Origin of the sequence: Vibrio sp. D404a, from assembly GCF_030248535.1 — a bacterium.
In the GTDB taxonomy this organism is placed as follows: domain Bacteria; phylum Pseudomonadota; class Gammaproteobacteria; order Enterobacterales; family Vibrionaceae; genus Vibrio.
Genome location: NZ_JAHGAJ010000011.1, coordinates 115344 through 160457 on the forward strand (window position 1 = coordinate 115344; position 45114 = coordinate 160457).

Consider the following 45114-nt stretch of genomic DNA (forward strand, 5'->3'; position numbering starts at 1 on the left):
CCAGTTCGGTAAGATGGTAGGTGCTCAGTACATGCTTTACGGCAACCTATCAAGCATCGTTAAGAAAGACGGTAGCGACCAAGACGTATACTACAAAATGACAATGCGTCTAATGGACCTTGAGTCTGGCTTGATCGAATGGGCAGACGAGACTGAAATCCGTAAGCAGAAATCTAAGAGCTTGCTAGGTCTATAATTGGGCCAAGCAGTAGTGCAGATGTTGCGTTACATGGTTACTGAGTAAAATAAAAGACACTGGCGTTTTTACGTTGGTGTCTTTTTTATAGGGAGAACAGGGAGTATGGCGATTTTCTGCTGGGAAGAGGCTAAAAAACTGGATGCGAGCTTAGGCTCACTCGACAGCTATTTTGAACAGCCCCCTATTAAGGCCCAAACCTTGACGGGTGGCCTAACTAACCGCTGCTGGAAACTGATGGACGCAGATGGCCAATCTTATGTTTGGCGACCTAACACTCCTATTACAGAGGCCTTTGGTATCTCTCGCCATGAAGAGTATCAAGTGTTATCGGCTATTGAACGCCTTGAGATCGCGCCTCAGCCTATCACCATCAATAAGCAGGGCTTGCTAGTCGAATGGGTTGAAGGCAATACGATTCATGAAGATCTGTCACTTGAGCAGTTAATGAGAACATTGGTATCGGTGCACCTCGTTAATACTCAGCGCTTACCCCTACATCCTTTCTGCTTTACTGCCCGAGTTGACCACTATTGGCTTCGACTTGATCAACAACACCGTGGAGAGGAGTTCGAACGCATTTATCGGGAGTGGCGTGCTACCCCTGATATACCTCCGATAGAGAATACGCTTTGTCACTTTGATTTGGGTGGCTACAACCTTGTGCGTCAACAGCAAGAGATAAAAATCATTGATTGGGAGTATGCGGCGTTGGCTGACCCTAGATTAGATCTCACCCTAACTCTTTCTGTTGCTAATGCACCTGTTGAAGAGTCGGTGAAACAGTATTGTCAGCTTCGAGGTATCCATGACACGCAGGCTTGGGTTGAGGGTGTCGAGGCTTGGCTACCACGCAGCAGAATGATGGCAATGCTCTGGTATTTGTTGGCTCATCAACTGTGGGGTGGTGATGAATATCTGGACGAAGCGAGAGCACTTAGTTGCACTTTCTGTAGCTAGGATCACGTTTAGGATGGGAAAAATGCAAATTCAGATATCTGTACTTTAAAACCTTATTTTTCATGTTAGATTTATCAAAACGTACCAGCATTTTACCAGGGAGGTACAATGATTATTTACCTACATGGCTTTGACTCGACAAGCCCGGGCAACCACGAAAAAATACTGCAGTTGCAATTCATTGACGATGACGTTCGCTTCATTAACTACAGTACCTTACACCCAAAACACGATATGCAGCACTTGTTGAAAGAGGTGCATAAAGTGATTGAACAGTCTGATGATCCACACCCGATTATTTGTGGGGTAGGTTTAGGCGGCTATTGGTCTGAACGTATTGGTTTTCTTTGCGGCATCAAGCAGGTGATTTTTAACCCTAACCTAACGCCTGAAAAGAACATGATGGGGCGAATTGACCGACCTGAAGAGTATGAAGATATTGCAACAAAGTGTGTCAGCCAATATCGCATGAAGAACAAAGATCGCTGTCTGGTTGTCCTATCTCGTGAAGATGAGATCCACGATAACAGCAAAACAGCTGAAGCACTTGAAGACTATTACCAAATCATTTGGGATGAGAAAGAGTCCCATAAGTTCAAGAAGATTTCCCAGCATTTACAGGCGATGAAAGCGTTTAAGAACGCCTAACGCCCGACTTAATGTTGATCGAGAAAGCAGTACTTTGACGAGTGCTGCTTTTTTTTGCCTGACGAATTGAGCAGCTGAATGAAACTGACGCAAACGTTAACTATTTTTTCTGCGAAACCTCATTGAAGGTAAGGATTTTAGTTGCGGTCACGTTTTTGCTCTATATAATGTTCGGTAATAAAATATTTTGATAAATATCAAAAAAAATTGAGAGCGAGTCATAAACTTGCCCATTTATTTGTGCTCTACCTCTCAGGTAGACCCATTTTCCACGTGAAAACGCTAAAGCAGACGACTTTAGTTTGAGCCCCTCTAAACACTCGGTAACAGGACAACAAATACGTTTACATCATTCCTTTAGCGACAGCGCAGGTTCCCGAGTAAAAAACAGAATTTATCGGTTGGAGTAATCGAGCCGAACACTTTTTATTTATTTTGTAGAGGATTGTCATCGTGACAAAAATTATCGTAGTAGGCGGTGGTGCTGGTGGTTTAGAACTAGCAACCAAGCTAGGGCGCACCCTAGGGCGCAAAAAACGAGCAACGATCACATTGGTTGACCGCAAAGCGAGCCACCTTTGGAAGCCGCTATTGCACGAAGTTGCAACGGGTTCTCTGGATGAAGGTGTTGATGCATTAAGCTACCGTGCTCATGCAAAGAATCACTACTTTGATTTTCAAATGGGTAGCCTGAACGACATCGATCGTGAGCGCAAAGTTATCGCACTGAGCGAACTGCGTGATGACAATGGCGAACTACTGATGCCAAGCCGTGAACTAGAGTATGACATTCTTGTTATGGCGATTGGCTCTACGTCAAACGACTTCAATACTCCAGGGGTACGTGACAACTGTATCTTCCTAGATAGCCCAGAGCAGGCGCACCGTTTCCGTACTGAAATGAACAATGAGTTCTTAAAGCTGCATGCTAAGAACGGTCAAGGTACGGTTGATATCGCTATCGTTGGTGCAGGTGCAACAGGTGTAGAGCTTTCTGCAGAATTGCACAACGCGGTAAAAGAGCTGCGTACCTACGGTTTTGGCGACCTTGACTCAAGCAAGCTAAACGTAAACCTGATCGAAGCGGGTGAGCGTATTCTTCCTGCTCTACCACCTCGTATTTCAAGTGCTGCACACTCAGAGCTGACTAAGCTTGGTGTGAACGTGCGTACGACGACGATGGTGACACAAGCGGATGCTGATGGCCTGACAACCAAAGACGGCGAGAAGATCCCAGCACAAATCATGGTTTGGGCAGCAGGTATCAAAGCACCAGATTTCATTAAAGATATTGGTGGCCTAGAGACTAACCGTATTAACCAATTGGTTGTAAAAGACACACTACAAACAACACGTGATGACGACATCTTCGTTATTGGTGACCTAGCTCAGTGTACTCAAGCGGATGGTTCTTTCGTTCCACCTCGTGCTCAAGCGGCACACCAAATGGCAAGCTGTGCATTCAGCAATATCATCGCTAAGCTGAACGGTCGCGAGCAGAAAGCATACATCTACAAAGACAAAGGCTCTTTGGTATCACTTAGCCGTTTCTCTACCGTTGGTAGCTTGATGGGTAACCTAACCAAAGGCTCTATGATGGTTGAAGGCCGTATTGCTCGTGTGGTTTACATTTCACTGTACCGCATGCACCAAATGGCGTTGCACGGTGTGATTAAGACATCACTGATGATGTTGGTAGGCCGTATTAACCGCGTATTGCGTCCAAACCTTAAGCTTCACTAATAAGCAGATTAAATAAAGACGTACGAAAAAGAGCTCTCAGGAGCTCTTTTTTTATGTCATCGGTTTATGTTCGTTTTTCGTGCCCATAACTTGGTGGAAGCACTGCGTAGACCACGCCATCTTTGGGCTGTCCATTAAAGATGAATCGGTTTCGAGCTATCGCTTCACGAGTGGCTCCACAAGCCTCTATCAGATGTTGGCTTGGCAGGTTGTCGAGATCGCACACTATTTCAAGTCTTGTAAGTTTGAGTTGCGCAAAACAGAACTCAAATAAAGCTAACATGGCTTCTTTTGCTATGCCTTGCCTCTGATATTTGTCTGCGACCCAATAGCCCAAGCTCGCCATATTAAAGGTGTGGTAGAGCTCATTGATCGCTACCATCCCCATAAGAGCGTTACTTTCACGATCAAAAATACCGAAGCCGAAGGCATCCGCTTTGACCCAATTTAGTCGCGTGGCAAGAATGAACTTCTCGGCGTCTTGCTCTGAATAAGCGCTGTGGCACCAATCAATCCAACGAAATAGGCTTGATGACTTTTGAATGCATTGAGCGAACTCTGCTGCATCAGAGGCTTCAATTATCTTAAGGACTAAACGGGGTGTGACAATGTGGAAGTCTGGACTCATCATGCCCTCCTAATAACAAAACGCCCTCACTAGGAGGGCGTATCGATAAGAAACTAAGTATAGTTTATTGACTGATTACTGCGCGACGCGTCGAACCTGAATAATCATGCCCAATAGAGGGTGATCTAGGTAGTGAGTTTCAGTACTGCGCATGCGACGCTTCTGGTCCATACGGTAGCTCTTAAGGAACTCTTCCACTTTCACTGTTGGAGAGATCTCAGTCAAATTGCCGACCTGAATAGTACTGTCACCACCACTGACTGGCGAGTCTAGCTCGATTTGTTGCTCTTGAAGTGTGACTTCACGAACACTTGGTGCTTTCAGATCCAAAGTAGTTTCAGCGTATAGATAGTGTTGAACATAGATCTGCAGCTTGCCGTCTAGTTCGTATAGAGGCTTATCAATGGTCTCTTCAGTAATACCGTTATCATTTGTCGCTACAACAGCACTCTTTTCTGAGCCATCGGCATTAAACGATTTCGAATAGTCTTTACCCGCTTGAATACGAAATACTGGGGCCGCATTTCGACCTTCATCACCTTGGCGCCAAGCCGTGTGCATCAATACTTCAAAACCCGCGTGCTTGCGCAGTTTTTCTTTCTCACCCGTCAGCTCATACGCTGAGAAGGGTAGCATTTGCACACCTTTCTGAGCTCTGAATTGAGAGTTTTGGAAAGAACCAGCGCGCTCAAGCGAGATCTCAGGGAGGCTGTTTGGCCATGATTCGTTGACTTTCTCTGCATCAACAGCACGCTTGAAAATGATCACTTCTATATCAAACTGTCTTTGCGCCAAACTTGGCATCGAGACCAACAATAGTAGTAGTGGGATCAGTCGTTTCATTTTTACTCCGTATCCCAGCCAGAGAGCCGGCTGGATAAATTAAATGCTCAGTGAAATTGAAGAATTAGCTTGCTGGCAGCAAGTTCTGTCTGAATTCGCTCAGTAGATCACCGACAAATTGAATTCGCTTCCGTCTGTCTACCAATGGTACCGTAAACTTGAATTTAGTTGGCCCTTCCATTGAAAACTTTTGCGGTTGAGATTGCAATAGTTTAACAAGGTAGGCTGGGTTTATGTCAGCGTCTGGGTAGAATTCTAAGAAGCCGCCTTTATCGTGTGCTTCAATCTTCTTCGCCTTGATCGCTGCTGCCGCCAGTTTCAATTCAGAAACGGATAGCAGGTTTTTGGTGGCATCGGGCAGTACACCAAAGCGATCAATCAACTCAACCTTAAGCTCAGCCAGTTCGTCGTTATTGGCGACACTCGCAATGCGTTTGTAAGTCGATAAACGTGTATTGATGTCTGGAATGTAGTCATCAGGCAGAAGTGCCGGTAGACGCATCTCAATCTCGGTTTGTTCGCGCAGAAGGTCATCGAGCGATGGCTCTCGGCCCTCTTTAAGTGCTTCAACGGCTTGCTCTAGCATCTCCATATACAGGCTAAAGCCGACGGATTGGATTTGACCACTCTGCTCGTCACCCAACAGTTCACCTGCACCACGAATCTCTAAATCGTGAGTTGCCAAGGTAAAGCCGGCGCCTAGGTCTTCCAATGAAGCAATCGCATCGAGTCGCTTAATTGCATCTTTGGTCATCGCTTTAGGGTGCGGCGTTAATAGGTATGCATACGCTTGGTGGTGAGAACGGCCTACACGACCACGCAGCTGGTGTAATTGTGCTAAACCGAGGTTATCCGCGCGATCCATCAGGATGGTGTTTGCCGTTGGTACATCGATACCCGTCTCAATGATGGTAGTACACACAAGCAGGTTAAAGCGCTGGTGATAGAAATCATTCATGATGCGTTCGAGTTCGCGTTCACGCATCTGGCCGTGGGCGACGGTGACACGTGCCTCTGGAATTAACTTTTGCAGTGATTCAGCGGTTTTCTCGATGGTGTCTACTTGATTGTGCAGGAAGTAAACTTGTCCACCACGCATGATTTCACGCAACACTGCCTCTCTGACAACAGCATCGTCACTCTGTCTGACAAAGGTTTTAATCGCTAATCGCCTTGCTGGCGGTGTGGCAATGATCGAGAGATCGCGCATGCCACTCATCGCCATGTTCAGCGTTCGTGGGATTGGCGTTGCAGTCAGTGTTAGGATATCGACATCCGCACGCATCGCTTTGACTTTCTCTTTCTGGCGAACACCAAAGCGGTGCTCTTCGTCGACAATCAATAGCCCCAGATCGTGGAACTTGATGTCATTGGAGAGCAGTTTGTGTGTGCCGACGACGATATCGACTTTGCCTTCTGCGACATCTGCCAAGATCTGTTTCTGCTCTTTAGCAGATTTAAAGCGTGATAATACCTCGACACGAATCGGCAGATTGGCAAATCGATCTCTGAAGTTTTCGAAGTGCTGCTGCGCAAGTAGGGTGGTTGGCACCAATACGGCGACTTGCTTTTCGTTATCGGTACAGACGAACGCTGCGCGCATCGCCACTTCGGTTTTACCAAAGCCTACGTCACCACACACTAGACGGTCCATGGCCTTTGGTTGGCACATATCCGACATTACAGCGTTGATCGCCATAGATTGGTCGTCAGTCTCTTCAAATGGGAAGCCTGATTTGAAGGTCGCGTATTGGCCGCGGTCTAGGATAAACTTATAGCCCGGTTTGAGCTCACGTTTGGCGTAGACATCAAGCAGTTCAGCGGCCACGTCTCGCACTTTCTCAGCAGCGCGTTTACGGGCTTTCTGCCACGCTTCGCCGCCAAGTTTATGCAGAGGAGCACTCTCTTCAGCGCCACCTGAGTAGCGTCCGATTAGGTTAAGTGAGGCAACTGGTACGTATAACTTGGCGTCATTTTGATATTCAAGCGTCACGTACTCGGTTTTCATGCCGCCCGCTTCAAGGGTTTGCAGACCGATATAACGACCAATACCGTGGTCGATGTGAACCACAGGCTGGCCCGGTTTCAGTTCGGCAAGGTGGCGAATAACAGTATCGCTGTTAACGCTTTTCTTATCTTTTTTGCGGCGTTGAATAACGCGATCACCTAAAAGATCACTTTCACAAATGAAAGCCAAATCGCGTTGGGTGTCGATAAAACCATGCTCAGCAGCACCTAAGACGAGATTGAACTTGTCGCTTTCTGAGAGTGATTGAATCAGTGTCTCGACTTCAACTGGACGAATCTTGATCCCTTGAAGTAGCTCGCTCAGTGCTTCACGTCGACCCTGAGATTCGACTGAAAACACCACCTTACCTGTAAATGACTCGGTAAACTTACGCAGGTTAGCCAGGGGCTCTTTATTCTGATGCTGGACGCTCAGATCTGGTAGTGCCGAAACCGGAAGGTTGGTGCGACCAGCTTTCTCTTCGATGCTATCGACACTCAGAATTACTTGAGCTTTTTGTTTGAAGTGAGTGAAGAGTTCATCTTTCTTCAACCAAAGTTGGTCAGGTGATAGCAGTGGACGTAATGGATCGACACCGCGTTGTTCATAGCGATGCTCGACATCAGATAAGAAGGTGTCTACCGCTTGCTCTATGTCACCCAGTGCCAAGATTTGTGTGTCATCGGCAACATAGTCAAATAGGGTTTCAGTTTGGTCAAAGAACAGAGGTTGCCAATATTCGATACCGGCTGGCCATGTTCCTTTAGACACCTGCATATAGACAGATTCAGGTTCACGGCGAGCCTCAAACTGCTGACGCCAACGAATACGAAAATCTTCAATCGCAGAGTCAGATGTTGGGAACTCATGAGCAGGCAGCAGGCGAATTTCGTCAATGTCGGCGATTGAGCGCTGATTTTCAGGATCGAAGGTTCGAATGGTATCGATCTCATCATCGAAGAAATCAATACGGTATGGGTCTTTGCTGCCCATTGGGAACAAATCTAGGATCGAGCCTCGGCTGGCGTATTCACCCGGGCCAAATACTTGGTCAACATAGCGATAGCCTGACTTTTCAAGCTGTAAGCGCAGCTTCTCTAATGAGTAGAGATCGCCAGTCTTCACCATCAATGTGTGCTGAAGTAAGAACTCTCTTGGTGATTGGCGTTGCAATAGTGTGCTAATCGGGACAATCGTAATCCCGCTCTTGAGTGTCGGCAGCGCGTACAGGTGAGCGATTCGGTCTGAAATGATCTCTTGGTGTGGGGAGAAACTGTCGTACGGCAGTGTTTCCCAATCTGGGAACAAATTGACGGAATGCTGGGTAAACTGTTCGATTTCTGACTGCAATTTCAGTGCGATTTGAGGGTCTGGAACCGCAAGTAAGGTATGACTGCTGTGTTGCTCAGCTAAACCGGCGATAGAAGCTGCCAGAGAAGAGCCTATTAGATTACCTAAATGTTTTTTGTCCCCCGCGCCACTTGGCGTCGGTAAGGTAAAAATCGATGTGTCGGTCATGGGATTTACTTATTATCTCGATCGAGTGAGCGTTGACGAAGTAGCTTCTGTTGCTGGTGCAAGGCCGCTTTAATCAATAGATCTTGGTCTGTGTCACGCAGGTGCGCATATTTAAATTGAACTTCAAATCCGCCGTCTCTAGGCTGCGAACTGCTTACTTGAGCGTAGCAATAAACCGCCGCGGCTGGGTGTTCAAGGAACAGTTTCGCTTTTACATATCTTCCCGCTTCAATGTCTTTTTGTGTAAAGCAAGAAAACTGACTCGCACCAAAGCTATAGGTGTGGGTGCGAAACTCGGCTTGGTCTTGTTGAGAAAGCATGAAGCTGAGAAGCAAATTGAGCTTAGAGTTTTGAGCATCGAGCAAACTGATCACATTTTTTAGGTCGCTGTTTTTTAGCTCTTTACGTGCGCTATCGGCCATCAGATCAAGTTGGCTGAATTCACTCGCCACCACAAATGGGGCTGGAATCTCTGCTTCAAACTGAATCGGTGACGGGAGAACAAAATCTTCTACCATCGGCTCGATGTTGGCGGTAAGGCTATGGTGGACGGTGAAAAATTCTTGCTCTGTCATGCTTTGGTTCCTTGAAGTGATCTATTGATTATCGCTATGTGGCTACAGTAATCAAGGTCAGCATAGGGAAAGTGACAAATAGTTTGTTTTAGAAGCAACAATTGTGGTGGGTTAGGGTAAATCGTCGACTAATTGGGTGAATTCACTCTATATTTGCAGTTAACCCCTACACAGTGAAAGTAAATCCCGTTACATTAACCCGCAACTCTACTCGATGGTTCAAAGTATGTTTCATCCTATTTCTATGTTTGTCGGTCTGCGATATCTAAAAGGCCGTTCAGGGGATCGCTTTAGCCGTTTTGTGTCTTATATGTCAACGGCAGGGATCACGATTGGTGTGTTGTCGTTAGTTACTGTTCTATCAGTAATGAATGGATTCGAAGCGCAGCTCAAAGACCGTATTCTCGGTGTTTTACCTCAAGCCGTAGTGTCTGAAACTGGGGCAAAAACACAGCTCACCGGTACGCCACCTGAATTCGCTCAACAGCTTTCGTTAAATGGTCATGTCGAGCCTTTAGTACGCAGTGAAGCGGTTATCCAGAGCCCAGCTCAGTTAGCTGCGGGTTTGTTGATTGGTATCGAACCTGCGTCCGATGATCCGCTGCAGAATCATCTTATTGCAGGACGCTTGTCTTCTTTGAAGGCGGGAGAGTATCAGCTGTTTTTAGGCCATACACTCGCACGCAACCTAAAAGTCTCTTTGGGCGATAAAGTGCGCCTTATGGTGACTTCGGCAAGCCAATATACGCCATTGGGTCGTATTCCAAGCCAGCGTAACTTTACCGTTGCAGGCATTTTTAATACTGGCTCCGATATTGACGGTCAGTTGATGGTTACTCACATTGAAGATGCTGGCCGCTTGATGCGCTTTAAGTCAGATACCATCTCTGGTTGGCGACTGTTTTTCGAAGACCCGTTTGTAGTTGCAGACTTAGCGGAGAAGCCTCTACCTCAAGGTTGGGAGTGGAGCGATTGGCGTGACCAACGTGGTGAGCTGTTCCAAGCTGTGCGCATGGAGAAAAATATGATGGGGTTGATGCTTGGCTTAATCATTGGTGTCGCAGCTTTCAATATTATTTCCGCGCTCATTATGGTAGTGATGGAGAAGCAGTCAGAGGTAGCTATCTTAAAGACGCAAGGCATGTCAGACGGGCAAGTCATGGGTATCTTTATGGTTCAAGGTGCAAGTAGCGGCGTCATCGGTGCTCTCTCTGGCGGTCTATTAGGCGTGATTTTAGCGATGAATCTTAATACCCTTCTTGAAGCGATGGGTGTAGCTCTATTCTCATTTGGCGGTCAGCTGCCAGTACTGATTAACCCGATTCAAATTGTTGTGGTCGTTCTGTTGGCGATCGCACTTAGTCTTATTGCTACGGTTTTCCCATCTTACCGTGCGTCTTCTGTTAAACCTGCTGAGGCTCTTCGTTATGAGTAATTTTCTTCAATGTCGGGACATCCGCAAAACTTATCGCGAAGGTTCACTCGATACTGAAGTGTTGAAGGGCGTGAGTTTTGATATTGAACAGGGCGAGTTGGTGTCGATTATCGGTACATCTGGTTCTGGTAAAAGTACCTTGCTGCATATTTTGGGCGCGCTGGATGATGCGTCATCGGGCAGCGTTCACTTTTTAGAGAAAGACTTGGCAACGCTTAGCTCAAACAAACAAGCAAAGCTGCGCAACCAACACCTCGGTTTTGTTTATCAGTTCCATCATCTATTAGCCGACTTCTCTGCGCTTGAGAATGTTGCGATGCCATTGTTGATCGGCGGCGTTAAACCAAGCCAAGCGAAACAAGAAGCGGCGTCACTATTAGATAAAGTGGGTTTGAGTCATCGTGTTGATCATCGTCCATCTGAGCTATCAGGCGGTGAAAGACAACGTGTCGCTATTGCACGTGCTCTGGTCAATAAACCTTCTCTAGTTTTAGCTGATGAACCTACGGGTAACCTTGACCATGCGACTGCGCTCTCTATTTATGACTTAATGCGAGAGCTGAACCGTGAATACAACACGGCTTTCTTGGTGGTTACGCATGACGGCGAATTGGCAGCAAAAATGGATCGTCAACTGCACATGCAAGATGGGTTGCTGGTCAATGTCCATGAGGAGGTGAATTAGTGTTTGCTTCTTTATCTCTGTTAATTGGTGGGCGATTCAGTCGGGCGAAACAGCGCGACAAAATGGTCTCGTTTATTTCTCTCTCATCGACAGTCGGTATAGCGGTGGGGGTTGCGGTGATTATCATTGGCTTATCCGCAATGAATGGCTTTGAACGTGAGTTAGAATCTCGTGTGTTGTCGGTGATCTCACACGGTGAGTTTGAAGGTGTGAATAAACCGATCGATCGTTGGCAGCATGTGATTGATGCATCGGTAGAGCATGAAAAAGTGCTTGCAGCTGCACCTTACGTAAAAATTACTGCGTTAGCGGAACGCGGAAAAGAGCTTAAAGCGATCGAGGTTCGTGGTATTGATCCAGAGCTTGAATCGCAGGTATCTAGTCTTAGTAGTTTTATTGATAAGTCGGTATGGCAGTCTTTCAAGAGTGGTGAGCAGCAGGTCATTTTGGGCTCTGGCGTCGCCGATGCCATTGGAGCTAAGGTTGGGGACTACTTAACTTTGATGATTCCGACAGCGAATGGCTCAGTTAAAGTTCAAGCGCCAAAGCGTGTGCGCGTTAAGGTGACCGGGTTACTGACCCTGAATGGACAGATTGACCATAACCTAGCGCTGGTACCACTTAAGGATGCCCAAAGCTATGCTAAGTTGGACGATGCAGTTACGGGTGTTTCACTTAAAGTCAGCGATGTTCTTAATGCAAACAACATTGTTCGTGAGGTAGGAAACCAGTTAGATGTCTATGTTTACCTGCGCAGTTGGCAGCAGAAATATGGATTTTTGTATCGTGATATTCAGCTGGTACGAACCATTATGTATTTAGTCATGGTGCTGGTGATTGGTGTTGCTTGTTTTAATATCGTCTCAACACTGATGATGGCGGTGAAAGACCGAGCGTCAGAGATCGCTATTTTGAGAACCATGGGCGCTTCTGATGGCTTGGTGAAACGTATATTTGTTTGGCAGGGTGCCTTCTCTGGTGTACTAGGAAGCTTGGTGGGTAGTGTGATAGGGGTGCTTGTTGCTCTGAACCTAACTCATTTGATCAAAGGCTTAGAGAAGCTCATAGATCATCAGTTCTTGTCCGGCAATATTTACTTTGTGGATTTTCTGCCTTCACAGCTTGATATGAGCGATGTGTTTATTGTGTCAGGTACCGCGATTGTTTTGAGCTTGCTAGCGACCTTATATCCAGCCTCTCGCGCGGCAAAACTGAACCCCGCAGCGGTATTAAGTTCGAAATAAGCCTCTGCTTGTATTTAAGTTGGCTTGCACTGAGTTAAGAGCTTGCACGTACAAAAAAGGATCCCAATTGGGATCCTTTTTTAATCGCGTCGTATTCACGATCTCTAAGTAGTGATTGAAAGCACTGCAACAAAAAACGAATTCATGTCTAGCCGCTCGGGTTTATCTCTCTTTCTACTTACCTAGGCTAACGCTATCGTGACAGCCTCATTTCATCTGACTCGCCGTTTTTTCCAGCTTCTTACTACTGAGTAGCGCCACAACCCTCTGATACCGAAGTAGCCAATCATTGCGGATACGATGCCACAGATTAGGCAGCCTAGTAGGAAAGGGGGCCCAATAGTGCTCATTTGCGCCAGAATGAAATCCCAAGACAGCTCAAAATGGAACGGTTGCGGCGGGACGTGCATGACAAAGGCACCAACTTTGTACGCAAAGTAGAACAGCACCGGCATGGTGATGGGGTTACTGATCCAAACCAATGCCACCGCTAATGGCAGGTTAACGCCACATACGACGGCAAGCCCTGCAGACATGATCATTTGGCTGGGCAGCGGCACGAAGGCCATAAACAGACCAACGGCAAATGCGCCTGCGGCAGAACGTCGATTCAAGCACCATAAATTTGGGTTGTATAACACGTTGCCAAAAACTTTTAATGCTTTCTGACGCTTGATTAGCTCATGGTCAGGCATAAAACGCTTAATAAACTTTCTTGGCATATAGGAAGTAACTCTTTTGTTTAATACTTGGTTTTTATTGTCTTTTGCTGTGACGTTAACGTCAGCAAGCCTATGGCCTGTGATGCCCAATTGGAACTGGGGCTGGTTGATGCTAGTGGTTCTCTTGTCATCAACCAAGTATAGCGTTTTCCAACCTTTACGAGGTCTATTCTCGGGGTTGATTGTGGTTCTATTGGTCAGTGGTTTGGTAAAACAGCAAACAACTGTACTCTTTAAGTCCGGGCAGGATATTACCATAAATGCGTCGGTTGTTAGCCTTTTTAGTGAAAATAGGCGAGGTTATGAAAGCGTAATTGTAGTTAGATCAATTAACGGTGAGAAATTAACCAAGTGGCAATGGGTGAAGGCCAGACTATTTACCCCATTCCGAGTGACTCAAGGCGAAAAAGTTGAGTTGAACGTAAAGATGAAACCCATTTTAGGCAAACTTAATGAAGCCGGTTTTGACTTAGAAAGGTACTCTTTTGGCCAACGAATAGTGGCGCATGCTTCTTATCAATCGGGTACGCGCTATCGCATCGACTCGTCACCATCGTGGCGTGCGATTTGGTTTAACCAAGTAGTGGCTAAGATAGATACGCTATCGAATCAGGACTTGATATTGGCTTTGACCTTTGGTTATCGAGAGTTCATTTCTCAGCAGCGCTGGCTAGAGTTGAAAAGTAGTGGGTTGGTTCATCTGGTCGCGATTTCAGGACTGCATATTGGGATGGCGTTTGGCATCGGCTATCAAGTTGGGCGTGGTTTACGTTGCATGATGCCGGCTATGATTTGGCTACCTTTTGTGTCCGGTCTTTTCATCGCGATCATCTACAGTTGGTTTTCTGGCTTTACGCTACCAACGCTTAGAGCGGTTGTGATGTGTTGCTTAGGGAGCTACTTCATTTGGCAGGGAAGAAGTGTTGGGCGTCTAAATTTTATTTTGCTCAGCGTCTGCATTGTGCTGTTGATGTGGCCTTACTCAATTCTCACAAGTAGTTTTTGGCTCTCTTTTGGGGCGCTTGCAGCTGTTCTATATGCCGTTTCCTTGTTTAACTCTAGTGAGCACCAAGATGGCCCTTTGGGCAAGGCTATGCTGGTGGTTAAGATTCAATGTGTTTTGACGCTTCTCTTGCTTCCTATGACGCTTTACTACTATCAGGGAGTGAGTGCTCTTTCTCTTGTCTATAACTTGCTACTGCTCCCTTGGATAACGTTCGTTGTTATGCCGTTGCTTTTCCTCTCTCTGGTTTGCCAAATTCTTTTTTCGAGTGACACGCCTTTTTTATGGCAAGGGATCAACGTTCTGCTCGAAGCCGTTTCAATATCGGCGGCTTGGTCACCTCCGTATTGGTGGGTGTTTGATAGGGTTACGGCACAGTGGTTAAGTATCCTTGTGTTTGTTGGGTTGTTCATTCACCGCTATGTTAAACCTCCAATGACGTTTTTAATCTTATTGATCGCAAGTTTACGCTGGGTGAGTCCGAGCAGTGAACGTATTGACTGGCGAGTTGATGTGTTGGATGTGGGGCATGGATTGGCCGTGATGATTGAAAAAAACGGGCGCAGTCTGATTTATGATCTGGGTAACCATTGGCAAGGAGGCTCTGTCGTGACTTCGACTTTGCTGCCGATACTTAGACAAAGAGGAGAACCAAAAGTAGACGGGGTGATATTGAGTCATCTCGATTCAGACCATGCTGGCGGATTGGATGATCTATTGAAGTCGCGGTCAGGCTTTTGGGTTCGAAGCAGTCAGGGTTTTGCCGAGAAAGAGCTTCCTTTGGTCAATTCGTGTATTGCTGGCGAGCAGTGGGATTGGCAAGGGATAAACTTTGAGGTGATGTGGCCGCCAAGACTCGCCAAACGTGCCTATAATCCTCACTCCTGCGTCGTACGTTTGTTCGATCCACAATCCCAGTTTTCAATGTTGCTCACTGGAGATATTGAGCTTATCAGCGAGTGGATGTTATCAAGAAAAGGCTCAGCTCTAGAAAGTGATGTCATGCTCGTGCCTCATCATGGCAGTAAAACATCATCGACTCAGCGTTTTGTCGAGGCCGTGTCGCCCTCTCTGGTCATCGCATCGTTGGCTAAAGGTAATCGCTGGGGGATGCCACATCGTGAGGTTGTTGAGAGATATCAAACGATTAATGCTAAATGGTTAGATACAGGTGAAAGCGGTCAAATTACCATCACCATAAGGCCTAAAGGTTGGAATTATCATGCGATTAGAGAAGATAGAGCACAGCCTTGGTATAGGCAGATGGTCAGGAAGGGAGTAGAATAGATAGATTATTGTGAGAAAAATTAAGCGATTCTATGTCTATAGATAAAGATGAAAGTACCTGGGCAACCTTTAAACGACTTTGGGTCTATATTCGACTTTACAAATCTGGTTTGGCTGTAGCGGTTGTTGCGCTGATCATCAATGCGGTTTCTGACACCTACATGATCTCGTTGTTAAAACCTTTGCTTGATGAAGGCTTTGGTAACGCAGAGTCTGATTTCTTACGTACACTCCCATTGATTATTTTTGCCATGATGTTCATTCGTGGTATGAGTGGCTTTGTCTCAACTTATTGTTTGAGTTGGGTCTCCGGTAATGTGGTGATGGAAATTCGCCGCAAAATCTTCAATCACTTCATGCATATGCCCGTATCCTTCTTTGATAAAGAGCAAACCGGTGCACTGCTATCACGTATTACCTACGACTCTGAACAGGTATCGGCGGCAACCAGTAAAGCCTTGGTCAGTATTGTTCGCGAAGGTGCGAGTATCATCGGCCTATTGGTTTTGATGTTCTGGAATAGCTGGCAACTTTCTCTAGTGTTGTTTGCGGTTGCGCCGGTTGTCGCTTGGGCAATCAGTGTCGTTTCTAAGCGATTTAGAAAGATATCAAAGAACATGCAAACCAGCATGGGGCACGTAACATCGTCTTCTGAACAGATGCTGAAAGGTCATAAAGTTGTATTAACTTATGGCGGTCAAGACGTAGAAAAAGAACGTTTTGATAAGGTCAGCAATCAGATGCGTCAACAAACAATGAAGTTGGTGACGGCGCAAGCTGCAGCTAACCCGATTATTCAAATGATTGCTTCTGTAGCCATCGTTGTCGTTCTGTTCTTGGCTAGTGTTGATTCTATAAAGGCAGACCTAACACCGGGTACGTTTACGGTAGTATTCTCGGCGATGTTTGGCTTGATGCGCCCATTAAAGGCACTGACCAACGTAACATCTCAGTTTCAACGTGGTATGGCAGCGAGCCAAACCTTATTTGGCTTAATGGACTTAGAAACGGAAGAAAACAAAGGCACATTGAAGCCAAAATCTGTGAAGGGTGAGGTCGAGGTAAAAGACATCACATTTACTTATCAAGGTGCAGATTCTCCTGCGCTTGCAAATGTAAGCTTCTCGATACCACAGGGAAAAACTCTGGCTCTAGTTGGTCGCTCTGGCTCAGGGAAGAGTACCATCGCTAACTTATTTACTCGTTTTTATGATGTAGATTCTGGTTCAATCGAGCTCGATGGTCATGATATTCGCGACTACGAACTGCGTAACCTGCGTGAGCACTTTGCATTGGTTTCGCAAAACGTACATCTATTCAATGATACGGTAGCCAACAACATCGCTTATGCGGCGGAAGAAGAGTACACCCGCGAGCAGATTGAACATGCGGCTAAACTTGCACATGCTACTGAGTTTATTGAAGGTATGGAGAATGGCTTTGATACCGTGATCGGTGAGAATGGTGCGAGCTTGTCAGGTGGCCAACGCCAACGACTCGCGATTGCTCGTGCATTACTAAGAGATGCGCCTGTTTTGATTCTTGATGAGGCAACCTCTGCTCTTGATACGGAGTCAGAGCGTGCTATTCAATCTGCGCTGGATGAGCTGCAAAAAGACAAAACAGTACTCGTGATTGCTCACCGTTTATCCACCATCGAACAAGCCGATGAGATTCTGGTTGTCGATGACGGCCATATCGTTGAACGCGGTGCCCACGCTGAACTTATCCAGCATGATGGTGCTTATGCTCAACTTCACCGCATCCAATTTGGTGAATAAGGATCGAATTCGCCGTGGTTGAAAAGATTTGGTTTGAAAACCACCCTCTGAAATATCTGCTCTGGCCGCTTTTGTGGCCATTGAGTCGACTGTTTCGCTACATTAGTAACAAGCGTCGTCAGTCATATCAGAGTGGGGAAAAGGCGTCTTATCGCGCGCCGTTGCCAGTGATTGTTGTTGGCAATATTACTGCCGGTGGTAATGGAAAAACACCGGTTGTTATTTGGTTAGTTGAGATGCTACAAGCTCAGGGTTACAAGCCGGGTGTTGTGTCACGAGGTTATGGAGCGAAAGCGCCAAATTACCCATTAGTATTGTCAAAGGGCACACCTGCAGCTCATTGTGGTGATGAGCCTCGATTGATCATGAAACGCACCGGTGCCCCCGTGGCTGTTGATCCGGTTAGAGCAAATGCGGTGAAAGCATTGTTAGACCATGGCGTTGACGTTATTGTGACGGATGATGGTCTTCAGCATTATGCTTTAGAGCGAGATGTGGAATTTGTCGTGATTGACGGTGCTCGCAGGTTTGGCAATGAGCAGCCAATACCTCTTGGTCCACTGCGAGAACCAGTTTCGCGATTAACCGAGGTTGATTTTATTATTAACAATGGTGGCCAAGCGCAACATGATGAGATGGCAATGTCTTTGGCCCCAAGCGAAGCGGTAAATCTAAAGACAGGAGAGAAAGCCTCCGTTGACCAATTAGCTGAGCTAATCGCATTTGCAGGGATTGGTCATCCACCACGTTTTTTCAAAACACTGGCAGACCTTGGTGCGGCAGTCGTTCATACTCAAGGCTTTGCCGACCATAAAGAATTTAACAAAGATGAGCTTTACGCCCTCGCACAGAAGGGGAAGAACATCATCATGACAGAAAAAGACGCTGTGAAATGCGAAAGTTATGCCCAAGAGAACTGGTGGTATCTGCCAGTATCTGCACAGTTTGACCAAGCATCACAACACAAAGTTATGCAAAAAATAGAAGAGGTTATGGAATACTATGGATCACCGTCTACTTGAAATCGTTGCTTGCCCAGTGTGCAAAGGTAAATTGACTTTTGACAAAGATAAGCAAGAACTGATTTGTAAACTTGATCGACTTGCGTACCCAATTAAAGAGGGTATTCCTGTGCTTCTTGAGCCTGAAGCGCGCGCAATCTCAATGGATGAAGGTAAATAATCATGTCGTTTACGGTCGTTATTCCAGCTCGTTATCAATCGAGCCGCTTACCGGGTAAGCCTCTCGCTGATATCGGTGGTAAGCCGATGATCCAGTGGGTCTATGAGCAATCACTTAAAGCAGGTGCAGATAAAGTTATCATTGCGACCGATGATGCACGTGTAGAAAAGGCTGCTAAAGCTTTTGGTGCCGATGTTTGCATGACATCACCTAAACATGAGTCTGGTACTGAGCGTCTGGCTGAGGTGATTGATGTCATGAAGATCCCTGACGATCATATTATCGTGAACGTACAGGGCGACGAGCCTCTGATTCCACCTAGTATTATCAATCAGGTGGCGAACAACTTAGCAGCGAGCCAAGCGCCAATGGCAACACTCGGTGTTGAAATCACAGAAGTGGATGAAGTTTTCAATCCAAATGCAGTGAAAGTTGTCACGGATAAAGATGGTTATGCGCTTTACTTTAGTCGTGCGACGATTCCATGGGATCGTGATGCCTACGCCAATAACGGCACTAGCGCTGAATCACCGCTGCTAAGACATATCGGAATCTACGCGTACCGTGCTGGTTTTATTAATACCTATATCAATTGGGAACCAAGCACGCTAGAACGTATTGAGTGCTTGGAGCAACTGCGAGTGCTTTGGTATGGTGAAAAGATTCACGTAGATATCGCGGCTGAAGCGCCAGCTCCGGGTGTTGATACTCCAGACGATTTGGAAGCGGTTAGAGCTATAATCGGTTGATGATTAGCCTTGATGCCATCTAAGTTGAATTTAATCTAAACCTCGCGTCGTAGCGGGGTTTTGTCTTTTTAGGTCATCGTAATTTGATTGGCGTTAATCGAGATCAAAGATAGTTCGTCAATAAAACCCCGTCGAGGATTAATGTGAGATTTACCTCGCTCCAAATCTAATTTTTCTCTATAATATGCCGCCTGTTAACGCAGTCGTGTTATGCGAGTGCGGAATATAACTTACGAAGAAACGTGGAGTAAAACATGCCTTCTCAAAGCCCAGTGATTACGGTTGATGGCCCAAGCGGTGCAGGTAAAGGTACCCTATGTATGTTGCTAGCGGAAAAGCTAGGCTTTCATCTACTAGATTCGGGTGCCATTTATCGCGTACTAGCTTTGGCAGCAATTCATCACGGTGTAGACACAGAGTCTGAAGATGCTTTAGTACCTCTAGCAACGCATTTAGACGTTCAGTTTATTGCTGAGGGTGAACTAGTAAAAGTGATTCTTGAAGGCGAAGATGTATCAGGCGAACTTCGTAAAGAAGAAACAGGAATGGCTGCGTCTAAAGTGGCGGCATTGCCACGAGTTCGTGAGGCTTTACTGCGTCGTCAACGCGCTTTTAGTGCTGCACCTGGCCTAGTTGCCGATGGTCGCGATATGGGTACCGTTGTTTTCCCGAATGCTGAAGCGAAAATTTTCCTTGATGCAAGTGCTGAAGAACGCGCGAATCGCCGTCTTAAACAGTTGCAAGGCAAAGGCTTAGATGTTAAATTTGTCGACCTTTTGAGCGAGATCCAAGAGCGAGACGACCGAGATCGTAATCGCCCAGTAGCGCCATTACGCCCTGCTGAGGATGCGCTTGTGCTTGATTCTACCTCAATGAATATTGAGCAGGTAGTTGAAAAAGCACTACACTATATTGAATCGAAACTGACTGGGTAAATTTTTACCGAGTCGGCAAGAACGTTGGTTGCAAGGATGATAACCGGCGAATTTATCAACCCCATGCGGTAGGATACCCATGGACGTTTAATTATTGAAGATTAAATAATGACTGAATCTTTTGCTCAACTCTTTGAAGAGTTTCTAAACGAAACAGAATTCCAACAAGGCAGCATCGTTAAAGGTACTGTAGTAGCTATCGAGAACGGTTTCGTTCTTGTTGACGCTGGTCTTAAGTCTGAATCTGCTATCCCTGCTGAACAGTTCAAGAACGCTGCTGGCGAACTTGAAGTTGAAGTTGGCGCTGAAGTAGACGTAGCTCTAGACGCTGTTGAAGACGGTTTCGGTGAGACTCAACTTTCTCGTGAGAAAGCTAAGCGTCACGAAGCTTGGATCGTTCTTGAGAAAGCTTGCGAAGAAGCTGAAACTGTTGTTGGTATCATCAACGGTAAAGTTAAAGGCGGTTTCACTGTTGAACTAAACGGTATCCGTGCTTTCCTTCCAGGTTCTCTAGTAGACGTACGTCCTATCCGTGACACTGCTCACCTAGAAAACAAAGAGCTAGAGTTCAAAGTAATCAAGCTAGACCAGAAGCGTAACAACGTTGTTGTTTCTCGTCGTGCTGTTATCGAATCTGAGAACAGCGTTGAGCGTGACGAACTTCTTGAAACTCTACAAGAAGGTACTGAAGTTAAAGGTATCGTTAAGAACCTTACTGACTACGGTGCATTCGTTGACCTTGGCGGTGTTGACGGTCTTCTACATATCACAGATATGGCTTGGAAGCGCGTTAAGCACCCATCAGAGATCGTTAACGTTGGTGACGAAATCCTAGTTAAAGTTCTTAAGTTCGACCGTGAGCGTACTCGCGTATCACTAGGTCTTAAGCAACTAGGCGAAGATCCATGGGTAGCAATCGCTAAGCGTTACCCAGAAGGTCACAAGCTTTCTGGTCGTGTTACTAACCTAACTGACTACGGCTGCTTCGTTGAAATCGAAGAAGGCGTTGAAGGTCTAGTACACGTTTCTGAAATGGATTGGACTAACAAGAACATCCACCCATCTAAAGTTGTTAATGTTGGCGACGAAGTTGAGGTTATGGTTCTTGATATCGACGAAGAACGTCGTCGTATCTCTCTAGGTCTGAAACAGTGTAAAGCTAACCCATGGCAGTCATTTGCAGAAATGCAAGCTAAGGGCGACAAAGTTACTGGTAAGATCAAGTCTATCACTGACTTTGGTATCTTCATCGGTCTTGAAGGCGGTATCGACGGTCTAGTACACCTATCTGACATTTCTTGGAATGTTGCTGGTGAAGAAGCTGTACGTGAGTACAAGAAAGGCGACGAAATCTCAGCAGTTGTTCTTGCAGTAGATGCAGAGCGTGAGCGTATTTCTCTTGGCGTTAAGCAAATGGAAAACGACCCGTTCAACGCATACGTTGCTGACAACAAGAAAGGTGTTCTTGTAAACGGTACTGTTACTGCAGTTGACGCGAAAGGCGCTACTATCGAGCTAATCGAAGGCGTTGAAGGTTACATCCGCGCTTCTGAAGTTTCTCGCGACCGCGTAGAAGATGCGTCTCTAATCCTAAGCGTTGGTGACAGCGTTGAAGCGAAGTTCACAGGTGTAGACCGTAAGAACCGCGTAATCAACCTATCTATCAAAGCTAAAGATGAAGCTGAAGAGCAAGAAGCAATGGCTTCACTGAACAAGTCTGACGAAGGCGCGTTCGGTAACGCAATGGCAGATGCATTCAAAGCTGCTAAAGGCGAATAATTTAATTTTTCGCTAAGAAAGGGACCTAAGGGTCCCTTTTTTTTTGCTTATTTTTCCGATAGGTCTATAATTTCTAAAAAGAAAACCAACGAGGGTAACTATGACTAAGTCTGAATTAATTGAAAGGCTATGCGCTGAGCAAACGCATCTTTCTGCAAAAGAAATTGAAGACGCTGTAAAAGACATTTTAGAGCATATGGCTTCAACATTAGAAAGTGGTGATCGAATCGAAATTCGTGGTTTTGGTAGCTTCTCGCTGCACTACCGTGAGCCTCGCGTTGGCCGTAATCCAAAAACCGGTGACAAAGTAGAGCTGGATGGTAAATACGTTCCTCACTTCAAACCAGGTAAAGAGCTACGCGAACGAGTAAATACAGGAATGTAGATTACTTATCGGAATTTTGAAAAGCGGCATACTACAATGTATGCCGCTTTTTTATGACCATAATATGGTGGTCTGATAAGTAATTTTCCTGCATAATCGTACTGCTAATTAACCAATGAGTGATGAATATGAAAATTATAAAAATAGTCGCTGTTATTGCACTTTTCCTAATTGCACTGGCTTTAGGCTCTCAAAACCAAACTATCGTGAACTTCAATTATCTGCTTGCTCAAGGTGACTTCCATCTATCAACTCTTCTTGGAGTGGTATTTGTTTCGGGGTTTGTCTTAGCATGGGTTGTGTTCGGTAGTATGCACATGAAATCTCAGCTACAAATCCATCGTTTAAAGAAAAAGTTAAACAAGCAATCTAAGCAAGTCGCTGTAGAACCAAAAGCTTGATAGCTGAGAAAGGCTAATACTGAATGTTAGAGTTACTGTTCTTACTTTTGCCCATCGCCGCCGCTTATGGCTGGTATATGGGTAATCGTAATGCTCAGCAAGAAAAACAAAAGCAATCCCATCAGATCTCACGTCAATACGTAACAGGTCTGAACCTTCTTTTGTCAGATCAGTCTGATAAAGCGGTTGATCACTTTATCGAACTGCTCCAAGTCGACAACGAGACGATTGATACTCACTTAGCTTTGGGTAATCTATTCCGTTCTCGTGGTGAAGTCGATCGCGCGATTCGTATTCACCAAAACCTAATTTCCCGCTCTGGTCTTACTATCGACCAAAAGAACCTCGCACTACAGCAACTCGCAAAAGACTACATGGTATCGGGCTTCCTAGACAGAGCAGAAAAAATCTTCGAGCAACTTGTTGAAGAGCCTGATCATAAAGAGAGCGCTCTGCAGCAGCTGGTTTCTATCTATCAACAAACCCGCGAATGGAACAAAGCCATTCAATATGGCAATGTGCTGATTAAGATCAGCAATAAGAAACTTAAGATGCGTGCTACCGTAGCTCATTTCTGGTGTGAGTTAGCGATGCAAGAGCAAGCTGAAGGCAATAAGTCAAAAGCTATGCAGCATTTTAAAAAGGCGTTGTCTGAAGACTCTAAGTGTGTGCGAGCGAGTATTGCTTTAGCGAAGCTTCATTTAGCTGATGAAGAGTATCAGAAGACGATTGAATACCTTGAGTCAGTGATCGATCAAGATATCGATTTCATCAGTGAAGTTCTGCCAACGTTGGCCGATTGCTACCACCATTTAGGTCAAGAGGCGCAGCTAGTCGAGTTCTTGAAAGTCTGTATTCAGAAAAAAGCTGGCGTATCGGCTGAGCTAATGTTGGCGCAACTTGTTGCGCAGCATGAAGACGTGGGCTCAGCACAAGAACTGCTAACCAAGCAACTTCTTAAAAACCCAACCATGAAAGGCTTCTATCGATTGATCGATTACCATATTGCCGAAGCAGAAGAGGGGAGAGCTAAGAACAGCTTGACCACATTGCAATCAATGGTTGGTGAACAGTTAAAAATGAAGCCTCACTACCGCTGTAGGAAGTGTGGTTTCTCTACCCACTCTATGTATTGGCATTGCCCTTCATGTAAGGGGTGGGGAACGATCAAGCCAATTCGTGGCCTTGATGGTGAATAGATTTATGGTCAATGTTAGACCAAATTGAAAAGTGCAGCTTTCGGGCTGCATTTTTATGAGTAAAATTTAAGACAATAAACTGCGTTAGGAGATGAAATGAACGATCAAAAAATCATTGTAGCACTGGATTACGACAACCAAGCTGATGCTTTGGCCTTTGTTGATAGAATCGATCCAGCATCTTGTCGCCTAAAGGTCGGTAAAGAGATGTTTACTCTATTTGGGCCAGAATTCGTTCGCGAATTACACAAGCGTGGTTTCTCGGTATTCCTAGATTTGAAATTCCACGATATCCCAAATACGTGTTCAAAAGCAGTACGTGCAGCCGCTGAAATGGGCGTTTGGATGGTGAACGTCCACGCTGGTGGCGGTGAGCGCATGATGGCGGCTTCACGTGAGATCCTTGAACCTTATGGTAAAGATCGTCCATTGCTTATTGGTGTTACGGTACTCACAAGTATGGAGCAATTAGATCTGGCGGGTATTGGCCTTGATATTGAACCTCAGAAGCAGGTAATGCGTCTAGCTAAACTAACGAAGAACGCAGGGTTAGATGGTGTGGTTTGTTCAGCGCAAGAAGCGTCTCTATTAAAAGGCGAGCTTGGCCAGGAATTTAAACTGGTGACACCAGGTATCCGTCCAGTGGGTGCAGAAGTCGGTGATCAAAAACGTATCATGACTCCGACCAAAGCCATCCAAGCGGGTTCTGACTACCTTGTTATTGGTCGTCCAATTACTCAGGCTTCAGATCCTGCTGCTGTTCTAGCAGAGATCAATGCTACGCTAGCTTAACTTTCTCTTATAGCGAGCGCGAAACCAATAAGAAGGCCAGCAAATAGCTGGCCTTCTTTGTTTGGAGTGGAGCGTGCTCTCTTTGCGGGTTATACTGGCGCACCACTATGGAATTTAAAATCACTGTCTTCTGATGTGATCAGGTCGGCTTCGACGCGTGCGAAATGAGCTACACGCTCGGAAATATCCTTACCTGCAATTTGTTCTGCGAGCTCAAGATAATCTTGGTAGTGACGAGCCTCTGAACGAAGAAGAGACACGTAGAACTTCTCCATATCTTCTTCTAGGAAAGGGGCAAGCTTGGCAAAGCGCTCACAAGAGCGTGCTTCAATAAACGCACCAATAATTAATTTGTCCACTAAAGCGTCTGGCTCATAGGTTTTCACATGCTTAATCAAGCCTTTTGCGTAGCGGCCGGCTTCGATAGGTTGGTATGTGACACCTTTCTTTTCCATTAGCTCCATCACTTGATAGAAGTGGTGAAGCTCTTCTTTGATCAGCAGTACCATTTTATCAATCAAGTCATCGCCATACACACAACCGTTTTTGGCCGTGATTTGCTTGGATGCATTGCTCTTACCACGTAGAGATTCCAGATCGCCTTTGCGACGGTAAGCGAACTCTTCATATGGCTTAATCCACTCGTTTAATTGCTGAGCGCTCTCTTTATCAACCGCGTATTTACGAATCAGAAATAGGGCACTTTGAGCCGCTTTTAGTTCACACAGCATGTGGTCACGCAAAATGATGTGAAGGTTTTCTGGTTTCTTTGCTTCGTCGATCCAGGTGTCGGGTGTTTCAGCTTTTAGGAAAGAGTGAATTGGCGCTAATAGTTCTTGGTACATGCTATGGCTTGAGTCGATTGGAAAAACGAGATATTACCATAGGAACTTTAAGGTTAGGAGGGGCTTATGGGTGTAAAAAAGGCCACCGTTTGGCAGCCTTAGTCATGTTGTTATATTTGCGAAAAATCAGGTGTTCGAAATTACCATTTCTTCTTCTGACCAAACAGAGCATCCATATCGTCTTCGCGCTCTTTTGACTCCATTTGTTGAAGCTCTTGCGCGTTGCGATCTTGGCGTTTCTGATCCAGGTCGTTGAGCATCTCTTGCAGCTTTTCACGAGCCTGATTTGAATAAGGATCGTTTTTCGTGGTCAGTGCATCGATACCCTTGCGCAGCAGCTGAATTGCCGTACCCGGTTGACCGCGAGCAATTGAGTCGTTGGCACGCTTGATTACGTTCTCGATGTTGATACGAATTTGAATGGTCTCTAGACGTGCATTTTCTGCAACGTAAGCCTGCGTTTCAAAACGGCCTTTATTGTGTTCGCTACGAATCGTGTCGCGAAGGCGCTTAACCAGCTTCAACATCATGATAGCTTGCTTATCGCTACTTGGGACACGGAAAGCCGTACTTTCACCGCCTTGATAATTCTCTTTCAACTGGGTTATCTGTTGCTTCACGCTCTCGATACGCTGAGCGAGTTGTTTGTTCTTTGGATCTAACTCATACATGTTTTCAAGAGAGTCTAGGATACGTGTGTTTAGACACACCAGCAGGTCTTGGCTGAACGGCATGTGATGCGCGTTACCAATCAGTTCTTCCGTTCCATCGATAATGGTCAAATAACGAGAAGATTCCTGTTTCTTCGCTGTTTCCACCTTAACTTTATACTGAAGCATGATGTTGTAGCCTAATACCAACACCAAAAGAATGGCTACTAAGGCAATAATTAAACCAATATTCATATAATTGCGTCTGCTTGTTGTGTTCTATCGCTAACTTCAGAGGATACACGATTCCATAAAGTATCTATACCCGTAAATCGCTTATCTGCACTTGTAAATTAAGATTTGTCATTATCTCTTGATCGCATCGCTGCGTAATCAAAAACTACAAACTATTTCTTGATAATGAGGGATGGATTACAAAGGAGTGGTGGTGGTTTCATATCTGGCTTTATAAAAATTCAATTTTCCTGTCATTTTGGGTGCTAAGGCGTTATAACTATTAATTATATTAGACAAGTTCAACTCGCTCACTTTTTAAATAAGTTAGCACAGAAATGAGTAAAGGATTACGAGGTTACCGATGAAGTTACAACAACTGAAGTACATTGTTGAAGTGGTCAATCACAACCTGAATGTGTCAGCCACGGCAGAGAGTCTCTATACCTCACAACCAGGTATCAGTAAGCAGGTTCGATTGCTTGAAGATGAGTTAGGCATTCAGATCTTTGAACGTAGCGGTAAACACCTGACTCAGGTGACGCAAGCGGGCGAAGACATTGTTCGTATCTCCCAAGAAATTCTTGCTCGTGTTGAGAGCATTAAAGCGGTAGCGGGCGAACATACACATCCAGAGATGGGTACATTGAATATTTCAACGACTCATACTCAGGCACGTTACGCGTTACCAGATGTGATCAAGGGCTTTACTGCCCGCTATCCAAAGGTTTCGCTTCACATGCACCAAGGTACACCAAGTCAGATGTCTGAAGCGGTGGCGAAGGGTACTGCGAACTTTGCTATTGCTACTGAAGCGCTGCACTTGTATCAAGACGCAATTATGTTGCCTTGTTATCACTGGAACCGCTCAATCGTCGTGACGAAAGATCATCCTCTAGCACAAAAGCAAAATGTGACGATTGAGGACTTGGCAGCATACTCTTTGGTGACGTATGTATTTGGCTTTACCGGACGTTCTGAACTTGATACGGCCTTTAATAAAGTTGGATTAACACCGCGTGTGGTGTTTACGGCAACAGATGCTGACGTGATTAAAACATACGTGCGAATGGGTATCGGGGTAGGTGTGATAGCAAGCATGGCGATCGACGCAGAGCAAGATACTGACCTGGTTGCGATTGATGCGAGTCACCTATTTGGTGCGAGTACGACCAGCATTGGCTTCCGCCGAGGCACCTTCTTGCGCTCTTACATGTTCGACTTCATGGAGCGCTTCGCACCGCACTTAACGCGACCAGTCGTTGAGCAGGCTATCTCTCTCAAATCCAATGAAGAGATAGAAGAGATGTTCAAAGACATCGAACTGCCCGTCAGATAGCACCTTTATCCTCAGGCTCACCTCTTTATGGTGAGCCTGATTTAGTTTGAAGGCCGTTAGATACTTTCTATTTTCCCTTGTACCACCTACAATCGCTCCCATTACAGGGGGAAGCATGCAATCCAAATTCCAAACTCTTGACTCATTTCTAAATCAGCACCAAGTTTATTGGCGATCTGAACCGTTTCATCTTTGCCAACAAGACGAACTCCCTTGGCGAGATCATAACGAAGCGCTATTTATTTGGTTGCAGGCACTCAATGAACAGCAAATTCAGGCGTATAAAGAGCAGCCTGAGTCTTTGGTGAATGAGTTAAACGCGTTTTTCCCTGACCTGAACAGCATTGTTGATGCGATTGAACTACCAACATTAAGTCGCAAAGGGTTAGATTTACCCAAAGGCACAGATACCGGGATTCCAGGACGCAAACTAGAACAAATCATGTCGATGAGTGAAGCGGTTTTGCATCACCACAGTGGCAGTGAATGGTTAGAGTGGTGTGCAGGCAAGGGCTTTCTTGGTCGAATCTTATCTCAACAGTCGCAGCAAAAAGTTACGAGCTTTGAATGGCAGCAATCTCTGTGTGATAGCGGTCAAGCGATCGCTAATGCGCAGATGTTACCTATGCACTTTGTACAAGGTGATGCTTTTTCAGCGGAATCTAATGCCGTCTTCAATCGTCATCAGCACGCTGTTGCGCTCCATGCGTGTGGCGATTTGCACGTGACGCTACTCAATAAAGCCGTGAGTCATGAACTACCCGCTGTGACAATATCTCCTTGCTGCTATCACTTAATTCAGTCTGAACAGTATCAACCTATGTCGCAAGCGGCGAAGTCTTCTAAGCTCAAGCTCTCTAAGTCTGATTTACGAATTCCATTGCAAGAGACGGTAACGGGTGGAGAGCGTGTTAAGAGACACCGTGAATTAGAGATGAGCTTCCGACTCGGCTTTAGCCAGCTCGTTAACCGTGAGCTTGGGCTGATGGAATACCAACCGGTTCCGAGTATCAAAAAATCTGAGCTGTCTGAAGGTTTTGAATCGTTCTGCTGGTGGGCAGCGGACAAAAAATCGCTGTTACTATCCGAACAAGTAGATTTTGATTTCTATGAAAGGCTAGGGGCGCAGCTATTTTGGAATATGGAACGCCTGAGTTTAGTTCAACAGGTGTTTAGACGACCACTAGAGATGTGGCTTGCTCTCGACCGAGCCTTGTATTTAGAGGAGCAAGGGTACCAAACCTCTATTGAACAATTCTGCGAACGGCACATAACGCCGCGTAATATTCTAATAAGAGGACGGAAACCAGACTAGTTTTGATCGCTAAGATGAGTGTTCCAGCTATAAGATATAAAAAAGCCAGCTTGATTGATTTCAAGCTGGCTTTTACATTTTTAGTCAGAAAAACTGTCTATTAATGTTCTTAGTTGAACATTGCGATAGCTTCTGCTGGGTCTACATATTCTAGGTCAAAGCTTTCCGCAACTTCTTTGCACGTTACTTTACCGTGGATAACGTTTAGACCTTCTAGGAAGCCTTCGTCAGATAGAAGTGCTTCACGGTAGCCTTTGTTCGCTAGCTTAACAATGTAAGGAAGTGTTGCATTGTTTAGTGCGAATGTTGATGTACGAGCAACAGCGCCTGGCATGTTTGCTACACAGTAGTGAACTACGTCGTCAACGATGTAAGTTGGGTCTGCGTGCGTTGTTGCGTGAGAAGTCTCGAAACAACCGCCTTGGTCGATTGCAACGTCAACAACAGCTGCGCCTGGCTTCATCTTAGCGATGTGCTCTTTTGTTACTAGCTTAGGAGCTGCAGCGCCTGGGATGAGTACTGCGCCGATAACTAGGTCAGCTTCTAGAACGTGCTTCTCGATTGCGTCTTCAGTAGAGTAAACCACTTTAGCGCGACCTTGGAACTCTTCGTCTAGACGGCGAAGTGTATCAACGTTACGGTCTAGGATTGTTACGTCTGCACGTAGGCCAACAGCCATACGAGCTGCGTTAGCACCTACTACGCCGCCGCCAACAACGACAACTTTCGCTGGCTCAACGCCTGGAACGCCGCCAAGTAGAAGGCCACGACCGCCGTGAGATTTTTCAAGAGTTTGTGCACCTGCTTGAATAGACATGCGGCCTGCAACTTCAGACATTGGCGCTAATAGTGGCAAGCGACCCATATTATCTGTTACAGTCTCATAGGCTACGCAGACAGCTTTGCTCTTGATAAGCTCTTCAGTTTGTGGAAAATCTGGTGCAAGGTGTAAATAAGTAAATAATATTTGCCCTTCACGAAGCATAGCTCGCTCGACAGCTTGAGGTTCTTTAACCTTTACAATCATCTCTGCTTTCGCGAATACGTCAGCAGCAGTAGGAAGAATGGATGCGCCTACAGCGATGTAATCATCGTCTGAAAAACCGATACCGTTACCGGCATTGGTTTCAACAAAAACTTGGTGACCATGTGAGATAAGTTCTCTCACGCTAGCTGGGATCATACCAACACGGTACTCGTGGTTCTTGATTTCCTTAGGTACGCCAATGATCATCCTGACTCCTCATTTTATTTTGGTTGTATAATCTATAGTAGTTGTATTAACTGTGTGTAGGGTAATTCTGTCGAATTAATATCTAGTATAGATACGTTGAGATAAAATTTGATACTGAATATTAAAAAGTTGTAGTATATTTTTTTGCAAGGAAGTAATAAGGTGGAATAAAAAATGGCAGACAACTATAAGAAGCCGTCCAAGGAACTAGACCGTATCGATCGCAACATTCTTAATGAGTTGCAAAAAGATGGTCGTATTTCGAACGTTGAACTATCAAAACGTGTGGGTCTTTCTCCGACTCCGTGTCTTGAGCGTGTTCGTCGTTTGGAGCGTCAAGGGTACATTACAGGGTATACAGCGCTGCTTAATCCTCAGTACCTAGATGCATCACTTTTGGTGTTTGTTGAAATCACATTGAACCGCGGTGCGCCAGATGTGTTTGAACAATTTAACACCGCCGTTCAAAAGCTAGACGACATCCAAGAGTGTCATTTAGTGTCGGGTGACTTTGACTACCTTCTAAAAACACGTGTATCGGATATGGGTGCTTACCGTAAACTTCTAGGTGATACGCTGCTGCGTCTGCCTGGCGTAAACGACACTCGTACTTACGTGGTAATGGAAGAAGTGAAACAAACCAACCAGCTGGTGATTAAAACTCGTTAATCATCAATGGTCGAACAGCAAGAAAGCGGAACTTAGTTTCCGCTTTCTTGCTTTCTGGAATTGGGTTTTTCCGTTTGATATGGTTAAATCAACAGTAGTTTTTATCAAACACATTTATAAAGCTGGTTTATGTTCAAAGAGAGCGGCAACAAAGTCGAAACAATCATTAAAACGAGTGAAGAGCCTCAGTCTTCTCGTTTGACGGGTACCCAACGTTTAAGAGAGTGCAGCCTTATTTTAGGTGTGCTGTTTTCTATTCTTCTTGCCGTCGCACTGCTGACCTTCAATCCAGCGGATCCGTCGTGGTCGCAAACGGCTTGGGGCGGTGACATTCAAAATGCGGGCGGTTACGTTGGGGCTTGGTTAGCGGATACGCTCTTTTTTGTATTCGGTTCTCTTGCTTACCCATTGCCGATTCTTGTTACCTTGGCTGCATGGGTCCTGTTTCGTAAACGTAATGAAGACGAAACCATCGACTTTATGCTTTGGGGTACGCGCTTACTGGGCCTCACTATTCTTCTATTAACCAGCTGTGGCCTTGCCGACATCAACTTCGATGATATCTGGTACTTCTCTTCGGGCGGCGTGATTGGTGATGTGATGACCAGTCTAGCACTACCTACGCTGAATGTTCTTGGGTCGACACTCGTTCTGCTGTTCCTATGGGGAGCAGGTTTTACACTATTAACGGGTATCTCATGGCTGAGTATTGTTGAATGGCTGGGTGATAGCGCGATTCGACTATTTACTGCGCTGGTAAATAAAGTGCGTGGTCAAGATCAAGAGATGCTCGAGCCAGAGCTGAGAGAGACGGAACAACATGATGCGCTAGAGCTTGAAGATCACAAGCCTGCCATTGAAAATGTTGAGGAACAGTACGACCCACTGACCAGCGATCCAAGTTTGCATTTCTCTGCAACCGCAGAACCCGATCAAGTAGAGCCAGTAGAATCGACTGAGCCTAAGCGTCATTACAATATTCATATGCCGACGGAAGTGCCAGAGGCTGCCGCGCAACCGGTTAAAACCAAAGCGCCTGATTCGAGCGCGCCAGCACATATCGCTCCAGTACAAGCCGAGCCTGCTCCACAGCCGATTCAAACGCCGAAACCAATTTATCAAGCGCCAGAAGAGCCATTAGAAGAGGGCGTTGAGCGTTCTAAACAGCTAAATGCGACGATTGAGCAACTTGAGCATGCAGCAATGGATGAAGATGACTTAGCGGAACAAACCCAAGCTGAAGCACATCACTCTCAAGCAGCATACCAAGAATATATGCAAGAACAGCCTGCTGAACCTGCACAATATCAGAATCACGAACCAGAGTTTTCAGCTGAGCCTGTTCACCAAGAACCTGTTTACCAAGAGCCGGTTCATCAGGAACCAGTTTCGCAAGCCACTGAACATCAGGAGCCGTCATTTACCTCTGATCCTGAACCAGAAGTGATTCCTGAGCCGATGTTTATCGAGCCAACGACTGCCGATGAACCGTTACACAGCAATCCAGCTCATGAAGAGTTTGAACCTGCATTTGCGCAAGATGCTCCTGTAGCAGACGAGACGCCTTGGGAAGAGCCAAGCGCACCGCAAGCGTCTGCAGAAGTGACTGAACCTCAGCCGCAGTCTGATAGCAATGAACAAGCGATCGATTTGCCGTGGGAAGAGGTGACAGAAGAAGAATCAGCGCACCCAGATCAAGATGTTGCAGCGTTCCAGAATATCGTTTCTGAAGCGCAAGCGAATATGGCAGCTGCGCAGAATCCGTTCTTGGTTCAAAAAGAGCCGAACTTGCCTAAGCCAACATCTCCTATGCCGACGCTGGAGCTGCTTTATCATCCGGAGAAGCGTGATAACTTTATCGACCGTGATGCACTAGAAGAGATTGCGCGTCTGGTGGAATCTAAACTGGCTGATTACAAGATCAAAGCAGAGGTTGTCGATATCTTCCCTGGGCCTGTGATCACTCGATTTGAGTTAGACCTAGCACCAGGTGTGAAAGTGAGCCGAATCTCTAGCCTTTCTATGGACTTGGCGCGTTCGCTGTCTGCAATGGCGGTGCGTGTTGTTGAAGTTATTCCGGGCAAGCCTTATGTGGGGCTAGAACTGCCGAACATGAGTCGTCAAACCGTATTCTTCTCAGATGTAGTGGGCAGCCAACAGTTTATCGAAGCCAAATCACCAACCACCGTTGTGATGGGACAAGACATTGCGGGTGAAGCTGTTATCGCTGATATCGCAAAAATGCCTCACGTGCTGGTGGCAGGTACTACTGGTTCTGGTAAATCGGTGGGTGTGAACGTGATGATCTTGAGTATGCTTTACAAAGCGACGCCAGAAGATCTGCGCTTCATTATGATTGACCCGAAAATGCTTGAGCTTTCTATCTACGAGGGTATCCCACATCTACTATCAGAAGTGGTTACCGATATGAAAGATGCATCAAACGCGCTGCGTTGGTGTGTTGGCGAGATGGAGCGACGTTACAAGCTAATGTCTGCGTTAGGTGTTCGTAACATCAAGGGCTACAACGATAAGCTGAAAATGGCGGCAGAAGCGGGACACCCAATTCATGATCCATTGTGGCAAGCTGGCGACAGCATGGATCCTGAGCCACCATTGTTAGAAAAACTGCCGTATATCGTTGTTGTTGTCGACGAGTTTGCAGACCTAATGATGGTTGTAGGTAAAAAAGTAGAAGAGCTGATTGCACGTCTGGCACAAAAAGCGCGTGCAGCGGGTATTCACTTGATTCTTGCTACGCAGCGCCCATCGGTTGATGTTATCACCGGTTTGATCAAAGCAAACATTCCGACTCGTGTGGCGTTTACTGTATCGACGAAAACTGACTCTCGTACTATCTTGGATCAAGGTGGCGCAGAATCACTACTGGGTATGGGTGACATGCTCTACTTGCCACCGGGCTCTAGCCATACGATTCGTGTTCATGGTGCGTTTGCGTCGGATGATGATGTACACGCGGTCGTAAATGACTGGAAAGCACGTGGTAAACCAAATTACATTGATGAAATCACCAATGGTGAACAGACCCCTGAAACCCTACTTCCGGGCGAAAAGATGGAAGGGGATGAAGACGTTGACCCACTGTTTGACCAAGTTGTTGAACACGTGGTGCAGTCACGTCGCGGTTCAGTATCGGGTGTTCAGAGACGATTTAAGATTGGTTATAACCGAGCCGCTCGTATTGTAGAGCAGCTAGAAGCGCAAGGTATTGTGAGTCCTCCGGGCCACAATGGTAACCGTGAAGTGTTAGCACCGGCTTCGCCAAAAGAGTAAACGCTTGATCGCGTTGATAGGAACTCAAACCTTAATGGTCGGTCATATGGGTTATGATCGATTTTAGTTGTAACAGGATTATTGATGAAAAAAGCATTCGCACTTCTATTTATGAGTTTTTCCGTTTTCGCTTCACCAAAGGAAGAACTGAGCAACCGATTAGCACTCAACGCTGGCTTTAGTGCTGATTTCAAACAGGTTGTCACAAGCCCAGATGGCGATGTCGTCATGGAAGGAGAGGGCACAGTAGAAATTGCCCGCCCAAGTCTGTTCCGCTGGGAAACAACATTCCCTGACGAAAACCTATTGGTCTCTGACGGCCAAAGCCTATGGTATTACAGCCCGTTCATTGAGCAGGTAAGCATTTACTGGCAAGAGCAAGCAACCGCGCAAACCCCGTTTGTATTGCTGACTCGTAACCAAGAAAGTGACTGGGACAACTACAATGTGACCCAATCGGGTAACCAGTTTACGCTTAAGCCGACAGCTGTTGATTCGAATCAAGGGGATTTCCAAATTCAGATCAATGACAAGGGTATTGTTCAAGGCTTTAATGTCATTGAACAAGACGGTCAAAAAGGCGAGTTCACCTTCAGCAATGTTGATTTGGGTAAGCCAAGCAGTGACCGTTTTACTTTCAGCGCTCCAGAAGGCGTTGAAGTTGATGACCAAAGAAACTAAGCCTTTGAGTCATTTATAACTAGTGAATCAAGAGATAGCCATTGAGTAACTACAGTTTAGACTTTTCGGGGGACGAAGATTTTCGTCCCCTTGCTGCTCGTATGAGACCAGAAACCGTCGAGCAGTACATTGGTCAGCAACATATTTTGGGCCCCGGAAAACCTCTGCGCCGAGCGCTTGAGGCTGGACACATTCACTCCATGATTTTGTGGGGACCTCCGGGTACCGGAAAAACCACCTTGGCTGAAGTTGCCGCGAATTATGCCAACGCCGAGGTTGAACGTGTATCGGCGGTCACTTCCGGAGTTAAGGATATTCGTGTTGCGATCGAGAAAGCGCGCGAAAATAAGCAAGCAGGTCGACGCACCATCTTGTTTGTGGATGAGGTTCATAGATTCAACAAGAGCCAACAAGACGCGTTTCTCCCGCATATCGAAGATGGCACCGTTACCTTTATTGGTGCAACCACAGAAAACCCATCTTTTGAGCTCAACAACGCACTGTTATCACGTGCCCGTGTTTATAAACTGACCTCGCTGAATACGGACGACATTGCTCTGGTGATTCGTCAAGCGATTGAAGATAAGCAGCGTGGTTTAGGTGATGTGAGTGCCCACTTTGCCGACAATGTATTGGACCGTTTAGCGGAGTTAGTCAACGGCGATGCGCGCATGTCACTCAATTATCTTGAACTGCTCTATGATATGGCGGAAGACGACGAGCAAGGCCGCAAGTCGATTACGCTTCAATTGCTAGCAGAAGTCGCTGGCGAGAAGGTAGCTCGCTTCGATAATAAAGGCGACATTTGGTACGATTTGATTTCAGCAGTACATAAGTCGATTCGTGGCTCTAACCCAGATGCTGCGTTGTATTGGTCAGCGCGCATGATTGCCGCAGGGTGTGATCCGCTTTATATCGTTAGGCGCTTGTTGGCGATTGCATCGGAAGATATTGGCAACGCCGACCCAAGAGCTATGCAAGTTGCGATTTCCGCTTGGGATTGCTTTACTCGTATTGGCCCTGCAGAAGGTGAACGCGCGATTGCACAAGCGGTTGTCTATTTGGCCTGCGCACCAAAGAGTAATGCTGTCTATACCGCTTGGAAGCAAGCTTTGACTGATGCGCATAATCTACCTGAGTATGAAGTCCCACATCATTTAAGAAATGCACCAACAACTTTGATGAAGGACATGGGCTACGGGCAAGAATACCGCTATGCTCACGACGAACCTGGGGCCTACGCGGCGGGGGAGAAGTATCTGCCACCAGAAATGGGTGAGCGACAATACTATTACCCAACAAAACGAGGCTTAGAGACCAAGATTGGCGAAAAGCTAGATTATCTGGCGGATTTGGACGCAAAAAGCCCACAAAAACGCTATGAAAACTAGCCTTTTTTGGATATCTTAACCTAGTCATAAAATTCAGATTAAATCGTTAAAAAATGATGAAATAATCATCATTTTTGGCGGTTTAGTGGTGTTTCAGTGGTCAAGCTACTGAATATTCAAATAACTAAAGCATAGGATTAGCAATGCTGGATTCTAAATTACTTCGAGCTGAGCTGGATGAAACAGCGGCAAAATTAGCACGTCGAGGCTTTGACCTTGATGTAGAGACAATTCGTGAACTTGAAGAAAAACGTAAGTCCCTTCAAATGAAAACTGAAGAACTGCAAGCGTTACGTAACTCTCGCTCGAAGTCCATTGGTCAAGCAAAAGCGAAAGGCGATCACGAAGAAGCTGAGCGCATCCTTGCAGAAGTGGGTAACCTAGGCTCAGAACTAGACGCAGCTAAAGTTGCACTAGCAGATCTTCAAGGTGAGCTTGAAGCGATCACAATGGCGATTCCAAACCTGCCAGACGAGTCAGTACCAGCAGGTAAAGACGAAGACGACAACGTAGAGATCTCTCGTTGGGGTGAGCCAAAGACTTACGATTTCGAAGTAAAAGATCACGTTGATCTTGGTGAGCTTTCTGGTGGTCTTGATTTCGCAAGTGCAGTTAAGATTTCTGGCTCTCGCTTCATCGTAATGAAGGGTAAATTTGCGCGTCTACACCGTGCAATCGCTCAATTCATGCTAGATCTTCACACTGATGAGCACGGCTACACAGAGATGTACGTACCGTACCTAGTGAACCACGACAGCCTATACGGCACAGGCCAGCTACCAAAATTCGGTGAAGACCTGTTCCACACTAGCCCGCTAACAGAGCAAGTAAGTGACGTCCCTCTTAAGAAGCTATCACTTATCCCAACAGCGGAAGTACCAGTAACAAACCTAGTGCGCGATACCATTACGGAAGAAGCAGAACTGCCACTTAAGATGACAGCTCACACGCCTTGTTTCCGTTCTGAGGCAGGTTCTTACGGTCGTGATACTCGTGGTCTTATCCGTATGCACCAGTTCGACAAAGTTGAACTTGTACAGATCACTAAGCCAGAAGACTCAATGGCTGCACTAGAAGAGCTAACAGGTCACGCTGAGAAAGTGCTACAACTTCTGGAGCTTCCTTACCGTAAAGTCGTTCTATGTACAGGTGACATGGGCTTCGGCGCTGCGAAAACTTACGACCTAGAAGTTTGGGTTCCAGCTCAAGAGACGTACCGTGAAATCTCTTCTTGTTCAAACATGTGGGACTTCCAAGCTCGTCGTATGCAAGCGCGTTTCCGTCGTAAAGGCGAGAAGAAACCTGAGCTTGTACACACACTAAACGGTTCTGGTCTTGCTGTAGGTCGTACAATGGTTGCGATTCTAGAGAACAACCAAGAAGCAGATGGCCGTATAGCTATCCCAACCGTACTTCAGAAGTACATGGGCGGCGTAACGCACATCGGTTAATGCTCTAATCGTCTGATTCGAAAACCCAGCCACGTGCTGGGTTTTTTATTGCCCGAACCTAGCCATTTTTACAAATAGGTAATAGTTATTTGCTTATGTCCTAGATTATATCCAATAGATTTTGTTCGTATAATGGTCGCCTACCGCGGTAGGAATTGATTTTCTCATAACGATATTGAGGAGGGCATATGGCTGTAGGGTGGGCTGGCGACGACAGTGTTAGTCAGCAAATTCAAGATACCATTTCCGATGAGATCTGTCGCGTGAGAGGTAACATCAAGACTGGAGAAAGTGCTCATTATTGCGATGAGTGTGGTGACGAGATCCCAGAGAAAAGACGACTAGCGATGCAAGGGGTACGCTTGTGTATTGAGTGTCAGTCGATGCTGGAACATACCTCTCACCAACACGCATTGTTCAATCGTAGAGCGAGTAAAGATAGCCAGTTGCGATGAATTGTTTGGAAAAACAACGAGTTAGCAGTTGATATGAACGGTTGTTTTGACGGACAACCGTTCATACTTTAATGCATGAGTGCATTGCTCGCTTATTGAAAACACTCTGGTCGTTGAAGTGCACTATCTATGGCGGAGACCAATTTCTCGATATGATGCGATTCACTGATAAATGGAGGCATCATATAAATCAGCTTTCCGAAAGGTCGGATCCATACCCCTTGTTCAACAAAGTGAGCTTGTATTGCTTCCATATCAACGGGCGTGTGAGTTTCCACTACACCAATTGCGCCCAACCAACGAACGTCTTTAACTAACTCATGTTGTTTAAGTTTTGGAAGCTGCTCTGAGAAAAGCGATTCGATTTGTTTGGTCTGTAACTGCCAATCACCTTGTTCGATTAATCCAAGACTTGCAGCACCAACGGCACACGCGAGTGGGTTACCCATGAAGGTAGGGCCGTGCATAAAGCATCCGGCTTCACCGTCACACACAGTATCAGCGACGTCTTTACTTGCTAGTGTTGCTGAGAGTGTCATGTATCCGCCAGTGAGTGCTTTGCCAACACAAAGAATGTCCGGGTGAATATCTGCATGCTCACAGGCAAACAGCTTGCCCGTGCGGCCAAACCCTGTGGCAATCTCGTCAAGAATCAACAGCACGTTGAATTCATCACACAGCGCTCTCACTTGCTTTAGAAACTCTGGATGATAGATACGCATGCCGCCAGCGCCCTGAACGATAGGCTCTAAGATCACCGCTGCGATCTCTTGATGATGCGTGCTGAGCTTTTCTCTGAAGCTATTAATGTCGTCCGGGTTCCACTCATCCCAGAAACCGGTCTTTGGTGAGTCCGCGAAGATATGCTCTGGTAGGAACCCTTTGTAAAGGCTATGCATGGAATTATCTGGATCAGTCACCGACATCGCAGCAAAAGTATCGCCATGATAGCCATCTCTCAGCGTTAAGAACTTAGATCTCGGTTGACCTTTTGCATGCCAGTACTGCAATGCCATCTTTAAACTGACTTCAACAGCGACTGAGCCCGAGTCAGCCAAAAATACATGTTCCAAATTGCTAGGAGCTAGGTTGAGCAGTTTCTTACACAGATCGATTGCAGGTTGGTGAGTAATTCCGCCGAACATCACGTGTGAAACCCTATCGATTTGGCTATGTGCCGCTTCATTTAATACCGGGTGATTGTATCCGTGGATGGTAGACCACCAAGAAGACATGCCATCAATCACTCGCTTTCCATCTTCCATTTCAAGGTAAACACCCTTAGCACCTACCACAGGGTAGCAGGTCAGAGGTGTGAGGGTAGAAGTGTAGGGATGCCAGATATGCTGGCGATCAAAGGCGAGATCCATAACGAGTTCCATGTGTAATTTGATTAAATAATAACCAGTTGTAAACTTTTGTTTTTATCAATGTGTTGACAGTCTAAAGCTTGTCGGTAGACTAGCCAAGCATAAATGCAAAATCTCAAAGTGGATTTGCGCAAATAAAATAATAGAAAAGGATCGACACGTGGAAGTTCGTCATAACTGGACAGTAGCTGAAGTTAAAGCTCTGCTTGAAAAACCGTTTATGGATTTGATGTTTGAAGCACAGCTTGTTCATAGACAGTACCAACTGCATAACCATGTACAAGTGAGTACACTCCTCTCTATTAAAACCGGTGCTTGTCCAGAAGACTGTAAATACTGCCCACAAAGTGCACACTACCGCACAGATGTTGATAAAGAGCGTTTGATGGAAGTTGAGCGCGTGCTCGATGCGGCTCAAAAAGCGAAAAATGCGGGCTCTACCCGTTTCTGTATGGGTGCGGCTTGGAAGAATCCAAAAGAGCGTGATATGCCTCATCTAACAGAGATGATCAAAGGGGTGAAGGGCATGGGACTAGAGACCTGTATGACGCTAGGTATGCTAACGCCTGAGCAAGCGGGTGAATTGGCTGATGCAGGTTTGGATTACTACAACCACAACCTTGATACCTCTCCTGAGTTCTACGGTAGCATCATTACGACTCGTACTTACCAAGACCGTCTAGATACTTTATCTCATGTTCGTGATGCAGGTATGAAGATCTGTTCTGGCGGTATCATCGGTATGGGTGAAAGCACTAATGACCGTGCTGGCTTACTTGTCGAGCTAGCTAACCTCCCTGTTCACCCTGAGAGTGTGCCAATCAACATGCTAGTAAAAGTGAAAGGTACGCCGATGGAAAACGTCGATGACGTTGAATCTTTCGACTTTATCAAGCTCATTGCTATTGCTCGTATCATGATGCCGAAATCGGCGGTTCGCCTGTCTGCAGGTCGTGAAAACATGAATGAACAGATGCAAGCAATGTGCTTTATGGCGGGTGCGAACTCAATCTTCTACGGTTGTAAGCTACTGACTACACCAAACCCAGATGAAGACACCGATATGCAGCTATTTAAGAAGCTTGGTATCAATAGCCAAGAAGTGGCGCAAAAGCCAGATGAAATCCAAGAAAACGAACTGTTAGATCAAGTGGTAGAGCGTGTCGCTGCTCGCCCAACGAAAGATGACATGTTCTACGATGCCAGCGTTTAACTCTCGTATTGAAAAAGCCCTTGCTGACCGCCGTGAGCAGGGGCTTAACCGCCAGCTAAACGTTCTTAAATCGGTAAGTCGTTCTGAAATTGAGTTCGACTCTAAGATTTACAGCAACTTCTCTAGTAACGACTATTTAGGTTTAGCCAATGAGCCAGAGTTGGTTTCAGCTTGGCAAGATGGGTTGAGCCAATATGGGGCTGGCAGTGGAGCATCGCCATTAGTCACAGGCTTTAGTACAGCACACCAAAACCTAGAGTCTCAGCTATGCGAATGGTTAGGCTATGAGCGCGCGATTCTTTTCAGTTCTGGGTTTAGTGCTAATCAAGCCTTGTTGTTTTCTCTGCTCGATAAGAGTGACACCCTCATTCAAGACCGTTTAAATCACGCCTCTTTAATGGAAGCGGGGGCATTGTCGCCGGCAACCATGAAGCGCTTTAAGCACAACGATTTAACTCATTTACACTCACTCCTTTCATCAGCACCCAACTCATTGGTGGTGACAGAGGGGGTGTTCAGCATGGATGGTGACCAAGCCCCTTTAGCCGATATTGCACAGCTGACCCAAAAGCATAATGCGTGGTTGGCGGTGGATGATGCTCATGGCATCGGTGTGTTAGGGGAGTTTGGCTCAGGAAGTTGTGCTGCGTCGGGTATTAAACCAGAACTGCTTGTTGTCACTTTCGGTAAGGCTTTCGGCTTGTCTGGGGCGGCGATTCTTTGCAGCAAATCGGTAGGGGAATACCTTACTCAATTTGCTCGTCACCACGTTTATTCTACGGCAACCCCTCCAGCTCAAGCTCATGCCTTGAGTGTGGCTTGTACCATGATACAAAACCAACAGTGGCGTAGAGATAAGTTGAGTGAACTACAAGCGCTCTATCATGAAGAAATGAAAGACTGGTCTGGTTATGTGGAAACACAAACGCCAATCAAGCCATTTCTTATTGGCGAGTCGCAGCATGCCGTTAGTATCGCTAACCGAATAAAACAGAGTGGAGTTTGGATGACAGCGATTCGTCCGCCAACAGTGCCGCAAGGTAGTGCTCGTCTTAGAATTACACTGACTGCTAACCACAGTGAAGAGCAAGTATTACATCTGACTCACTCGCTACAGCGCGCGTTAGCAACGCAACATGAGGTAGAGTAAATGTCACAGCAAGCCGTCGTAGATAATTACACTGTCCAAGATAAACAGGCGATAGCAGATGCCTTTGGAAAAGCTGCAAAAAATTATGACAAGCACGCTGAATTTCAGCGCGATGTAGGTCAGCGTCTTCTTGATAAGTTACCTACAGACCTATCTGGTTATCAGGTGTTGGATTTAGGGTGTGGGACGGGCTATTTTTCCAAGCTACTCGCAGAACGAGGAGCGACGGTTGTCTGCGCAGATTTGTCATTGGGTATGTTAGAGCAAGCCAAGCAGAGGTGCGGTAATACCGTTGTGGCATACCAGCAAGCAGATGCCGAAGCTCTCCCATTCAACGACAACCAATTTGATTTGGTTTTCTCTAGTTTGGCACTTCAGTGGTGTGATGATCTATCTATGCCATTGCGAGAAATGAAAAGAGTGACGCGCCAAGGCGGCTCAATCGCTTTCTCCACCTTGTTAGACGGTTCTCTGATTGAGCTAAAAAAGGCGTGGAGTAAAATTGACTCACATCAACACGTCAATCACTTTATTACCGCCAATCAGGTAAAAATTGCGTTAGCGCAATCTAGCTGTGTCCACCATCTACTAGACTTGCCCTCCATCACAGTATGGTACGATTCAGCGTTTGAATTGATGCGCGACCTTAAGGGGATTGGTGCCAACCACGTAAGTGGGCGCTCACAAGGTCTGACCAGCAGAAGAATGCTGCAGCTTGTTGAGCAAGAGTATCGAACATTTCAAAACCATCAAGGTTTCTTACCAGCAACATATCAAGTTTGTTTAGGGGTTATTCAATTATGATTGATGCATTATTTATTGCAGGTACGGATACCGAAGTGGGCAAAACCGTGGTTTCAAAAGCGATCTTACAAGCTTTTGCCGCACAAGAATTTTCAACGATTGGCTACAAGCCTGTCGCTGCGGGTTGTGAGCAGTACCCTGAAGGAGCGCGTAATAGCGACGCTCTTCATCTTCAAGAAGCTGCAACTCAAGACATCGATTACGATGATGTTAATCCATATGCATTGATGCTTCCTGCTTCTCCTCATATCGCAGCTAAGCGTGATGGCGTGGTGATTGATGAAGCGGTACTTTCTGAGAAGCTAGCGCAACATAAGCGGAACTCGGATTTTGTATTGGTAGAAGGTGCGGGTGGCTGGCGCGTACCAGTGTCTGACGATGAGTGTCTATCGGCTTGGGTTAAGAAAGAACAGCTTCCAGTGGTTCTAACGGTCGGTATTAAACTAGGCTGCCTAAGCCATGCTCTTCTAACTGCAGAAGCGATTCGTGCAGATGGCCTAAACCTTGTCGGTTGGGTAGCAAACCGAATCAATCCAGGTACTGAGCACTACGCAGACATTATTGCGATGCTTGAAGATAAGCTAGGTGCGCCGAAACTGGGTGAGATTCCTTACGTGCCGAAAGCGAAGTCGAAGAACATTGGTAAATACATTGATGTTCAGCCACTGATGGCTCTATAAGTCATTAGCTGAAGACCAAAAATAGAAAAGGGCTGCATAATTGCAGCCCTTTCTTTTTATCCGTCGACTTAAAACAGAGATTAATGGTCCTTTGTTAGCCCCATTAATGCCTGCTGAGTCTCTGAAATGTTATTTTGTGCAGCCTCTGGAGTCACGATACCGATCTGTTTTTTTGCTTCTTCTTCAGTGATACCTAAGTGACAGCATAGTAAATCAATAGCCATTTGAGTGTTAGTGCCTTCAACCATGATCCTTTCCTTTTGTGTCTCGGACTAGCCAATTAATCATCTAGGCACACTGTAAACGGATCAGTCGATGTTCTCTATAAGACTTAGGTCTAATACCAAATCTTAATTGGACACGGTCTCGTAATTAAATGTTGCAATTTAATGCTTAACCTTGTTTTCTAATTCTAAGACTATATGTATAAGTAAATAGAAGTGTTTGAGGTGGTGCGTTTGCCGTACACGCCTTAGCTATAATGATAAAGTTTTAATAAAACAGCTTTCATGCGGAGAAAAGTAATGAAGCGAGTAATGTTGTTCCTTGCAACCAACTTAGCGGTTGTATTGGTGCTAAGTGTTGTTCTTAATATTGTATACGCTGTCACGGGGATGCAACCAGGCAGCTTGTCTGGATTGCTCGTAATGGCTGCCGTGTTTGGTTTCGGTGGTTCTTTCATTTCTTTGATGATGTCAAAGGGAATGGCTTTGCGTTCTGTGGGCGGTATGGTTATTGAGAGCCCTCGCAATGAAACAGAGCATTGGTTGATGGAAACCGTAAGCCGCCAAGCTCAACAAGTCGGTATCGGCATGCCAACAGTCGCTATCTATGACTCACCAGATATCAACGCATTTGCGACAGGTGCGAAGCGCGACGACTCTCTAGTTGCGGTATCGAGCGGTCTGCTGCACAGCATGACTCGTGATGAAGCAGAAGCCGTATTGGCTCACGAAGTTAGCCACATCGCAAATGGCGATATGGTGACAATGACATTGATGCAAGGCGTAGTGAATACGTTCGTTATCTTCTTATCTCGCTTTATCGCGAACATCGTTGCTTCTAACGACAACGAAGAAGAGGGTGGCAGCAACATGATGGTTTACTTCGGTGTATCTATGGTGCTTGAGCTAATCTTCGGTTTCTTAGCGAGCTTCATCACAATGTGGTACAGCCGTCATCGTGAATTCCACGCTGATGCGGGTGCAGCGCGCCTAGTCGGTAAAGAGAAGATGATTGCGGCGCTTGAGCGTCTAAAAGTGAGTCACGAACCACAACTAGAAGGTTCAATGATGGCATTTGGTATCAACGGTAAGAAATCACTGAGTGAGCTACTGATGAGCCACCCACCGCTAGATAAGCGTATCGCGTCTCTGCGTAACATGTAATCTTAAATAGATTCACGATTGAAAGGCTTCCTTCGGGAGGCCTTTTTTATTGCCGAATCAATGGCTCTAATTATTGGTGAATATACGACTTTGACCTGCTTGGCTGGTGGTTGCTTTGCCTAGCGTTTGTATTGATTGAGCAATTCCGTTTGGGTTTGCCACTCAACATCGTTAGCAGCTACGAATAGATACAAAAAAGGCTTCCACAAGGGAAGCCTTCTCATATCATTGTATTCGAATCTCGAATCTCGAA

General features: G+C 45.9%; 41 protein-coding genes (1 of these 41 cut by a window edge). 31 read left to right on the forward strand and 10 right to left on the reverse strand.

Annotated features, from left to right (window positions below):
- The 4 genes from lpoB to KI655_RS07700 all read left to right on the forward strand — a co-directional run.
- Nucleotides 1–196, forward strand: partial view of a penicillin-binding protein activator LpoB gene (gene lpoB, locus KI655_RS07685; RefSeq protein WP_255231045.1) — the 3' end only. Its footprint begins 395 nt before the window's first position; the window shows 196 of its 591 coding nt (coding positions 396–591); the start codon falls outside the window, past its left edge; the stop codon is at nucleotides 194–196.
- Nucleotides 197–301: 105 nt separating this feature from the next.
- Nucleotides 302–1156 (forward strand): phosphotransferase, encoded by an 855-nt coding sequence (locus KI655_RS07690; RefSeq protein WP_285403288.1) that lies wholly within the window; start codon nucleotides 302–304, stop codon nucleotides 1154–1156.
- A 108-nt stretch (nucleotides 1157–1264) separates the two neighbouring features.
- Nucleotides 1265–1804, forward strand: a complete 540-nt coding sequence (gene ycfP / locus KI655_RS07695) for an alpha/beta hydrolase YcfP (protein ID WP_285403291.1) — start codon at nucleotides 1265–1267, stop codon at nucleotides 1802–1804.
- Between the two features lie 453 nt (nucleotides 1805–2257).
- Nucleotides 2258–3547, forward strand: a complete 1290-nt coding sequence (locus tag KI655_RS07700) for an NAD(P)/FAD-dependent oxidoreductase (RefSeq protein ID WP_285403293.1) — start codon at nucleotides 2258–2260, stop codon at nucleotides 3545–3547.
- A 64-nt stretch (nucleotides 3548–3611) separates the two neighbouring features.
- Here KI655_RS07700 and KI655_RS07705 read toward each other — a convergent pair whose 3' ends face one another.
- From KI655_RS07705 to KI655_RS07720, 4 genes are all read right to left on the reverse strand, one after another.
- The gene (locus tag KI655_RS07705; protein WP_285403295.1) at nucleotides 3612–4175 is read right to left on the reverse strand and encodes a GNAT family N-acetyltransferase; all 564 of its coding nucleotides are present in this window, start codon (nucleotides 4173–4175) and stop codon (nucleotides 3612–3614) included.
- Between the two features lie 75 nt (nucleotides 4176–4250).
- Nucleotides 4251–5018, reverse strand: coding sequence for a peptidoglycan binding protein CsiV (locus tag KI655_RS07710; protein ID WP_285403297.1), 768 nt, complete (start codon nucleotides 5016–5018; stop codon nucleotides 4251–4253).
- 64 nt (nucleotides 5019–5082) lie between these two features.
- Entirely contained in the window at nucleotides 5083–8544 is a 3462-nt protein-coding gene (mfd, locus tag KI655_RS07715; RefSeq protein WP_285403299.1) for a transcription-repair coupling factor, read from the reverse strand.
- 5 nt (nucleotides 8545–8549) lie between these two features.
- Nucleotides 8550–9119, reverse strand: coding sequence for a PilZ domain-containing protein (locus KI655_RS07720; RefSeq protein ID WP_285403301.1), 570 nt, complete (start codon nucleotides 9117–9119; stop codon nucleotides 8550–8552).
- Between the two features lie 226 nt (nucleotides 9120–9345).
- Here KI655_RS07720 and lolC point away from each other — a divergent pair, with 226 nt between their 5' ends.
- From lolC to lolE, 3 genes are read left to right on the forward strand one after another with little or no spacing between them, the layout of a single operon-like run.
- Nucleotides 9346–10554, forward strand: coding sequence for a lipoprotein-releasing ABC transporter permease subunit LolC (lolC, locus tag KI655_RS07725; RefSeq protein WP_285403303.1), 1209 nt, complete (start codon nucleotides 9346–9348; stop codon nucleotides 10552–10554).
- Nucleotides 10547–11239: a lipoprotein-releasing ABC transporter ATP-binding protein LolD gene (lolD, locus tag KI655_RS07730; RefSeq protein WP_285403305.1), complete on the forward strand. Its 693-nt coding sequence runs from the start codon at nucleotides 10547–10549 to the stop codon at nucleotides 11237–11239. The genes lolC and lolD overlap by 8 nt, the downstream gene beginning before the upstream one ends.
- The gene (lolE, locus tag KI655_RS07735; RefSeq protein WP_285403307.1) at nucleotides 11239–12483 is read left to right on the forward strand and encodes a lipoprotein-releasing ABC transporter permease subunit LolE; all 1245 of its coding nucleotides are present in this window, start codon (nucleotides 11239–11241) and stop codon (nucleotides 12481–12483) included. The genes lolD and lolE overlap by 1 nt, the downstream gene beginning before the upstream one ends.
- A gap of 212 nt (nucleotides 12484–12695) precedes the next feature.
- Here the strand turns inward: lolE and KI655_RS07740 are convergent, their stop codons facing one another.
- On the reverse strand, nucleotides 12696–13205 hold the full coding sequence (locus KI655_RS07740; protein ID WP_285403309.1) for a DUF2062 domain-containing protein: 510 nt from the start codon (nucleotides 13203–13205) through the stop codon (nucleotides 12696–12698).
- Nucleotides 13206–13221: 16 nt separating this feature from the next.
- Between KI655_RS07740 and KI655_RS07745 the strand changes: the two genes are divergently transcribed.
- The 11 genes from KI655_RS07745 (at nucleotide 13222) to pyrF (ending at nucleotide 24698) form a co-directional block, all read left to right on the forward strand.
- Nucleotides 13222–15495, forward strand: coding sequence for a DNA internalization-related competence protein ComEC/Rec2 (locus tag KI655_RS07745; protein ID WP_285403311.1), 2274 nt, complete (start codon nucleotides 13222–13224; stop codon nucleotides 15493–15495).
- Nucleotides 15496–15527: 32 nt separating this feature from the next.
- Nucleotides 15528–17276, forward strand: coding sequence for a lipid A ABC transporter ATP-binding protein/permease MsbA (gene msbA, locus KI655_RS07750; RefSeq protein WP_285403313.1), 1749 nt, complete (start codon nucleotides 15528–15530; stop codon nucleotides 17274–17276).
- Between the two features lie 14 nt (nucleotides 17277–17290).
- On the forward strand, nucleotides 17291–18298 hold the full coding sequence (gene lpxK, locus KI655_RS07755) for a tetraacyldisaccharide 4'-kinase (protein ID WP_285403315.1): 1008 nt from the start codon (nucleotides 17291–17293) through the stop codon (nucleotides 18296–18298).
- A complete protein-coding gene (locus KI655_RS07760) occupies nucleotides 18279–18458 on the forward strand; it encodes a Trm112 family protein (RefSeq protein WP_285352480.1) in 180 nt (59 codons plus the stop codon). The genes lpxK and KI655_RS07760 overlap by 20 nt, the downstream gene beginning before the upstream one ends.
- A gap of 2 nt (nucleotides 18459–18460) precedes the next feature.
- Nucleotides 18461–19207, forward strand: coding sequence for a 3-deoxy-manno-octulosonate cytidylyltransferase (gene kdsB / locus KI655_RS07765; RefSeq protein ID WP_285403316.1), 747 nt, complete (start codon nucleotides 18461–18463; stop codon nucleotides 19205–19207).
- Between the two features lie 254 nt (nucleotides 19208–19461).
- Complete coding sequence (cmk, locus tag KI655_RS07770) at nucleotides 19462–20142, forward strand: (d)CMP kinase (protein ID WP_285403318.1); 681 nt, start codon at nucleotides 19462–19464, stop codon at nucleotides 20140–20142.
- Nucleotides 20143–20250: 108 nt separating this feature from the next.
- Nucleotides 20251–21921 (forward strand): 30S ribosomal protein S1, encoded by a 1671-nt coding sequence (gene rpsA, locus KI655_RS07775; protein WP_239842705.1) that lies wholly within the window; start codon nucleotides 20251–20253, stop codon nucleotides 21919–21921.
- 100 nt (nucleotides 21922–22021) lie between these two features.
- On the forward strand, nucleotides 22022–22306 hold the full coding sequence (gene ihfB / locus KI655_RS07780; protein ID WP_032552067.1) for an integration host factor subunit beta: 285 nt from the start codon (nucleotides 22022–22024) through the stop codon (nucleotides 22304–22306).
- A 128-nt stretch (nucleotides 22307–22434) separates the two neighbouring features.
- Nucleotides 22435–22707 carry a LapA family protein gene (locus KI655_RS07785; RefSeq protein ID WP_285403323.1) on the forward strand — a complete coding sequence of 91 codons (273 nt, stop codon included), beginning with the start codon at nucleotides 22435–22437 and terminating at the stop codon, nucleotides 22705–22707.
- Between the two features lie 23 nt (nucleotides 22708–22730).
- Complete coding sequence (gene lapB / locus KI655_RS07790; protein WP_285403325.1) at nucleotides 22731–23906, forward strand: lipopolysaccharide assembly protein LapB; 1176 nt, start codon at nucleotides 22731–22733, stop codon at nucleotides 23904–23906.
- Between the two features lie 96 nt (nucleotides 23907–24002).
- Nucleotides 24003–24698, forward strand: a complete 696-nt coding sequence (gene pyrF / locus KI655_RS07795; RefSeq protein ID WP_285403327.1) for an orotidine-5'-phosphate decarboxylase — start codon at nucleotides 24003–24005, stop codon at nucleotides 24696–24698.
- An 89-nt stretch (nucleotides 24699–24787) separates the two neighbouring features.
- On the opposite strand, the gene KI655_RS07800 is transcribed toward pyrF, so the two are convergent.
- Nucleotides 24788–25543: a tRNA-(ms[2]io[6]A)-hydroxylase gene (locus tag KI655_RS07800; RefSeq protein ID WP_285403329.1), complete on the reverse strand. Its 756-nt coding sequence runs from the start codon at nucleotides 25541–25543 to the stop codon at nucleotides 24788–24790.
- Between the two features lie 140 nt (nucleotides 25544–25683).
- Nucleotides 25684–26448 carry a DNA repair protein gene (locus tag KI655_RS07805; RefSeq protein WP_285403331.1) on the reverse strand — a complete coding sequence of 255 codons (765 nt, stop codon included), beginning with the start codon at nucleotides 26446–26448 and terminating at the stop codon, nucleotides 25684–25686.
- A 343-nt stretch (nucleotides 26449–26791) separates the two neighbouring features.
- On the opposite strand from KI655_RS07805, the gene cysB reads away from it, so the two are divergent.
- Nucleotides 26792–27766 carry an HTH-type transcriptional regulator CysB gene (gene cysB / locus KI655_RS07810; protein ID WP_032552078.1) on the forward strand — a complete coding sequence of 325 codons (975 nt, stop codon included), beginning with the start codon at nucleotides 26792–26794 and terminating at the stop codon, nucleotides 27764–27766.
- A 115-nt stretch (nucleotides 27767–27881) separates the two neighbouring features.
- Nucleotides 27882–29081: a methyltransferase gene (locus KI655_RS07815; RefSeq protein ID WP_285403334.1), complete on the forward strand. Its 1200-nt coding sequence runs from the start codon at nucleotides 27882–27884 to the stop codon at nucleotides 29079–29081.
- A 109-nt stretch (nucleotides 29082–29190) separates the two neighbouring features.
- Here the strand turns inward: KI655_RS07815 and ald are convergent, their stop codons facing one another.
- Nucleotides 29191–30315 (reverse strand): alanine dehydrogenase, encoded by a 1125-nt coding sequence (ald, locus tag KI655_RS07820; protein WP_285403337.1) that lies wholly within the window; start codon nucleotides 30313–30315, stop codon nucleotides 29191–29193.
- A 174-nt stretch (nucleotides 30316–30489) separates the two neighbouring features.
- Here ald and lrp point away from each other — a divergent pair, with 174 nt between their 5' ends.
- From lrp to KI655_RS07850, 6 genes are all read left to right on the forward strand, one after another.
- Nucleotides 30490–30984, forward strand: a complete 495-nt coding sequence (gene lrp, locus KI655_RS07825) for a leucine-responsive transcriptional regulator Lrp (RefSeq protein WP_004734558.1) — start codon at nucleotides 30490–30492, stop codon at nucleotides 30982–30984.
- Nucleotides 30985–31113: 129 nt separating this feature from the next.
- A complete protein-coding gene (locus KI655_RS07830) occupies nucleotides 31114–34278 on the forward strand; it encodes a DNA translocase FtsK 4TM domain-containing protein (RefSeq protein WP_285403462.1) in 3165 nt (1054 codons plus the stop codon).
- Nucleotides 34279–34362: 84 nt separating this feature from the next.
- Complete coding sequence (lolA, locus tag KI655_RS07835) at nucleotides 34363–34959, forward strand: outer membrane lipoprotein chaperone LolA (RefSeq protein ID WP_285403464.1); 597 nt, start codon at nucleotides 34363–34365, stop codon at nucleotides 34957–34959.
- A gap of 41 nt (nucleotides 34960–35000) precedes the next feature.
- Nucleotides 35001–36350, forward strand: coding sequence for a replication-associated recombination protein A (locus KI655_RS07840; protein WP_285403466.1), 1350 nt, complete (start codon nucleotides 35001–35003; stop codon nucleotides 36348–36350).
- Between the two features lie 143 nt (nucleotides 36351–36493).
- The gene (gene serS, locus KI655_RS07845) at nucleotides 36494–37801 is read left to right on the forward strand and encodes a serine--tRNA ligase (protein ID WP_032552084.1); all 1308 of its coding nucleotides are present in this window, start codon (nucleotides 36494–36496) and stop codon (nucleotides 37799–37801) included.
- Between the two features lie 188 nt (nucleotides 37802–37989).
- Nucleotides 37990–38256, forward strand: a complete 267-nt coding sequence (locus tag KI655_RS07850; RefSeq protein ID WP_285403468.1) for a DksA/TraR family C4-type zinc finger protein — start codon at nucleotides 37990–37992, stop codon at nucleotides 38254–38256.
- Between the two features lie 92 nt (nucleotides 38257–38348).
- Here KI655_RS07850 and bioA read toward each other — a convergent pair whose 3' ends face one another.
- Nucleotides 38349–39626, reverse strand: coding sequence for an adenosylmethionine--8-amino-7-oxononanoate transaminase (bioA, locus tag KI655_RS07855; RefSeq protein ID WP_285403470.1), 1278 nt, complete (start codon nucleotides 39624–39626; stop codon nucleotides 38349–38351).
- 160 nt (nucleotides 39627–39786) lie between these two features.
- Here bioA and bioB point away from each other — a divergent pair, with 160 nt between their 5' ends.
- The 4 genes from bioB to bioD are packed head-to-tail and all read left to right on the forward strand — an operon-like array spanning nucleotide 39787 to nucleotide 43473.
- Nucleotides 39787–40839, forward strand: coding sequence for a biotin synthase BioB (bioB, locus tag KI655_RS07860; RefSeq protein WP_032552087.1), 1053 nt, complete (start codon nucleotides 39787–39789; stop codon nucleotides 40837–40839).
- Complete coding sequence (gene bioF / locus KI655_RS07865) at nucleotides 40826–41989, forward strand: 8-amino-7-oxononanoate synthase (RefSeq protein ID WP_285403488.1); 1164 nt, start codon at nucleotides 40826–40828, stop codon at nucleotides 41987–41989. The genes bioB and bioF overlap by 14 nt, the downstream gene beginning before the upstream one ends.
- Nucleotides 41990–42793: a malonyl-ACP O-methyltransferase BioC gene (gene bioC / locus KI655_RS07870; RefSeq protein WP_285403473.1), complete on the forward strand. Its 804-nt coding sequence runs from the start codon at nucleotides 41990–41992 to the stop codon at nucleotides 42791–42793.
- Nucleotides 42790–43473 carry a dethiobiotin synthase gene (gene bioD / locus KI655_RS07875; protein ID WP_285403475.1) on the forward strand — a complete coding sequence of 228 codons (684 nt, stop codon included), beginning with the start codon at nucleotides 42790–42792 and terminating at the stop codon, nucleotides 43471–43473. The genes bioC and bioD overlap by 4 nt, the downstream gene beginning before the upstream one ends.
- Before the next feature lie 80 nt (nucleotides 43474–43553).
- Here bioD and KI655_RS07880 read toward each other — a convergent pair whose 3' ends face one another.
- The gene (locus KI655_RS07880; RefSeq protein WP_285403477.1) at nucleotides 43554–43721 is read right to left on the reverse strand and encodes a hypothetical protein; all 168 of its coding nucleotides are present in this window, start codon (nucleotides 43719–43721) and stop codon (nucleotides 43554–43556) included.
- A 276-nt stretch (nucleotides 43722–43997) separates the two neighbouring features.
- On the opposite strand from KI655_RS07880, the gene htpX reads away from it, so the two are divergent.
- Entirely contained in the window at nucleotides 43998–44861 is an 864-nt protein-coding gene (gene htpX / locus KI655_RS07885; protein WP_285403479.1) for a protease HtpX, read from the forward strand.
- Nucleotides 44862–45114 lie beyond the last annotated feature (253 nt).

What these genes read in the sequence shown, in the direction of transcription:
- KI655_RS07690 (WP_285403288.1), top strand. Translation starts at nt 302, where the DNA reads ATGGCGATTTTCTGCTGGGAAGAGGCTAAAAAACTGGATGCGAGCTTA.
- ycfP (WP_285403291.1), top strand. Translation starts at nt 1,265, where the DNA reads ATGATTATTTACCTACATGGCTTTGACTCGACAAGCCCGGGCAACCAC.
- KI655_RS07705 (WP_285403295.1), bottom strand. Translation starts at nt 4,175, where the DNA reads ATGAGTCCAGACTTCCACATTGTCACACCCCGTTTAGTCCTTAAGATA.
- KI655_RS07710 (WP_285403297.1), bottom strand. Translation starts at nt 5,018, where the DNA reads ATGAAACGACTGATCCCACTACTACTATTGTTGGTCTCGATGCCAAGT.
- mfd (WP_285403299.1), bottom strand. Translation starts at nt 8,544, where the DNA reads ATGACCGACACATCGATTTTTACCTTACCGACGCCAAGTGGCGCGGGG.
- KI655_RS07720 (WP_285403301.1), bottom strand. Translation starts at nt 9,119, where the DNA reads ATGACAGAGCAAGAATTTTTCACCGTCCACCATAGCCTTACCGCCAAC.
- lolC (WP_285403303.1), top strand. Translation starts at nt 9,346, where the DNA reads ATGTTTCATCCTATTTCTATGTTTGTCGGTCTGCGATATCTAAAAGGC.
- lolD (WP_285403305.1), top strand. Translation starts at nt 10,547, where the DNA reads ATGAGTAATTTTCTTCAATGTCGGGACATCCGCAAAACTTATCGCGAA.
- KI655_RS07740 (WP_285403309.1), bottom strand. Translation starts at nt 13,205, where the DNA reads ATGCCAAGAAAGTTTATTAAGCGTTTTATGCCTGACCATGAGCTAATC.
- msbA (WP_285403313.1), top strand. Translation starts at nt 15,528, where the DNA reads ATGTCTATAGATAAAGATGAAAGTACCTGGGCAACCTTTAAACGACTT.
- KI655_RS07760 (WP_285352480.1), top strand. Translation starts at nt 18,279, where the DNA reads ATGGATCACCGTCTACTTGAAATCGTTGCTTGCCCAGTGTGCAAAGGT.
- kdsB (WP_285403316.1), top strand. Translation starts at nt 18,461, where the DNA reads ATGTCGTTTACGGTCGTTATTCCAGCTCGTTATCAATCGAGCCGCTTA.
- cmk (WP_285403318.1), top strand. Translation starts at nt 19,462, where the DNA reads ATGCCTTCTCAAAGCCCAGTGATTACGGTTGATGGCCCAAGCGGTGCA.
- rpsA (WP_239842705.1), top strand. Translation starts at nt 20,251, where the DNA reads ATGACTGAATCTTTTGCTCAACTCTTTGAAGAGTTTCTAAACGAAACA.
- ihfB (WP_032552067.1), top strand. Translation starts at nt 22,022, where the DNA reads ATGACTAAGTCTGAATTAATTGAAAGGCTATGCGCTGAGCAAACGCAT.
- KI655_RS07785 (WP_285403323.1), top strand. Translation starts at nt 22,435, where the DNA reads ATGAAAATTATAAAAATAGTCGCTGTTATTGCACTTTTCCTAATTGCA.
- lapB (WP_285403325.1), top strand. Translation starts at nt 22,731, where the DNA reads ATGTTAGAGTTACTGTTCTTACTTTTGCCCATCGCCGCCGCTTATGGC.
- pyrF (WP_285403327.1), top strand. Translation starts at nt 24,003, where the DNA reads ATGAACGATCAAAAAATCATTGTAGCACTGGATTACGACAACCAAGCT.
- KI655_RS07800 (WP_285403329.1), bottom strand. Translation starts at nt 25,543, where the DNA reads ATGTACCAAGAACTATTAGCGCCAATTCACTCTTTCCTAAAAGCTGAA.
- KI655_RS07805 (WP_285403331.1), bottom strand. Translation starts at nt 26,448, where the DNA reads ATGAATATTGGTTTAATTATTGCCTTAGTAGCCATTCTTTTGGTGTTG.
- cysB (WP_032552078.1), top strand. Translation starts at nt 26,792, where the DNA reads ATGAAGTTACAACAACTGAAGTACATTGTTGAAGTGGTCAATCACAAC.
- KI655_RS07815 (WP_285403334.1), top strand. Translation starts at nt 27,882, where the DNA reads ATGCAATCCAAATTCCAAACTCTTGACTCATTTCTAAATCAGCACCAA.
- ald (WP_285403337.1), bottom strand. Translation starts at nt 30,315, where the DNA reads ATGATCATTGGCGTACCTAAGGAAATCAAGAACCACGAGTACCGTGTT.
- lrp (WP_004734558.1), top strand. Translation starts at nt 30,490, where the DNA reads ATGGCAGACAACTATAAGAAGCCGTCCAAGGAACTAGACCGTATCGAT.
- KI655_RS07830 (WP_285403462.1), top strand. Translation starts at nt 31,114, where the DNA reads ATGTTCAAAGAGAGCGGCAACAAAGTCGAAACAATCATTAAAACGAGT.
- lolA (WP_285403464.1), top strand. Translation starts at nt 34,363, where the DNA reads ATGAAAAAAGCATTCGCACTTCTATTTATGAGTTTTTCCGTTTTCGCT.
- serS (WP_032552084.1), top strand. Translation starts at nt 36,494, where the DNA reads ATGCTGGATTCTAAATTACTTCGAGCTGAGCTGGATGAAACAGCGGCA.
- KI655_RS07850 (WP_285403468.1), top strand. Translation starts at nt 37,990, where the DNA reads ATGGCTGTAGGGTGGGCTGGCGACGACAGTGTTAGTCAGCAAATTCAA.
- bioA (WP_285403470.1), bottom strand. Translation starts at nt 39,626, where the DNA reads ATGGATCTCGCCTTTGATCGCCAGCATATCTGGCATCCCTACACTTCT.
- bioF (WP_285403488.1), top strand. Translation starts at nt 40,826, where the DNA reads ATGCCAGCGTTTAACTCTCGTATTGAAAAAGCCCTTGCTGACCGCCGT.
- bioC (WP_285403473.1), top strand. Translation starts at nt 41,990, where the DNA reads ATGTCACAGCAAGCCGTCGTAGATAATTACACTGTCCAAGATAAACAG.
- bioD (WP_285403475.1), top strand. Translation starts at nt 42,790, where the DNA reads ATGATTGATGCATTATTTATTGCAGGTACGGATACCGAAGTGGGCAAA.
- KI655_RS07880 (WP_285403477.1), bottom strand. Translation starts at nt 43,721, where the DNA reads ATGGTTGAAGGCACTAACACTCAAATGGCTATTGATTTACTATGCTGT.
- htpX (WP_285403479.1), top strand. Translation starts at nt 43,998, where the DNA reads ATGAAGCGAGTAATGTTGTTCCTTGCAACCAACTTAGCGGTTGTATTG.